The organism is Leisingera sp. ABM4_060, assembly GCF_056158765.1.
Genome location: NZ_JBSWTX010000003.1, coordinates 55,970 through 110,167 on the forward strand (window position 1 = coordinate 55,970; position 54,198 = coordinate 110,167).

51 protein-coding genes (1 of these 51 running past the window's edge) are annotated in these 54,198 nt (G+C 63.6%); 20 read left to right on the forward strand and 31 right to left on the reverse strand.

The features are described from left to right. The 3 genes in view from ACXAEH_RS22275 to ACXAEH_RS22285 are tightly spaced (at most 10 nt apart) and all read left to right on the forward strand, a layout consistent with a single transcriptional unit that may run on beyond the window. Positions 1-200, forward strand: the end of a protein-coding gene (locus ACXAEH_RS22275; RefSeq protein WP_475036226.1) for a dynamin family protein. 763 nt of this gene lie to the left of the window's left edge; 200 of the gene's 963 nt are visible here — the last part of the coding sequence; its start codon lies off the left edge, out of view; its stop codon occupies positions 198-200. 10 nt (positions 201-210) lie between these two features. Then, on the forward strand, positions 211-585 hold the full coding sequence (locus ACXAEH_RS22280; RefSeq protein ID WP_475036227.1) for a hypothetical protein: 375 nt from the start codon (positions 211-213) through the stop codon (positions 583-585). Continuing rightward, positions 585-1,388 carry a hypothetical protein gene (locus ACXAEH_RS22285; RefSeq protein ID WP_475036228.1) on the forward strand — a complete coding sequence of 268 codons (804 nt, stop codon included), beginning with the start codon at positions 585-587 and terminating at the stop codon, positions 1,386-1,388. Before ACXAEH_RS22280 ends, ACXAEH_RS22285 begins: the two co-directional genes overlap by 1 nt. An 11-nt stretch (positions 1,389-1,399) precedes the next feature. Here ACXAEH_RS22285 and ACXAEH_RS22290 read toward each other — a convergent pair whose 3' ends face one another. The 6 genes from ACXAEH_RS22290 to ACXAEH_RS22315 form a co-directional block, all read right to left on the reverse strand. Continuing rightward, on the reverse strand, positions 1,400-2,791 hold the full coding sequence (locus ACXAEH_RS22290; protein ID WP_475036229.1) for an aspartate ammonia-lyase: 1,392 nt from the start codon (positions 2,789-2,791) through the stop codon (positions 1,400-1,402). A 3-nt stretch (positions 2,792-2,794) separates the two neighbouring features. After that, positions 2,795-3,340: an asparaginase domain-containing protein gene (locus ACXAEH_RS22295; RefSeq protein WP_475036231.1), complete on the reverse strand. Its 546-nt coding sequence runs from the start codon at positions 3,338-3,340 to the stop codon at positions 2,795-2,797. A gap of 44 nt (positions 3,341-3,384) precedes the next feature. After that, the gene (locus ACXAEH_RS22300) at positions 3,385-4,689 is read right to left on the reverse strand and encodes a TRAP transporter large permease (RefSeq protein ID WP_475036232.1); all 1,305 of its coding nucleotides are present in this window, start codon (positions 4,687-4,689) and stop codon (positions 3,385-3,387) included. Further along, entirely contained in the window at positions 4,686-5,219 is a 534-nt protein-coding gene (locus ACXAEH_RS22305; protein WP_475036234.1) for a TRAP transporter small permease, read from the reverse strand. Before ACXAEH_RS22305 ends, ACXAEH_RS22300 begins: the two co-directional genes overlap by 4 nt. Before the next feature lie 65 nt (positions 5,220-5,284). Continuing rightward, positions 5,285-6,304: a TRAP transporter substrate-binding protein DctP gene (dctP, locus tag ACXAEH_RS22310; protein WP_475036235.1), complete on the reverse strand. Its 1,020-nt coding sequence runs from the start codon at positions 6,302-6,304 to the stop codon at positions 5,285-5,287. 211 nt (positions 6,305-6,515) lie between these two features. Next, positions 6,516-7,562: a proline racemase family protein gene (locus tag ACXAEH_RS22315; protein WP_475036236.1), complete on the reverse strand. Its 1,047-nt coding sequence runs from the start codon at positions 7,560-7,562 to the stop codon at positions 6,516-6,518. Between the two features lie 91 nt (positions 7,563-7,653). On the opposite strand from ACXAEH_RS22315, the gene ACXAEH_RS22320 reads away from it, so the two are divergent. Then, positions 7,654-8,664 (forward strand): GlxA family transcriptional regulator, encoded by a 1,011-nt coding sequence (locus ACXAEH_RS22320; protein WP_475036238.1) that lies wholly within the window; start codon positions 7,654-7,656, stop codon positions 8,662-8,664. Here ACXAEH_RS22320 and ACXAEH_RS22325 read toward each other — a convergent pair. Beyond that, positions 8,661-9,983 carry an MmgE/PrpD family protein gene (locus tag ACXAEH_RS22325; protein ID WP_475036239.1) on the reverse strand — a complete coding sequence of 441 codons (1,323 nt, stop codon included), beginning with the start codon at positions 9,981-9,983 and terminating at the stop codon, positions 8,661-8,663. The genes ACXAEH_RS22320 and ACXAEH_RS22325 overlap by 4 nt on opposite strands. A 317-nt stretch (positions 9,984-10,300) precedes the next feature. Between ACXAEH_RS22325 and ACXAEH_RS22330 the strand changes: the two genes are divergently transcribed. After that, positions 10,301-11,020, forward strand: a complete 720-nt coding sequence (locus ACXAEH_RS22330) for a Crp/Fnr family transcriptional regulator (protein ID WP_475036240.1) — start codon at positions 10,301-10,303, stop codon at positions 11,018-11,020. Here the strand turns inward: ACXAEH_RS22330 and ACXAEH_RS22335 are convergent. After that, entirely contained in the window at positions 10,992-11,219 is a 228-nt protein-coding gene (locus ACXAEH_RS22335) for a DUF1858 domain-containing protein (protein WP_475036241.1), read from the reverse strand. The two genes, ACXAEH_RS22330 and ACXAEH_RS22335, sit on opposite strands and share 29 nt — an antisense overlap. Before the next feature lie 131 nt (positions 11,220-11,350). Here ACXAEH_RS22335 and ACXAEH_RS22340 point away from each other — a divergent pair, with 131 nt between their 5' ends. From ACXAEH_RS22340 to ACXAEH_RS22365, 6 genes are read left to right on the forward strand one after another with little or no spacing between them, the layout of a single operon-like run. After that, entirely contained in the window at positions 11,351-11,803 is a 453-nt protein-coding gene (locus tag ACXAEH_RS22340; RefSeq protein ID WP_475036243.1) for a c-type cytochrome, read from the forward strand. A gap of 15 nt (positions 11,804-11,818) precedes the next feature. Next, a complete protein-coding gene (locus ACXAEH_RS22345; RefSeq protein ID WP_475036244.1) occupies positions 11,819-13,165 on the forward strand; it encodes a cbb3-type cytochrome c oxidase subunit I in 1,347 nt (448 codons plus the stop codon). A 3-nt stretch (positions 13,166-13,168) separates the two neighbouring features. Beyond that, positions 13,169-13,960 (forward strand): AAA family ATPase, encoded by a 792-nt coding sequence (locus ACXAEH_RS22350; RefSeq protein ID WP_475036245.1) that lies wholly within the window; start codon positions 13,169-13,171, stop codon positions 13,958-13,960. Positions 13,961-13,966: 6 nt separating this feature from the next. Beyond that, entirely contained in the window at positions 13,967-15,802 is a 1,836-nt protein-coding gene (locus ACXAEH_RS22355) for a nitric oxide reductase activation protein NorD (protein WP_475036247.1), read from the forward strand. 1 nt (position 15,803) lies between these two features. Further along, a complete protein-coding gene (locus tag ACXAEH_RS22360; RefSeq protein WP_475036248.1) occupies positions 15,804-15,977 on the forward strand; it encodes a protein NnrT in 174 nt (57 codons plus the stop codon). Then, positions 15,974-16,192 (forward strand): NnrT protein, encoded by a 219-nt coding sequence (locus ACXAEH_RS22365; protein WP_475036249.1) that lies wholly within the window; start codon positions 15,974-15,976, stop codon positions 16,190-16,192. Before ACXAEH_RS22360 ends, ACXAEH_RS22365 begins: the two co-directional genes overlap by 4 nt. A 46-nt stretch (positions 16,193-16,238) precedes the next feature. Here the strand turns inward: ACXAEH_RS22365 and ACXAEH_RS22370 are convergent, their stop codons facing one another. The 7 genes from ACXAEH_RS22370 to ACXAEH_RS22400 form a co-directional block, all read right to left on the reverse strand. Next, positions 16,239-16,583: a RidA family protein gene (locus ACXAEH_RS22370; RefSeq protein WP_475036251.1), complete on the reverse strand. Its 345-nt coding sequence runs from the start codon at positions 16,581-16,583 to the stop codon at positions 16,239-16,241. Positions 16,584-16,600: 17 nt separating this feature from the next. Beyond that, positions 16,601-17,716: an NAD(P)/FAD-dependent oxidoreductase gene (locus ACXAEH_RS22375; protein ID WP_475036253.1), complete on the reverse strand. Its 1,116-nt coding sequence runs from the start codon at positions 17,714-17,716 to the stop codon at positions 16,601-16,603. Then, a complete protein-coding gene (locus ACXAEH_RS22380) occupies positions 17,713-19,122 on the reverse strand; it encodes an FAD/NAD(P)-dependent oxidoreductase (RefSeq protein ID WP_475036254.1) in 1,410 nt (469 codons plus the stop codon). Before ACXAEH_RS22380 ends, ACXAEH_RS22375 begins: the two co-directional genes overlap by 4 nt. Continuing rightward, positions 19,109-19,420 carry a (2Fe-2S)-binding protein gene (locus ACXAEH_RS22385; protein WP_475036256.1) on the reverse strand — a complete coding sequence of 104 codons (312 nt, stop codon included), beginning with the start codon at positions 19,418-19,420 and terminating at the stop codon, positions 19,109-19,111. Before ACXAEH_RS22385 ends, ACXAEH_RS22380 begins: the two co-directional genes overlap by 14 nt. Positions 19,421-19,495: 75 nt before the next feature. Further along, a complete protein-coding gene (gene dctP, locus ACXAEH_RS22390) occupies positions 19,496-20,488 on the reverse strand; it encodes a TRAP transporter substrate-binding protein DctP (protein WP_475036257.1) in 993 nt (330 codons plus the stop codon). A 43-nt stretch (positions 20,489-20,531) separates the two neighbouring features. Beyond that, entirely contained in the window at positions 20,532-21,830 is a 1,299-nt protein-coding gene (locus ACXAEH_RS22395; protein ID WP_475036258.1) for a TRAP transporter large permease, read from the reverse strand. A gap of 1 nt (position 21,831) precedes the next feature. Then, positions 21,832-22,314 (reverse strand): TRAP transporter small permease, encoded by a 483-nt coding sequence (locus ACXAEH_RS22400; RefSeq protein ID WP_475036260.1) that lies wholly within the window; start codon positions 22,312-22,314, stop codon positions 21,832-21,834. A 145-nt stretch (positions 22,315-22,459) separates the two neighbouring features. On the opposite strand from ACXAEH_RS22400, the gene ACXAEH_RS22405 reads away from it, so the two are divergent. Then, positions 22,460-23,374 (forward strand): LysR substrate-binding domain-containing protein, encoded by a 915-nt coding sequence (locus ACXAEH_RS22405; RefSeq protein WP_475036261.1) that lies wholly within the window; start codon positions 22,460-22,462, stop codon positions 23,372-23,374. Between the two features lie 21 nt (positions 23,375-23,395). Here ACXAEH_RS22405 and ACXAEH_RS22410 read toward each other — a convergent pair whose 3' ends face one another. From ACXAEH_RS22410 to dctP (ACXAEH_RS22430), 5 genes are all read right to left on the reverse strand, one after another. After that, complete coding sequence (locus tag ACXAEH_RS22410) at positions 23,396-24,214, reverse strand: carbon-nitrogen hydrolase family protein (RefSeq protein WP_475036262.1); 819 nt, start codon at positions 24,212-24,214, stop codon at positions 23,396-23,398. A 3-nt stretch (positions 24,215-24,217) separates the two neighbouring features. Further along, positions 24,218-25,375 carry a M24 family metallopeptidase gene (locus tag ACXAEH_RS22415; protein ID WP_475036264.1) on the reverse strand — a complete coding sequence of 386 codons (1,158 nt, stop codon included), beginning with the start codon at positions 25,373-25,375 and terminating at the stop codon, positions 24,218-24,220. A gap of 39 nt (positions 25,376-25,414) precedes the next feature. After that, positions 25,415-26,710 (reverse strand): TRAP transporter large permease, encoded by a 1,296-nt coding sequence (locus ACXAEH_RS22420; RefSeq protein ID WP_475036265.1) that lies wholly within the window; start codon positions 26,708-26,710, stop codon positions 25,415-25,417. 4 nt (positions 26,711-26,714) lie between these two features. Then, positions 26,715-27,320, reverse strand: a complete 606-nt coding sequence (locus ACXAEH_RS22425; RefSeq protein WP_475036267.1) for a TRAP transporter small permease — start codon at positions 27,318-27,320, stop codon at positions 26,715-26,717. Between the two features lie 71 nt (positions 27,321-27,391). Then, positions 27,392-28,396, reverse strand: a complete 1,005-nt coding sequence (gene dctP, locus ACXAEH_RS22430) for a TRAP transporter substrate-binding protein DctP (protein ID WP_475036268.1) — start codon at positions 28,394-28,396, stop codon at positions 27,392-27,394. 650 nt (positions 28,397-29,046) lie between these two features. On the opposite strand from dctP (ACXAEH_RS22430), the gene ACXAEH_RS22435 reads away from it, so the two are divergent. The 3 genes from ACXAEH_RS22435 to ACXAEH_RS22445 all read left to right on the forward strand — a co-directional run bounded on the left by ACXAEH_RS22435 (position 29,047) and on the right by ACXAEH_RS22445 (position 34,063). After that, positions 29,047-29,436, forward strand: coding sequence for a response regulator (locus ACXAEH_RS22435; protein ID WP_475036270.1), 390 nt, complete (start codon positions 29,047-29,049; stop codon positions 29,434-29,436). A 67-nt stretch (positions 29,437-29,503) separates the two neighbouring features. Next, positions 29,504-32,755 carry a chemotaxis protein CheB gene (locus ACXAEH_RS22440; RefSeq protein ID WP_475036272.1) on the forward strand — a complete coding sequence of 1,084 codons (3,252 nt, stop codon included), beginning with the start codon at positions 29,504-29,506 and terminating at the stop codon, positions 32,753-32,755. Positions 32,756-32,848: 93 nt separating this feature from the next. After that, complete coding sequence (locus ACXAEH_RS22445; protein ID WP_475036274.1) at positions 32,849-34,063, forward strand: sensor histidine kinase; 1,215 nt, start codon at positions 32,849-32,851, stop codon at positions 34,061-34,063. 43 nt (positions 34,064-34,106) lie between these two features. On the opposite strand, the gene ACXAEH_RS22450 is transcribed toward ACXAEH_RS22445, so the two are convergent. Beyond that, positions 34,107-34,487 carry a response regulator gene (locus ACXAEH_RS22450; RefSeq protein ID WP_475036276.1) on the reverse strand — a complete coding sequence of 127 codons (381 nt, stop codon included), beginning with the start codon at positions 34,485-34,487 and terminating at the stop codon, positions 34,107-34,109. Between the two features lie 370 nt (positions 34,488-34,857). On the opposite strand from ACXAEH_RS22450, the gene ACXAEH_RS22455 reads away from it, so the two are divergent. The 5 genes from ACXAEH_RS22455 (at position 34,858) to ACXAEH_RS22475 (ending at position 43,684) form a co-directional block, all read left to right on the forward strand. Further along, positions 34,858-36,054 carry a PAS domain-containing sensor histidine kinase gene (locus ACXAEH_RS22455; protein ID WP_475036278.1) on the forward strand — a complete coding sequence of 399 codons (1,197 nt, stop codon included), beginning with the start codon at positions 34,858-34,860 and terminating at the stop codon, positions 36,052-36,054. Positions 36,055-36,259: 205 nt separating this feature from the next. Continuing rightward, the gene (locus ACXAEH_RS22460; protein WP_475036280.1) at positions 36,260-36,958 is read left to right on the forward strand and encodes a GntR family transcriptional regulator; all 699 of its coding nucleotides are present in this window, start codon (positions 36,260-36,262) and stop codon (positions 36,956-36,958) included. Positions 36,959-37,337: 379 nt separating this feature from the next. Beyond that, complete coding sequence (locus tag ACXAEH_RS22465; protein ID WP_475036282.1) at positions 37,338-38,843, forward strand: trimethylamine methyltransferase family protein; 1,506 nt, start codon at positions 37,338-37,340, stop codon at positions 38,841-38,843. A 4-nt stretch (positions 38,844-38,847) separates the two neighbouring features. After that, the gene (locus tag ACXAEH_RS22470) at positions 38,848-41,265 is read left to right on the forward strand and encodes a GcvT family protein (RefSeq protein ID WP_475036284.1); all 2,418 of its coding nucleotides are present in this window, start codon (positions 38,848-38,850) and stop codon (positions 41,263-41,265) included. 4 nt (positions 41,266-41,269) lie between these two features. Beyond that, positions 41,270-43,684 (forward strand): GcvT family protein, encoded by a 2,415-nt coding sequence (locus ACXAEH_RS22475; protein ID WP_475036286.1) that lies wholly within the window; start codon positions 41,270-41,272, stop codon positions 43,682-43,684. A 40-nt stretch (positions 43,685-43,724) separates the two neighbouring features. On the opposite strand, the gene ACXAEH_RS22480 is transcribed toward ACXAEH_RS22475, so the two are convergent. The 10 genes from ACXAEH_RS22480 to ACXAEH_RS22525 form a co-directional block, all read right to left on the reverse strand. Further along, entirely contained in the window at positions 43,725-44,651 is a 927-nt protein-coding gene (locus ACXAEH_RS22480) for a LysR family transcriptional regulator (RefSeq protein ID WP_475036288.1), read from the reverse strand. A 334-nt stretch (positions 44,652-44,985) separates the two neighbouring features. Beyond that, positions 44,986-46,359 carry an aminotransferase gene (locus ACXAEH_RS22485; protein ID WP_475036290.1) on the reverse strand — a complete coding sequence of 458 codons (1,374 nt, stop codon included), beginning with the start codon at positions 46,357-46,359 and terminating at the stop codon, positions 44,986-44,988. Positions 46,360-46,438: 79 nt separating this feature from the next. After that, entirely contained in the window at positions 46,439-47,914 is a 1,476-nt protein-coding gene (locus tag ACXAEH_RS22490) for an NAD-dependent succinate-semialdehyde dehydrogenase (protein WP_475036291.1), read from the reverse strand. A gap of 113 nt (positions 47,915-48,027) precedes the next feature. Beyond that, positions 48,028-48,507, reverse strand: a complete 480-nt coding sequence (locus tag ACXAEH_RS22495; protein ID WP_475036292.1) for an Lrp/AsnC family transcriptional regulator — start codon at positions 48,505-48,507, stop codon at positions 48,028-48,030. 12 nt (positions 48,508-48,519) lie between these two features. Next, positions 48,520-49,512, reverse strand: a complete 993-nt coding sequence (doeB, locus tag ACXAEH_RS22500; RefSeq protein WP_475036293.1) for a N(2)-acetyl-L-2,4-diaminobutanoate deacetylase DoeB — start codon at positions 49,510-49,512, stop codon at positions 48,520-48,522. A gap of 3 nt (positions 49,513-49,515) precedes the next feature. Further along, a complete protein-coding gene (doeA, locus tag ACXAEH_RS22505) occupies positions 49,516-50,703 on the reverse strand; it encodes an ectoine hydrolase DoeA (RefSeq protein WP_475036295.1) in 1,188 nt (395 codons plus the stop codon). A 19-nt stretch (positions 50,704-50,722) separates the two neighbouring features. Further along, a complete protein-coding gene (eutC, locus tag ACXAEH_RS22510; RefSeq protein WP_475036296.1) occupies positions 50,723-51,715 on the reverse strand; it encodes an ectoine utilization protein EutC in 993 nt (330 codons plus the stop codon). After that, complete coding sequence (eutB, locus tag ACXAEH_RS22515; RefSeq protein WP_475036297.1) at positions 51,708-52,715, reverse strand: hydroxyectoine utilization dehydratase EutB; 1,008 nt, start codon at positions 52,713-52,715, stop codon at positions 51,708-51,710. The genes eutC and eutB overlap by 8 nt, the downstream gene beginning before the upstream one ends. An 18-nt stretch (positions 52,716-52,733) precedes the next feature. Next, on the reverse strand, positions 52,734-53,498 hold the full coding sequence (gene eutA, locus ACXAEH_RS22520) for an ectoine utilization protein EutA (RefSeq protein WP_475036298.1): 765 nt from the start codon (positions 53,496-53,498) through the stop codon (positions 52,734-52,736). A gap of 104 nt (positions 53,499-53,602) precedes the next feature. Continuing rightward, positions 53,603-54,198 (reverse strand): TRAP transporter large permease subunit (locus ACXAEH_RS22525; protein ID WP_475036300.1); only part of this gene is annotated, 596 nt, incomplete at its 5' end.

The window sequence follows — 54,198 nt, forward strand, 5'->3', positions numbered from 1 at the left end:
TGGCGGAACCGGCGCCGGAGGCCCGCCCCGGCCCGGGGCAGGGCGGCGAGGTGCTGGCGTTTGGCGCGGCACGCGAGGCCGCGGCGGCGGATGAGCCGGAGGAGCCTGCCGCAGCGCAGGCGGGCAGCCTGGTGATGCCGCGCCGGGTGGTTGCCAGGAAACGCAGCCCGCGTCCCGAACGGGACCGGCCTGAGGTTTGAAGGTGCGCCGATGACTTTGACTGACCAACTGGCGGAATTGCGGGAACGCGAGCCGGAGTGCCGGCTGGCGGCCTTTGGCGATGCCAGCTCCTGCATCGTCTTGCTCAAGAGCAGTGCGGCGGAGCACCCGCAGGAATATCTGGACGAGCTGTGCCAGCAGGCGCGGCGCGGGTTCGCAATGCTGGACGCGGCAGCCGGGCCGGAGGCGCCGGCGGATGAGGTGCTGGTGCTGGCCCCTGGCGAGGCGCGGATCTATGTCCGGGCGCCGGACGGGTCCGGGGATGCGGTGCTGTGTGTCTGCAGCTCTGCCGAAGCGGCGCGGCGGCTGGCGGATCCGGCGCGGGCGGTGCTGGCGTCGCTGGCGTCACTTGCGGAGGCAGGATGATGGCGCCGGCGGCCGTGCAAACGCTGCAGCGGGCGGGCGGCGGCGGCCTGCGGCTGGCGCTGGAGCGGCTGGCGGCAGAGCCGGAGGCATTCCGGGAGCAGGCAGCGGCGGCGGCATCGGGCGAGGCGTCTCTGACCGCAGAGCTGCTGCGTGAAATCGGCGAAACCATTCTGCCGCGGGAACTGACGGTGGTGTGCGGGCAGGACCCTGTGGCGGTTCTGATCGCCGCGCAGCGCAGGCTGGCGGCGGTGCTTGCGGGCACGGCGCCGGAGCACGGAGGGGCGGGGCCGGAGGATCCGGCTGCGGCTGCGCGGCTGTTTGCCGGGCAATTGCGGGCGCTGGAACGGGCCGTGGGCAGGCGCGGGTTTGCGATCCGCCGACGCCCGTGCCGGGCGCCTGGCGGCGCGGGCAGCTGCACTGTGCCGCAGCTGCGCAAGGCGCTGGAGGCGCCGTCCCGGGGCGGCGCGATGGCGGATTTCCGGGCGCTGGCAGAGGCAAAGGCCGAGGCGATGGTTTTCTGCCGCGGCGAGGAGGCCCCGGCCGAGCGCTGGGGGCCTGAGGCACTGCTGGGGCGGCTGCTGGCCGCGCGCCAGGCGGCATCCGGGCGGGCGGGTCTCCAGGCCGGCGGCAGTGCTCCGGCCCGGCTGCCGGAGCCGAAACCGGAGTGCATGCTGCTGCCGGTTTCGCCGCAGCAACGGATCCTCGCGGCCTCGGCTGGCGGGGAAACGCTGCTGCTGGCCTTGCCTGCGGCGGCGGCGGAGGCAGCGTTGCAGGATTGGAACGGCATTTTTGCCGCCCCGTAGGGGCCGCCGCGTCAAGCAGAGGATGGCGGGCAGGCAGCCTTGCGCAGGGCGTCGAGGATTTCGGGTTTGGACAGCCAGCCCATTTCAGCCAGCACCTCGGCAAAATCCTTGCCGTCCGCTTCCGCCTGTTTGACGATTTGCGAGACCTTGCTGTAGCCGAACTGCGGCACAAAGACAGTCGCCAGGGCGGAGGAGCCCATCAGGTTTTCCAGGGCCTGGTCCTCCAGTGCGCGGATGCCGGAGACGCATTTGTCCGCGAAGATGCGGCAGCCGCGGGTCAGGAGGTCCATGCTGTCGAACAGGCGGGAGGCGATCACCGGTTCGAAATGGTTGATCTCGAGCTGGCCGCCAAGCGCGGCCATGGAGACGGCGGCGTCATTGCCGGCCACCGCATAGGCGGCCTGCTGCATCATCATCGGCAGCACCGGATTGATTTTGCCCGGCATGATCGAGGAGCCAGGCTGCACCGCGGGCAGTTTGATCTCGCCAATGCCGGATTTGGTGCCGGAGGAAAGGATGATCAGGTCGAGGCTGATCTTGCCGATCACCTCGGCGGCGATGCGGAGTTCCGAGGAAACACGGGCGAAGCTGTCGGCGTTCTGCATGCCGTCGAACATGTCCTCTGCCGGGCGCAGCGGCAGGTTCAGGTCCGCGCTAAGGTGGCGGTAGACGGCCGCCGTGTAGCCGGGCTGGGCGCCGAGGCCGGTGCCGATGGCGGTACCGCCAAGGGGCAGGACCTGCAGGTCGGCCACGGCAGCCTCGATCTTGTCCCGGGCGCGGGAGAGGGCGGCAGCATAGCCGCCGAACTCCTGCCCCAGAGTCATCGGCTGTGCGGCTTGCATGCAGGTGCGGCCGATTTTCAGGACATCTGCGAATTCTTCCGCCTTGGCTTGGAAAGCGTCTGCCAGATGGCCAAGGGCTGATATCAGGGCGGGGGCTTTCTCGAGCAAGGCGAGCTTCACCGCCGAGGGCACCACGTCGTTGGTGGACTGGCCGGTGTTGACGTGATCATTGGGGCTGAGGTGCTGGTACTGGCCTGCCTCCTGCCCAAGGATCTGCAGGGCGCGGTTGGCGATCACCTCGTTGGTGTTCATGTTGATCGAGGTGCCGCCGGAGCCCTCCAGTATGTTGACCACAAACTGGCTGTGATGCTGGCCGGCAAGGATTTCATCGCAGGCGGCGGCGATGGCTTCACTTTGTTCAGGCTGCAGGACGCCGATGCCGCCATTGGCCTGCGCAGCTGCCTTCTTGATGGCGGCCAGGGCGCGGATGAAGGCGGGTTCGCTGGCAATGCTGAGCGGTGAGATGTCGAAATTCTCAACCGCGCGCAGGGTGTTGACGCCATAAAGCGCGGCATCGGGCAGTTCGCGCGGGCCGATGCTGTCGGTCTCAAAGCGGGGCATGTCTCAGGCCTCCTCGAAGGTCAGGGTGGAATGGTTCTTGCGCACGCCGGGCAGCGCCAGGATGCGGTTGTGAAAGCTGATGTAGGCGCCGGGCGGCAGCAGCCGCAGGGCCAGCAGCGCCTCTGTCACGTTCTGGGCAGCGTCGGAGCCGGTGACCGCATAGGGCACCATGGCGCCGGTGAAGATGACCGGAACCGGAATGCTGCCCATCTGCGCACAGAGGGTCTCGCCGCTGGCGGCCATGCTGTCGGTGCCGTGGGTGACCAGCACGGCGTCGTGGGTCCGGGCGGCCTTTGCCACGGCCTGGGCGATTTGGCCGCGGTCCTGCTCCGTGATGTCCAGCGAGTCCTTCTGCATCAGGTCGAGAAAGGTGAAGTGCAGGTCATCGAGGCGCAGGGTCTCGATCAGCTCCTTGATCTTGAGCTCGTGGTTGAACAGCCGGGCCTCGCCTGTGTGGTAGCTTTTGGCGATGGTGCCGCCGGTCATGATGACAGCGACCGAAAGCCGGCCTGCACGAAAGGCCGCGCGGTATTGGGCGGGGGTGGTCATGGTACTATCCCGTCGGGTTGGTAGGTTCGCAGGACAATGCGGCGCTAGAGCCCGGTGATCAGCTCCGGCAGCCATAGTGCCAGCGAGGGTATGAAGGTGGTCAGCATCACCACCGGGAAATAGGCGAGGAACACAAAGACCAGGGTGGGTTTGATGACGTTCGCCAGGGTGGTCTGGCCGATCAAGGTGCCGAAATAGAGGATCGGTGCCGTGGGCGGCGTGATCAGCCCCATACCAAGATTAACACCGATGATGGCGGCGAAGTGGACGGGGTGGACGCCGGCCTCGGTCACCACCGGCAAAAGCAGCGGTGCGGCGAGGAGGATGCCGGAGACATCCTCCATGAACATGCCGATCATCAGCAGGAAGGCGTTGACCAGCAAGAGGAGCACGATCGGGTTTTCGGAGATTGCCAGCATCGAGGTAAGGATCTGCTGCGGCACCTCCTCCAGCGTCAGTACACGGGCGAGCATGTTGGCGGTGAAGATCACCAGCATCAGCACGGCCGTGACCTGGGCGGACTTCCAGACTACGTCGTAGAAGGATTTGAAGGTGAGTTCGCGGTAGATCAGGAAGGCGACCGGCAGGGCATAGACCACCGCGACGGCTGCGGCCTCGGTCGGGGTGGTGATGCCGCCATAGATGAAACCGAGGATGATCATCGGCATCGCCAGGCCGAAGCCGGCCTCGCGCGAGCGCTGGAAGACGGTTTTCATCTGCACGTTAAAGGGTTGCGGCTCGGCGACGGTGATCTCCATCTTGCGGGTCAGCACCATGTTCCAGAAGGAAAACAGCGCAATCAGGATCAGCGCCGGGATCAGCGGTGCCAGGAAGCTGGCGGCGATCGAGGTGCCGGTAACCCAGCCGTAGAGGATCATGGTTGCGCTTGGCGGGATCAGCAGCGCCAGCACTGCCGAGCAGCTGACCAGCGAGGTGGCATAGCCGCGGTCGTAGCCTTGTTCAACCATGCGCGGGATGGCGATGGAGCCGATGGCGGCGACGGCAGAGGAGGCCATGCCCGAGATCGCGCCGAAAATGGCGGTGGTGATCACGGTGACCACGCCCAGGCCCGAGCGGTAGCGGCCCAGGATGCTGTCGGCCAGGTCCAGGAGCCTCTTGGCGATGCCGCCCTGGGTCATGATGCCGCCCGCCAGGATATAGAGCGGGATCGCCAGCAGCACCACCGAGGAGACCTTGGAATAGCCGGAGGTGATCAGGAAGGTGGTGGAGTTGTAGTCGCCGAAGATGATCAGGAAGGCGGCGGCGGCGACAAAGGTCATGGCGACCGGCACGCCGAGGATCATCAGCGTCACCAAGAGGGCGACATCCAGCAGGATCAGAGTGCTCATTGGGCGGTCTCCTCAGCGGGCGTGTGCCGGATGGCGGCGCGCAGGCTGTCGTAGAATTCGAGCAGGAAGTAGAAGGCGGTGAGGGTGAGGCCCGCAAACATGGTGCCGTAGATCCAGATCATCGGGACCCTGAGCTCGGTCGATTTGGTGTTCATGCGTTCGGTGAAGACCAAGAGGTCCCACATCACCACCAGGATGTAGATGGTCAGCACCGCCGCCAGCAGCCGGGTAAAGGCATGGACGCCTGCGGTGATGCGGCCTTCGCCAAAGATGGTGTCGACCAGGCTGGCGGAGATATGGCTGCGCTCATGCGTGGCATAGGCGGAGCCCACGAAATACATGATGACGCCGGCGAAGCTGGCAAACTCCTCGATGCCGAACAGCGAGTAGTTGAAGAGGTAGCGTGTCACCACCTGCAGAAAGACCGCGAGGGTGAAGGCGATGCTGGCGGTGAACATCACAAAGCGCTGGATCTTCAGTTTCCACTGCCAGAGCGGATTTTGGATTTGGGTTTGCCGTTCTTGCAGCATCTTGTCCTCCCGTCCCCGGAAAACCGGAGGGCAGGGACAGCGCCCCGCCCTCCCGTCAGGGAGTGTTACTTGCCGTAGTGGCTCTGGATCAGCTCGTAGAGCTCGTCGCCGATCTCCGGCTTCATCTGCGGCCAGGCATCGGCACGCACGGCGGCGGCCATGGTCTCGATCTCCTCCTTGGAGTAGGTGACCACAGTCACGCCGGCATCGCGCAGTTGCTGCAGATAGCCGTTGTCGGCGGCCTCAACCGCGTCGAAACGTTCGGTGGCGAGTTCCGCGGCAACCTTGGATATTGCAGCGCGGTCTTCCTCGGACAGGCTGGCCATGGTGAAGGCGGAGCCCAGGAGCCAGTTGATCTCGAAGTGGTCATTGAGCTGAAGCCAGGTGTCGACCACGCCGTTCCAGTCACGCACCGCGTTTTCCGGCACGCCGCCGACCATGCCGTCGATCACGCCGGTCTGGACGCCGGTGTAAAGCTCTGCCCAGGGCATGGTGGTGGTGGAATAGCCGAGGCGCTCCAATAGCGGCTTGTGGGTGCCGACGCCCGAGGGCCAGACCCGGATCTTCAGGTCGCTGTGGTCGGCATCGGGGTTCTTGGGATCAGCCACTGGTTTGCCGACAGCAACGCCGCCGAGGCCAAAGCCATAGGGCGCCAGCGCTTGGATCTGCTGCGGCTCGATCAGGTCGTTGACGATGTTGAACAGGAAGCCGCCGGTGTTCCAGGCGTCTTTGGCGCTGTCGTAGTCAACCGCGGTGTAAGGGAACCAGGTCAGCGCCAGGCGGGAGTCGAATTTGGTGGAGACCGACTGGATCGCCAGATCGACAGAGCCCTGGCTCAGCTGCTCGTAGACTTCCTCCCAGTCGCCAAGCTGGCTGGCCGGGAAGATGCGGACATCGATGCGGCCATCGGTTTCGGTGGCGATGCGGGAGGCGAATTCATGCGCCCATTTGTCCATGTCGCTTTCCGGCGGCGACAGATGCGACAGGCGCAGGGTGGTTTCGGCTGAGGCGGCAAGGGCGGTGAAGCTGAGCGCCGCGGCGGCGGCGGCACCCAGAACCGTGCGGCGGTTGAGGTTCGAGAACATGGATTTCCTCCCGTTTCAGGTTGCAAGACGCGCAGTGAGTGGCGGCTATGGGAAAAGGATAGGAGGAGAAATCGCGGGTATAATTGTACGAATTGGCCATTTTCCATAATAAACCAGACATGGGTTCTCGCTGGGCGTTGGGCAAAAAAGAACCGGCACGCAGGGCGGCCGGTCCAGTCGGGGAGGATTGATTTTCTTGCGGGGGCAGAGGTCAGAGCCCGGGGATCACATGGTCGATTTCGGTGCCCCAGGTGTCCGCCATGGTGTAGCCGAGCGGGTAGGGGTCGCTGGGATCGGCGCCCAGCTGCATGGTGGCGTAGATCCAGGCCCGGCCCGACAGGCGCGGCAAGATGGCAGGGCGAATGCCAACCTCAGTGGTGCCCAGAATTGAGGCGCTGAATTCCGAGTTGATGGTGGAGCGCATCCGGAACTCTTGCCCGGGCTGCGCCTGGCCCTTGGCGTGCATCACGGCCAGCCGGGCGGCGGTGCCGGTGCCGCAGGGGGAGCGGTCGACCCGGCCCGGCGGCATGATAGTGGCGTTGCGGTAGGTGTTCTGGTCCGGATCCACGTCATCGATGAACATCAGGAAGTCGATGCTGTTGAAGGCTGCGATTTCGGGGTGATGAACCGGCAGCTGTTCTTGCGCGGCGGCTTTTATGCGGGCACCGAGCGAGACCATGTCCTGGGCCATGTCCGGCCCGATGCGGAAGCCCAGTTCCTGCGCGCGGGGAAGCACGTAGTAGACACCGCCGAAACCCACATCGACGGTGAGTGTGCCAAGGCCTTCGACCTCCAGCGGCGCGCCCAGATGCTCGGCAAAGGCGGGAAAGAAATCGAGCGTGACCCGCTCAACCCGGCCGTCGCGGCAGTCTGCAATGGCCTTGACCAGCCCGGCGGCGGTGTCCAGTACAACTGTGGTTTGCGGTTCCTGCATCTCCAGCATGCCGGTCTCCAGCAGCACGGTGGTGACGCACATGGCGTTGGAGCCGGACATCGCATGGGTGCCATCGGCCTGCATCGGAATGAAAGCGGCGTCGGCGCCGGGCGCCGCGGACGGCAGCAGCAGGTTGGTGGTCATCTGGGCGCAGCCGCGCGGTTCCTTGTTGACGAACTGGCGCAGCGCGTCATTGGCCTGCAGATACTGCAACTTCTCCAGCGTGCTGGTGCCGGGGATGTCCAGCACGCCGCCGGTCAGCACCCGGCCCACTTCGCCCTCGGCGTGGGCTCCGATCACGGTCACTGTTTTGTTCCAGCGCATCATCTCTCCTTTGGTTTTGGCGGAAACTTGCGGAACACAGCGGTCCAAGAATAGGATATGCCGGACATTTCCCGGACAGAAAGGCGCGAAAATGGAGTTCTGGACCCCGGAGCGGCCCGACGGGCAGGAGCCGGATGTGCGCTTTGCCTTCATCCTGACACCGGCCTTCACCATCCTGCCGTTGGCCGGTTTTGCCGATGCGGTGCGGCATTCCTCGGATGAGGCGGACCGAAGCCGCCAGATCTTTTGCCATTGGGAGGTGCTGGGGCATGACCTGGCACCGGTGCATTCCAGCACCGGCATGGCGATCGCGCCCTGGAAGACCTACGCCGAGGCCGGGGAGTACGACTATATCGTTGTGGTCGGCGGGCTGATCGATCAGCTGGAGGGGGTGCATCCCCTCACCTATGAGTTCCTGCGGCAGGCACATGCCAAGGGCACCAAGCTGGTGGGGCTGTGCACCGGCAGTTTTGCGCTGGCGCGGACCGGTCTGCTGGACGGGCGGCGGGCGGCGATCCATGCGCATCACCGGCCGGAATTCATGCGGATGTTCCCGGATGTGGTGCCGGTGGAAAACGAGCTGTATGTCTCCGAGGGCGATATTCTGACCTGCCCGGGCGGCACTGCCGCAATCGATCTGGCGGTGGAGATCCTGATTGAACACTGCGGGCGGTCGCGCGGCATGAAGGGGCTGACGGCGCTGGTGGTGGACGAGCACCGCTCAGCCCATGAGGTCGGCCGCCTGCCCTATCAGGACCTGGAGGAATGCGGCAACTGGCGGGTTGAACAGGCGGTCAAGATCATGCGGCAGAAGCTGCGCGAGCCGGATACGACAGAGCATCTGGCCGAGAAGCTGGGGTCCACCGTGCGGCAGCTGAACCGGGTGTTCCTGCAGCACGCCAAGGCGACGCCGCAGGAGGTCTGGCGCGACATGCGGCTGCAGCACGCGCGCTGGCGGCTGATGAATTCGAAACGCACGATCACCCAGATTTCCTATGAATGCGGGTTTTCCGACAGCAGCCACTTCTCGCGCTGGTTCAAGGCCAAGTTCGGCGAGACGCCCAAGCGCTACCGGGAGCAGCGGCTGGCCAAGCAGCGTTAGGGGGCCGGGGTGCGGAGTATCTCCCGCAACTGAGCGAGGACCGGCGGGCTGCCGCCGGTCAGCAGGCTGGCCAGGGCCGCGCGGTGTTCGGGCGGCAGGCGGCCGGCAGTGTAATGCTGCATCTTCTCAATCAGTTCCTGGTCGGTTAGCGGCGCATCAAAATTGCCGCGCGCGGCTTTGAACTCCGAGGTGAACTGGCGGCCGTCGCTGAGTGTCAGGGTTACCGAGGCGTAGCGCTCATCCGGGAAGGCGGCGTTGCAGTCCTCGGATTCTTCAAAGTCGACAAGATCAACGAGGCGCCAGATTTCCGGCTTGCTGTAGGTTTCCGGCTGCAGGTGCCCGGGCAGGATCGTGCCGTATTGCAGTGCCAGCGCGACCGCGAGCGGCAGGCTGTATTGGGCGGCGTCCCCGTTCGCCGGGCGGCGGACCGCCAATCTGGTGGCTTCGTGAAAGGTGGTCACGGTGATACGGCTGAGGCCGTCCGGGCGGATGTCCTCCGCGCGGAGGAGGGAGAGCACGGCTTCGACCGGCGGCTGCGCCCAGCGGCAGACCGGGTAGGCCTTGAAGTTGCTTTCAAGGATGCGCCAGCGGCGGCCTAGGTCGCTCCAGATGTCCGCCACTTCCGGCGCTTCGACAGTCAGGGCAGGGGCCCCGGTAAAGCCGTCTTCGGCCAGGTCGGCGGCGGAGATCCCGGTCAGGGCGCCCCAGCTGCTGCTGTCCTTGACCATGGCCGGGTGGTCGATGCAGCGCATCATCGGTGCACGCGGGCCGTAATATTCGGCAATGCCAAGCGCCTCGCGGGTTTGCGCTTGCGGAAGCCCGCGCAGGCGGCAGGCGATGGCGGCGCAGCCAAGCGCGTTCCAGGCGCCGGATGAGTGGTAGTCGGGCGCGGTTGCATGCAGCGACAGCGCGGCGCGCAGCGCGATCTCCTCTCCCACGATCAAATGGCAGAGGAACGCATCCAGCGTGCAGGTGCTGCTGCCCAGTTCGGCAATCAGCGCAGGCACCAGGGCGACGCTGGCGTGCCCTTTGCACACCTGGTGCCCGTCGTGGGCATCAAGCGCGTCAATGCTTGCCGCGCCGGAAAAGGCAAATCCGGCGGGATTGACCGGGCGGCCGTCGAACGGCATCGGCAGGGCGCCGGGATAGCGCCGCGCGGCATGATTGCGCGCGATCCGGCTGGGGGCGGTTTCGATGCCTGCCGCCCAGACCGCCAATGTATCCATCAGGCAGCGCCTGGCCATGTGCAGCACGCTGGCGGGAAGGTCTGCCGGTTGCAGGCCGTGGATGAAGTCCGGAGCGGTGATGCGCTGTGCCATATGGAACCTCGAGGCTGATCTTGCAGGCAGGGCCCTTGGTGCTGGAATTTTCCTGTGTCTTGGCAATGTCCCCCAGCGGGCGGGATTGCGCAACCAGCAGTGAGATCCCGCTGCATTCGATCCGGCGCGCCGGATTGCCAAGGGCTTGAGGCCGCCAAGAGCGCGCAAATCGCCTTGGAAACCCGGCGCGGGCCGCTGTAATGAGCATTGAAACCGGCCGGATGCGCAGGGCGGCCTTTGCGTCAGTGCAAATTCGCGCCATAAGGTAAGACCAGCATCTGGCAGGTGCTTCGGCTGCTGCAAGGAAGGCAAAACCAGTGACTGAAAACCGGAAAGCAACCACGCGGCTTGATGAAAGCCTGGTCGCCAATCTTGCCCCCTTTGCCAAACTGGACCGCAAGGAAATCCGCCAGATCCTGGACGAGGCCAGCCCCCGCCGGATTGACAAAGGCGCCCATATTTTCGACGAAGGCGCGCCGGCGGAGCGGTTCTATCTGCTGCTGGACGGCTATGTGCGGGTGGTGCGGATCACGCCGCACGGGGAACAGGTCACGGCGTTGCATATCCCGGCCGGGCAGCTGCTGGGCATTGCCCAGGCTCTGGGGCGCGACACCTATCCGGCAACGGCGGTTGCGGCGTCGGAGTGTTTGACGCTGAGCTGGAGCATGCAGCTGTGGAGCCGGTTCACCAGGGATTTCCCCGGGTTCGGGGATGAAAGCTACAAGACCGTTGGCGTCCGGGTCGGCGAAATGAACCAGCGCATCGTGGAGTTTGCGACGCAGCAGGTGGAGCAGCGGGTGGCCAATGCGCTGCTGCGGCTGATCAATCAGACCGGGCGCAAGACGCCGAACGGGATCGAGATCGACTTTCCGATCACCCGCCAGGACATCTCGGAAATGGCGGGCACCACGCTGCACACCGTCAGCCGGCTGCTGAGCGCCTGGGAAAAGGCCGGGATCGTGGAAAGCACGCGCAAGCATGTGCTGGTCCGCGAGCCGCACGGGCTGGTCATGCTGGCGAACCCGCAGAAGGACTGACGGCTTTGACAAGCTGGTGACGGAAGTCATCCTCGTTCAGGCCGTATTCCTCGCAGGCATCGGTAACCGTGTGAAACGGGCTGACCATGCAGCCCGGGCACAGCATCTTGTGCCGTGTGAAGACGGAGATGGTCTGGGGCCAGCGGCTCATCAGATCGCCAAGCGGCAGGTCGGGGTCGTTCAGTTTCTTGTGGGGCATTGCAGATCGCTCCGGTTGATGTGCCCAGCCTAGGGCGGCAAATCATTCAAAACCTTGCGTTTGCACAAACTGTCAAATCGCAGGCACCTTTAGATCTTGGGCATCCCCGCGACTCAAAATGGGAGCCTGGTATGGCCGAAATTCTGACCAAGACACGGGCGCGCAACATCTTCTACGGAGGCTCAGGCTTTTTCGTTCTGGTGTTCATCGCGCTCACTGTGCAGAGCCACAACTTTATCGTTCAAAAATCCACCGCAGGCATGCCGCTGACCGAGGAGGTCGCCATGGGCAAGCACGTCTGGGAGAAGCACTCCTGCATCAACTGCCATACGCTGCATGGCGAGGGCGCCTATTTTGCGCCCGAGGTTGGCAATGTGATGACGCGCTGGGGCGTTCTGGAGGACCCGGAGGAGTCCTTTGAGACGCTGAAGGCCTGGATGGAAAGCCAGCCCTCGGGCATCGAAGGCCGCCGCCAGATGCCGAATTTCAACCTGACCGATGAGGAAACCCGCGCGCTGAGCGAGTTTCTGCGGTGGGCAGACCAGACCGACACCCAGGGCTGGCCGCCCAATGAAGCCGGTTAAGAAGGAGGCAGACCAATGAAATATCAATCGCAAAAGGTCGCGCTGGCCTATTTCGCCGCGGCGCTGGCGCTGTTTGCCATTCAGGTCCTTGGCGGCCTGCTGGCCGGGTGGATCTATGTCGCGCCCAACTTCCTGTCCGAGCTTCTGCCGTTCAACATCGTGCGGATGCTGCACACAAACGCGCTGATCGTCTGGCTGCTGCTGGGCTTCTTCGGTGCGGCCTATTTCCTGCTGCCGGAGGAAGCCGAGCGGGAGATCTTCTCGGTCAAGCTGGCCTATATCCAGCTGGCGATCCTGGTGGTCGGCACCCTGGGCGCGGTGGTCAGCTACCTGATGGGCATCCACGAGGGGCGCGAGTTCCTGGAACAGCCGCTGTGGGTCAAGTTCGGCATCCTGGTGGCAGCCGTGATCTTCCTGGTCAACGTGTCGCTGACGGTTCTGGCCGGGCGCAAGACCGCGATCACCAATGTGCTGCTCTTGGGCCTTTGGCTGCTGTCCCTGCTCTGGATCTTCGCCTTCATCAACCCGGACAACCTGAGCCTCGACAAGATGTACTGGTGGTTTGTGGTGCACCTGTGGGTGGAAGCCACCTGGGAGCTGGTGATGGCCGCCATCCTTGCCTTCCTGATGCTGAAGCTGACCGGTGTTGACCGCGAGGTCGTCGAGAAGTGGCTCTATGTGATCTGCGGCACCGCGCTGTTCTCGGGCATCCTGGGCACCGGCCACCACTTTTACTGGATCGGCACCCCGGGCTACTGGCAGTGGATCGGCTCAATCTTCTCGACGCTGGAAGTGATCCCCTTCTTCCTGATGATGAGCTTTGCCTTTGTCATGGTCTGGAAAGGCCGCAAGAACCACCCCAACAAGGCCGCGCTGCTGTGGTCGCTGGGCTCCTCCACTGTTGCCTTCTTCGGCGCCGGCGTCTGGGGTTTCCTGCACACGCTGCACGGGGTGAATTTCTACAGCCACGGCACCCAGATCACCGCAGCGCACGGACACCTTGCCTTCTTTGGCGCCTATGTGGCCCTGAACCTGGCGATGTTCTCTTACGCGATGCCGATCCTGCGCAACCGCGATCCCTATAACCAGGTGCTGAACATGGGGTCCTTCTGGCTGATGACCGGCGGCATGTCCTTCATGACCTTTGTGCTGACCTTTGCCGGAACCATCCAGACCCACATGCAGCGGGTGATCGGCGACTACTTCATGGAAGTGCAGGACAGCCTGTCGGTCTTCTATCTGATGCGGTTCGGCTCCGGCATTGCGGTGGTCCTTGGTGCAATCCTGTTCATCTACAGCCTCGCCGTGGTGCGCAAGCGCGAGATCATCGCGCCCGGCCCCAGCGCAGTGGCAGGAGAGTAAGCCATGAATGCCATCACTCCCACAATCCCGCATTACCACCCCACGGGCCAGGAATGCGCGCTGTTCCAGACAGCTTATGAAAACGGTCTGCCCCTTCTTCTGAAGGGGCCCACCGGCTGCGGCAAGACCCGCTTTGTCGAGCACATGGCAGCCAGCTTGGGGCGCAAGCTTTATACCGTGTCCTGCCATGACGACCTGTCAGCGGCGGATCTGGTCGGACGCTATCTCTTGAAGGGCGGCGACACCGAATGGGTGGACGGGCCGCTGACCCGGGCAGTGCGCGAAGGGGCGATCTGCTACCTCGACGAGGTGGTGGAGGCGCGCAAGGATGTCACCGTGATCCTGCACCCGCTGACCGACAACCGCCGCACCCTGATGCTGGAGCGCACCGGCGAGGAGATCCACGCGCCGAAGGGCTTCATGCTGGTGGCCTCTTACAACCCGGGCTACCAGAACGTGCTGAAACGGCTGAAGCCCTCGACCCGGCAGCGGTTCCTGTCGCTGCAGTTCGATTTCCCGGCCCCGGCAACCGAGACCGCGGTGATTGCGGCTGAAACAGGCCTGGACGAGATCCGTGCTGCGCTGCTGGTGCGGCTGGCCGGCCATATCCGCAAACTGTCGGGGATGGACTTGGAAGAGGGCGTTTCGACCCGGCTGCTGATCTATGCCGCGACGCTGATCGCGGGCGGCATGGCGCTGGAGGCTGCGCTGGATGTGGCGGTGGTCGAGCCCTTGTCCGATGATGCCGACACCAAGGCCGCCCTGCGCGACCTGATCGGCACGATCTGCGGGTGATGTGTGATGGATGCGCTCAGCCTGTTTGAACCGGAGGAAACCGTTGGCACCCTGTGGCACAGGATGGCCAGCGGCTGGGGGGCGGCGCCCTCCTATCCTGAGGCGGCGGTGCGGCTGAACGCCATGCGGCCCAGCCTGGCAATGCTGTTCCGCGCCCTGGGCGGCGATCCGGCGGTGGATACCGCCGAGGCGCCCCGGGTGCCGCTGCGCCACCGCCGCAGCCTGTGGCACCGGATCGGCCAGGGGGCGGAAACCCTGTGCCTGCCCACCTTCGACGGCCGCCGCCTGCGCCTGCCGCCGGAGCTGGATGCCTTTGCCGATCCGGGTTTGAACCGGGCTGCGTATCTGTGGCTGGCGGCCGGTGCGGCCCTGTGCAGGCCTGAAGATTTCGGTCTTGGCTACATCCGCGCCAATGCGCGGCTGAGCGACCGGGTGTTTGCGGCCTGCCCGGGCCTGCGCGGCCGTTACCAGGACCTTTGCCAGGGGGCGCTGGAGGCGCGCAAGGGGCTGCCAGCCTCGCCGGCCGAAGCCATGGTCTGCGCCGAGCTGAGCTGCGACTGCGGCAAGGCCTCTGACAGCGCCGAGGGTTTGGCCGCACCGGTGCCGTTCTGGCTGATGCTGGCCGCACCCGAGGCGCGCGGCCCCGGTGCCGATCCTGATGGTGCCGCCCCGGCGCCGCCGGGCCTGGATGCAGGCGTGCGCAAGACAGGGCAGCGGCGCGATCTGGACCAGGCCAACCGCAAGGACAGTTTCATCGTTCACCGCTTTAAATCGATCCTGTCCTGGGTGGAATCGATGAACATCAACCGCAGCGTCGATGATGATGACGATGAGAACGCCAAGAAGGCGGCAGAGGATCAAGACAGCGTCACCCTCAGCAAGCACGACCGCAAGGCCGCCACACGGCTGCGCCTGCACCTGGACCTGGCGCCCTCGGAGGCGGATCATGAACGTCTTTCGGACAAATACACTTACCCGGAATGGAACCATCGCTCGCACAGTTACATGGCAGATCACGTGCGGGTACTGGATGCCCAGGCGGACCCGGATCCCGAGGCCGGGGAATTCACCCCGGACCGGCAGCGCGCGGAGCGTGTCCGCCGCCAGTTTGAAGCACTCTACCCGCGGCGGATGACAGTGCGCCGCCAGCTGTCAGGCTCCGATCTGGATCTGGAAGCGGTGGTGGAGGCGCGCGCGGCGTTCCGGGCCACCGGCCAAAGCAGCAACCGGCTATATCTGGACCACCGCGCCATTGAACGTGACCTCAGCGTGGCGATCCTGATGGATACCTCGCGCTCGACCGAGACCGCCTTGGGGGACACTTCGGTCATCGAGGTCGCCCGGGATGTGCTGGCAGCCATGGCGCAGGGCATTGATACCTGCGGCGACCGGCTGGGGATCTGGGGGTTTTCCTCGCTGCGCCGCGACCGGGTGTTCCTGAACCGCTGCAAGGGCTTTGACGAGAAGATGTCAGCCCAGGCCTCTGCCCGCATTGGCGCCTTGCGGCCGGCCAACTATACCCGCCTGGGTGCTGCGCTGCGCCATGTGACGGCGCAGCTGCAGGAGGAAACCGCCGCCCGCAGGCTGCTTTTGGTGCTGACGGACGGCAAGCCGAATGATCTGGACCACTACGAAGGCCAGCACGGCATCGAGGACAGCCGCATGGCGGTGCGCGAGGCCCGCCGCGCCGGTCTGATCGTGCATGGCATCGTAGTGGACGAGGACGGGCAGGACTGGTTCCCGCGTATCTTCGGCAAAGGCGGCTATACCCTGCTGCCGTGCCCGGAACGGCTGCCCGCGGCGCTGCCGGAAATCTACCGCAACCTGACAATGGAGACCTGACATGCGCAGCCTTCTGACCTTTTTCCTGCTGTTGCCCGGCCTGGCTTTTGCCGAAGGTTTCGACCGGCCGCTTCCCAATGCCCAGTCCGCAACGGCTGAGTTCTGGTTTGCCATCGCCTCGCTGGCCCTGATCGCCGCGCTTGCGGTTGTCGCCCGCATAGTGGCCCGCAGATGAGTGCGGGCACCAAACTGTTCCTGGCGCTTTACCCGTTTGGCGCGGGGGCCATGGCGGTCAATGTATTCTTTGCATCGCTGCTGTGCAGCTGGGTGGGCGGGCCGGTCCTGCCCACCGGCCTGTCCATCATGATCGGTTGCGTGGTGGCGGTGCCGGCAACGGCCTGGTTCAGCGGCTACATGCGGCGGCTGGCGAAAGAGGCCGACGGCAGCTGACGTGCAAAGCCGCAGGGCGCCCGGCCGTTTGCCGGCCCGGACGGTCTCAGCCGCAGGCCGCGGTGACGATCATCTCGACCTTCAGCACATCGCGGGCGAGCCTGGATTCACCGCAGGCGCGTGCCGGGGCGTGACCTTCGGGGACCCAGGCGTCCCAAACCGCGTTCATTTCGGCAAAATCGGCGATATCGGCCAGCCAGATCTCGCATTTCAGGATGCGGGTCTTGTCGCTGCCGGCCTTTGCCAGAAGGTCCTCGACCTTGGCGAGGATCTCGCGGGTTTGCTCTGCCACTGAGGGCGCATCTGACGTCTGGCCACAGAGATAGGCAACGCCGTTGTGCTTGACGATCCGGCTCATGCGCTGGCCGGTTTCAATCCGGGTAATGGTCATGTCTGTTGTCTTTCGTGTCAAAGGACCTTGCGGTCGTAACGGTTGATGCGGAAGGGGGAAAGATCGAAACGGCTCCGCCCGGTCAGCACCAGATCCGCCAGCACTTGGCCCACGATGGGGCCCATCTGGAAGCCATGGGCAGAAAAGCCAAAGGCATGGAAGGCGCGGTCTGCGTTTGCTGCCGCGCCGATCACTGGCAGGTTGTCGGGCATATAGGCCTCGAGCCCTGCCCACATGCGGTTGATGGCGGCGCGGCGCATGATCGGGAAAAACTCTGCCGTGGTGCGGGCCGCGGCGGCGAGTTTTGCATAATCCAGCCGGGTGCGGTTGCTGGCGCGGTCGGCAAAGCCCTTGGCGCCGCCGCCAATCAGGACGGTGCCGTTTGCGAATTGCTTGAAGCTGAGCTGGCGGCTGACGGCGCCGACCACGGGGCCAGCAAAATGCGGCATCCGGGCAGTGATCATCAGCATTGGCGCCGCGTGGCTGAGCGGCACATTGTCCCCGATCATCAGCGCGATACGGTCGGCCCAGGCGCCGGCGCAGTTGACGACGGTTTCTGCCTCAAAGCGGTTTTTGCGCCCCTGGGCAAGCCAGGCGGGGCCGATGCGGCGCAGGCTGAGCAGCTCCTCGCCTTCGATAACTTTCGCGCCGTGGCGTTCGGCGGCCAGGCGGAAGGCGCTGGTGGCCTTGTAGGGGATGGCGTAGCCGTCGAGGTCTGAGACCGCGCCGCCCGCGCAGTCCGGGTTCACATGCGGCAGGCGGTCGAGCAGCTCCGCCCGGCTGAGGATGCGTTCGTGGGTGTAGCCAGCGGCGTGCATCTTCTCCTCGCGGGCGCGCAGGGTGGTGATGTCGGCGGTGTCCACGGCGATGTTGATGACGCCCTGGCGGCGGAAACAGGTGCAATGGCCCAGTTCCTCGTCCAGGGTCTGCCACAGCTCCATCGAGGCCTTGGAGAGCGGCACCTCGGCCAGGTCGCGGCCCAAAAGGCGCACGCCGCCCGCGTTGACACCGGAGGCATGGCGCCCGGCGTAGTCCTTCTCCAGCAGGGTCACAGAGGCGCCCTGCCGGGCGAGGTGATAGGCGGTGGCGCAGCCCTGGATGCCGCCGCCGATGATCAGGACATCTGCCTTCATTCCGCGGCCTCCGCTTGTGCAGGGGCGGGCACGGCCTGGAAGCGGCTGAGTTCGTCCAGCGTCAGCAGGCGCTGGGGGCTGCGCAGGCGGTAATAGCCGATAACCCCGGGCGGCTCTTCGCGCCACTGGCTGAGCAGGCCTGCCACCACATGGCCGCATTGGCGGCCCTGGCAGGGGCCCATGCCGCAGCGGGTCAGGGATTTCAGCGCGTTGGGATCGCGGGCGCCCTGATCGAAGCCTTCGCGGAGGTCCGCCAGCGTCTGCTCCTCGCAGCGGCAGACCAGCGTGTCCGGGTCTTGCGGCAGGCGCAGGGTGTCTGCGGGGCGGTAAAGGCGGTCGATGAAGGCGCGGAACGGGGCCATGGCGGCGAGCCGGGCGCGGCCGGGGGCGGCCTGGCGGTTGCGTTCTGCTTCGCTGCGGCGGCCAAGGCGGTGCAGGATGTTGAGCGCGGCCAGATCGCCTGCGATGCGGGCACCCTCGGCGCCGATGATCCCGGCGCCGTCGCCTGCGGCTGAGACATGGGGCACGGAGGTCTGGCCGTATTCGCTGGTCTCAACCTGCCAGCAGAGCTGCTGCGGGTTCCAGCGGTGGGCCAGATCCATGGCCCGGGTCATGTTGAGGTTGGGCTGGACACCATGGTGCAGGAAGATGGTTTCTGTGGCGATTTCATGGGTTTGACCGCTTGCGGTGAACCGCAGGCCCTCGGCTTTATCCTGTCCCAGTACTTCCAGACCTTCGGCAAAGCGGTACTGCGGGATGCCGGCGGCGCGGATCTCGCGCAGGAGGGCGAGGCCTTTTTTCAGCTGCCCGGCCTGGCGCAGGGCGCGGGGCAGCAGCGGGGCGGCACTCAGGTAGTTCTGCCGCGGGGTGGTGTCGACCAGGGCTGCGATGGGCACGCCCAGGCGCAGGTATTGCGCCACGATCAGATAGAGCAGCGGGCCGGAGCCGGCAAAGATGGCGCTTTCGGCCGCGGCGGCATCGGATTTGAGCATCACCTGGGCGGCGCCGGCGGTCATCACCCCGGGCAGGGTCCAGCCGGGGATGGGCATCGGGCGCTCCATCGCGCCGGGGCAGAGCAGCATCTCGCGGCAATGCAGCTCATGGGTGTCGCCGAGATGTGAGAACAGGATGCGGCCATCGTCGCCCAGATGCCAGGCGTCGGCGCCGGTGAAACGGGTGACCGGCGCCTTTTCAAAGGTTTCGATCAGGGCGGCGCCGGCGGTGTAATCCGGCCCTAGCACGCTGGCGTCCGGCAGCGGGCTGGCGGCGGCGGCGCGGTAGATCTGGCCGCCGGCCTGTGCGCCGCGGTCCAGCACGGCAACATTGGCGCCGCCCCTGGAGAGCGCAATGGCGGCGGCCATGCCGGCGGGCCCGGCGCCGAGGATGGCGCAGTCAAAGGCCTGCATCGGGTGCCTCGCTGTCTTCGGTGATGGTCTGGGTGGTTACCGTCATGCCCTCGGCCACCCGGCGCAGGCAGGCCTGCTGGTTGGGGAGGCCGTCGATGTCCACCAGACATTCGAAACAGACGCCCATGGCGCAATAGGCGCTGCGGTCTGCCCCCGACAGGGCGGCGCGGCGGGTTACAGGCTGGCCGCAAAGCGCCATGGCCGACCAAACGGATTGCCCGGCGGCGGCGGTGACCTGCCGGCCGTTGATTTTCAGCGTGACCTGGGGGGCGTCGTCTGGGCGCAGGGATCGGAACATCGGCGGGTCTCCGTCGGGAAGGCAAAAGGGGAAAGGCGGCGGGGAGGGCGCGCCTTTCCCAAGTGCGGGGCTGGCTTACTCGGCGATCTTGTCGAGGATGGCCTGGCCCCAATCCGCGCCCACGTCCTCCAGCACCTGCGGCCAGACCTGGGCGCGCACGTGTGCGGCGGTGGCGGAAAGCTCGGCGTCGCTCAGGGAAACGATCTTGGCGCCGTTATCGGCCAGCTTCTGTTCAAACGCGCCCTGATCGGCCTCGGCGGTTTCCCAGCGTTTGGCTTCGAATTCCACGGCGGCTTGTTCAAGCGCGGTACGATCACCGTCGCTCAGCTCCGCCAAGGTGCCGGAGTTGATGATCATGTACCAGACTTCAAAGTGGGTGTTCACCGGCACATAGGTGGTGGTCACGTCACGGAAGGAAGCATAGTAGCCCTCAGCCCCTGAACCGACGACACCGTCAACCACGCCGGTCTGCACTGCGGTGAAGGCTTCGGAGAAAGGGATCGGCGAGGAGATGTAGCCAAGCGCGTCAGCGGTGAGCTGGAAGCTTTTGATGCCGGGGACGCGGACCTTGATGCCCTTGGCAGCATTGGGGTTGCCCGGGTCGACCGCCTCGGTGTTCAGGGCGACGCCGCCGAAATAGACCGGGTAGGCGGCCAGCATTGTAATGTCCTGCTTGGCATAAAGCTCCTTCATCGCGTCATAGATGGCGCCGCCGGGGCCGTAGATTTTCTTGGCCTCAGACCAGTTGGAGGCGACATAGGGGAAGGCCGAGATCTGCATCCGGCGATCGACAGCGGTGGCGGCGGGCTGCACGGCCATGTCGATGGCGCCGACGGAAATGCGCTCCTGCACTGAGGTATAGTCGCCGAGCGCCGAAGCCGGGAACAGGTTCAGCTCCAGCGAGCCGCTGGTGGCGCCCGAAAGGCCTTCGGCAAAGGCGCGCAGTTCGTTGTCGATGGTGGCGCCTTGCGGGCGGATGTGGCTGAGTTTCAGCGTGTCCGCGGCGGCCATGCCGGCGGTGGCGGCCAGGGCGGCGGCCATGCAGGTGGATTTCAGGAACGTCATCATGGGTTTTCTCCTCCGTAAGTGATGATGAATGCGGGGGGCTGGGTCAGTAGCCGAAGACGCGGGGCAGCCACAGCGACAGGTCCGGCCAGAAGCTGGTCAGGAACACCACCGGCAGGTAGCCGAGCAGGATCAGGGTCATGGCCGGGCGGATCACCTTGGTGACCGGCACCTGGCCGACGCGGGCGCCGAGGTAGAGGATCGAGGCATAAGGCGGGGTGACGCCGCCCATGGCGGTGTTGACGCCCATGATCGCGGCAAACTGGATCGGGCTGACGCCGATCGCCTGCATCAGGGGCAGCAGCAGCGGCGCAATCAGGATGATCGCGGTCACGTCGTTCACCACCATGCCGACCAGGAACAAGAGGATGTTGATCAGGACCAGCAGCAGTGCCTTGTTTTCGGTGATCGAGAAGATGCCCTCGACAATCGCTTGGGGGATGCTTTCCAGCACGAACATCTGGCTGAGTATCATCGAGAACAGGATCATCAGCATGATCGCGCCCACCGAGGTTGCGGCCTCGCGCCCGGCGCCGAGGAAGGTGCGGATGTCGAGGCCCTTGTAGATCAGGAAGCCGACCGGCACGGCGTAGATCACGGCAACGGCGGCGGCTTCGGTCGGGGTCATGACGCCGCCGTAGATGCCGCCGAGGATGATCACCGGCATCAGAAGGGCAGGGGTGGCCTTGAGCCCGCGGGTGGTGGCCTCAGCAACAAAGGCGGCGCCTTTGGGCGGCTCGGCCAGCTGCAGCGGGAACTTGCGGGCCATGCGGATGTTGACGGCCGAGAAGGAGGACATGATCAGCAGACCCGGGCCGAGGGTGGCGAGGAAGCAGGCCAGGATTGAGGTATCGGTGACCCAGCCGTAGACGATCATGGTGACCGAGGGCGGGATCAGAAGGCCCAACAGCGAGGCATTGGCGATGAGGGCGGTGGCGTATTCGCGGGGGTAGCCCTGTTTCTCCATCTCGGGGATCAGCAGCGGGCCGATGGCGGCCACGCCGGTGAGGCCGGAGCCGGAGATTGCGCCAATGAGGGCGCAGGAGACGGTGGCGACAACGCCCAGCCCGCCGCGCAGGTGGCCGATGAAGATGTTGACGAAGTTCAGCAGGCTGGCGGCGATGCCGGAGACGCTCATGATCGTGCCGGCCAGCACAAACAGCGGGATCGCCAGCAGCACCGGGTTGCCCAGTTGCTGGAATCCCCAGAGCATATTGCCCTTCATCACCACGTCGCCGGCGAAATACATCACCATCAGACCGGCGCCAAAACAGTAGGGCAGCGGCACGCCCAGGGTCAGCAGCAGGACCAGGACCAGAACGGCAAGGAGGGCAATCTCGATCATCTCAGGCTTCCTTTTGGGCCGGGAGGGGGATGAACAGGGCGCGGACGTGCAGAACCAGGTGCCAGGCGGTGAAAGCCATCATCAGGACCATGCCGGTGAACAGCGCGGCATCGACGTAGAAGGTCGGCAGATAAAGCGTCGGGCTTTCGCGCCAGACCCGCTGGGAATATTTCCAGAAATCCCAGGCCCAGGAGGTGAGCCAGAGGCCGACGGCAAGGCTGATCACCTCGCCGATGATGGCGAGCACCTGGTGCTGGCGTTCGGTCGACAGGAAGATTTCCAGCACATTGGCGCGGATATGGGTGTTCTCGCGCGAGGCGTTCACGGCGCCCAGCATGTAGAGCCAAAGCGTCGGATACAGCAGGCTCTCCTCCAGCCCCATCACCGGGATTTCCAGCACGTAGCGGGTGATCACCTGGACGAATTGGCCCAAGGCCACCAGGCAGATCAGCACGGTCAGCAGCACACTGAAGGCGCGTGTCATGTTCCCCTCCCTTTTGGGCGGATACAGGCGGTGCATCCGTGGCAGGGAAACTTGCGGGCCAAGGGTATTAAGTCAAAGCGAATAAATTGATTAGGGAATAGGGTTGCTTTATGGAATGCGAAAAAGGTGAAGGAAATCAAAAGCCATGAACCTGAGCTTTCGTCAGCTACAGGCCTTCCGGGAGGTGATGCGGACCGGATCGGTGTCCGATGCGGCGCGGATCCTGGGGCGGACTCAGCCCGCAGTCTCTGCCCTTATTGCCAATCTGGAGGCGGAGCTGGATATCAGCCTGTTCCGCCGCCAGCGGGGAAAGATGGCTCCGACGCCGGAGGCACAGTATTTTCTGGGCGAGGCGGAGGCGATCCTGGACCGGCTGGCGCTGTCGGCCCGCACCATGCGCGAAATCGGGGCGCTGGCGAAGGGGCGGCTGAACATCGCCTGCATGCCGGCCGCCGCCAGCCTGCTGATGCCGCAGCTCTTGGGCGAGTTCCTGCAGGACAAGCCGGAGGTGCGGGCCTCTTTGATGATGCGGGCCTCGCCGGTGATCGAGGAATGGGTCGCCTCGCAGCAGTATGACATCGGGCTGGGGGAGACACCAAAGCCGTCAGCGGCGATTAAGACAGTGGATTTCCGGATGGACTGCGTCTGTGCAATTCCGGCGGGCGATCCCCTGGCCGGGCTGAAATCGGTGGAGGCGCGGGACCTGTCGGGCAAGCCGATGGCGGCGCTGCAGGAGGGGCATCCGAACCTGATTGCCACCCTGCGGGCGTTCGAGGCGCAGAAAGCCCGGTTTGAACACCGGTTCGAGCTGAGGACTTTTCATCCGGCGCTGACCCTGGTGGAGAAGGGGCTGTGCTATTGCGTCTGCGATCCGATCACCGCGGCGGGCTATGTGAACATGCGGCCCGAACCGCACCCGGTGGTGTTCCGTCCCTTCCACCCCGGGGTGGCGCTGGAAGTGTCGGTCATGCAGCCCGCGCACCGGCCCCCGTCCGTCCTGGCGGACGAATTTGTGAAAATCCTGAGGTCGGCGCTGGAGGGCATCAATGATTTGTTCTGAACGCAGGTTTTGCCAGCAGGTTCACGAAGGCGGGCTTCGGCTGGTTGATCCGGGCACGCCAGGCAGTTTCACGCGGTCGGCAAGATAGGGCAGCCGTGTCTGCGCCGCTGTGACGGCATCCTTGACCGCCTGCACGCACAGCAGTTCTTCTCCTTGGCCCGCTCTGGCCAGTTCCTGCCCGTTGGGGGCGATGGCACAGCTGCCGCCGAAGAAATCCATACCGTTTTCGCGGCCGCAGGAATTCGCGTAGCAGACATAAATGCCGTTCTCAAAAGCCCGGGCCGGGATGATAGTATTGGCTACCACGCCCCATTGGGCGCCCAAGGCGGTGGGCACCAGCACAATTTCGGCACCGGCCTGGGCAACTGCGCGGAAGGTTTCGGGAAACTCGGCGTCGTAACAGATCAGCGTGGCAGCCTTGAACCCGTTCAATTCGAACAGTGTGTAGCTGCTGCCAGCGTTGAAATGATCGCCTTCAAATCCCGGCGGCAGCAGCAGCTTGCGGTGGGTTGCCAGACGCGCCCCGTCCTTGCCGATGCAGGAGGCGGAGTTGAAAAGACGCCCGTCCTTTTGTTCGGCAAAGCCGTAGTGAATGGCCACCTGATGCGCCCGCGCCAGTTCTGAAATTGCTGCAGCTGACGGCCCGTCAGCAGGCTCCGCCAATTCGGCAACCCGGCTTCCGATGTTATAGCCGGTCAAGAACAGCTCTGGCAGGACCAGCAAGTCCGTTTGCTGGCCGTCCAGCCGGGACAGGCAGTCCCGCAGCCAGGCCAGCCGCGCCTGCGGACCGGTCAGGTCCGCAGGGCTTTGGGCTACAGCGATATTGAGGCTGGCGGTCATGGCTCAGCCTTTGCTCAGCAGGATTTCGCGGGGGTAGCTGGTGATATAGTCGGTGCCGGTCTCGGTCACCACCACGGAATCCCCGATCCGGCCCGCGGTCACGCCGTCGACCGAGATGCCGCCATCCACCGCAAAGGTCATGCCAGGCTGCAGCACGGTCTTGTCGCCTTCCTTCAATTCGGGCGCTTCCAGGTAGGCAACGCCGATGGAGCGGCCGGTGCGGTAGCCGGTTTCATAGCCGCGGGCGCGGTAGACCTCGTTGGCGGCGGCGGCGACGTCCTCGGCCAGGACGCCCGGCCGCATCACGGCAATGGCGGCCTGCTGGGCTTCGATGGCGGCCTCCTGCACGTCGCGGGCCTGGTCGGTCACGTCGCCGATGTGGAACATACGGTCAAAGCCCAGCTTGTACTGTTTGAACTGCGCCATGTTGCAGAAGCAGAAATAGACCGGGTCGAATTTCTCGTAGGCCCGCACGTTGGCGCGGCGGTGTACCATCGAGGTCTCGGTGCCGCTTTGCAGGATCTGCAGGTTGTGGATCATCGGTGAGACAAAACGGTCCCAGCCCTTGGCGGTCAGGAAGGTGGCCGCCTTGCGCGAGCCTGCTTCGATCACGGCCAGCGCGCTTTCATACTCGCGCGCGCCTTCGCGCAGGCTGTCATGGGCCGCGGCCATCATGGCGCCGGCGATCTGGCCCGCTTCCTTCATGACGCCGATTTCAAACGGCGTCTTGATGGTGCGCATGGCGCCAAGCAACGGCGAGATGTCCCGCAGCGGCACGCCGGGATAAGTGTCGTCCAGGTGGTTGCGGACGATGGCAGGAATGGTGCCGCGTTCGATCCAGATCTCTGAAGGATTCCCGCCCAGAGCGCCCGCCAGGGCCCGGCCCCAGCTGCGCCGGCCGATGTCTTCCCAGGTGCGCACGTCCTCGACCCAGGTCATCTCTGCCACCATTTCGGATTCCATCAGCGGGGTGATGACAATCGGCGCTTCATTGGCGTCGACCACCAGCATCGAGGGGCGGCCGAACTCGATCCCCAGATAGCCCCAGAACCCGGCCAGATAGGCGATCGAGCTTTCGTCGGTGAAGACGGCCTTCTCAATCCCCGCCTGGCGCATGCGGTCCTGCAGGTCGAGCGTGCGTGTCTTGGCTTCTTCCAGCATGAGGTGTTTTCCTTCTTATACAGGTGTCTATTTTGTAACTCAGTCCAGCAGGCCCGGCAGGAACAGGGCCACGGGCGGCACGAAGGTCACGATCAGGACCATTGGCAGGTGTCCCAGCAGCAGGAACTTCATAGTCGGGCCGACATAGACCGACAGCGGCTGGCGGGTGACACCGCCGGCCATGTAGAGGAGCGGCGCGCAGGGCGGGGAGATGTTGCCAAGCCCAAGGTTGGTGCCAACGATAGCGGCAAAGTGGATCGGATCCAGACCGATCTTCTGGGTGACCGGCAGCAGGATGATCGCAGCCAGCACACCGCCCGAGACATCGTCGATGATCATGCCCATGATGAGCAGCAAGAGGTTGATCAGCAAGAGGATAACGATCTTGTTGTCGGAAATCGTCAGCAGCAGATCGGCGAACTGGGTGGGGACCTTGGCCAGCACCATGCCGCGGCTCATCACAAACAGGAAGAACAGCACCATCAGGATCGCACCGGTCAGCCGGGCGGCCTCAACCGTGGAATTGAACAGCATCTGCATCGGCAGCGAGCGGTAGATCGCAATGCCCACGATCAGAGTGTAGACCAGTGCCACGGCGCCTGCCTCAGTCGGGGTGGCGATGCCGCTGTAGATGCCGCCCAGCACGATCACTGGCATGACGATCGCCAGGCTGGCTTTCTTGCCGGTCGTTGCGGCCTCGGCCAGGGTTTCGCGCAGGGGCAGCTTGGGGGCGGTGGTGATGGTCTGATTGTTGCGCAGGAAGAAGAAGTTCAGCGCGCAGTAGATCAGCGCCAGCAGCACGCCCGGCCCCATGGTGGCGAGAAAGCACTTGGCAACGGATTCCCGGATCGCAATGGCAAAGACGATCATCGGGATCGAGGGCGGGATCATCAGCGCCAGCACCGAAGAGACCGCGACCAGCGCAGTGGCATGGCCGGGCGGATAGCCTTCCTTGATCATCCGCGGCACCATGATCTTGCCGATGGCGGCAATCGCGGCCGAGGCGCTGCCGGAGATTGCACCGAACAGTGCACAGGTGATGACGGTGACGGCGCCCAGCCCGCCTTTGGTGCGGCCGACAAAGCTGTTCACGAAGTTCAGCAGCCGCTCGGAAATACCGGAGGCGCCCATCAGCGTGCCCGACAGGATGAACAGCGGGATCGCCAGCAGCGAAAAGGCGCTGACCTGGGAATAGCCGAAACCGGCATGAAAAGAGATATTGGTGCCGGACATCAGCCCGTAAGCCAGTGCGCCGGTGCCAAAGGCAAAGCCAACCGGAACCTCGACCAGCAGCAAAAAGATGATGGCCAGGAAGGCGATGAGGAATACGGTCATGGGGTCAGTCTCCGCCTTTGCCGGTCACGAGCGCGCGTGCTTCGAGAAAGGCTTGCAGGGCCAGGTAGAGGATCATCAGGACAAAGCCGCTCACCATGCTGAAATCCCAGATGTATTTGGGCAGCCGCATGTAGGTGCTCTTGCGGTTGAGGGAGAGGTTGTAGGCCGCGAAATCCCAGGCGAACCAGGCAAAGACCACAACCGTCACCAGGCAGCACAGGGTGCCGAACAGCCGCACCGACAGCAGGGTCTTGCGGTTCTGCGTCAGCAGGGTCAGCACGCCGCCCTCGATATGGTCGCGCTCGCGGGTGCAATAGGCCATGCCGATAAAGTAGATCCACAGGGCCAGCATCGGCGCCAGCTCCTCGATCCCTAGGAAGGGCGAGGCAATCACGTAGCGCATGAACACCTGCGCCGCCATCAGCAGCCCCAGCGCGATCATGGCGGCGAACAGCACCACCCGCATCAGCAGGGCCAGCCTGTCCTCGAGGGCATAAAGCCCGCCAAGCCCGCGGTAGACCGGCGCTGCAGCGTCGCCGCCTGCCGGCATGATCGGCTCCGGGGTCAGGACGTTGTCCAGACTGTCGGTATGCAGAAGCTCTTTGGTCATGCGCTCTCCTCCCTGGTCAGTGCATGATGTGGGTCTGCGCCCGCGGGAGAGGCGGGCGCAGAGGGGATGGATCAGTTGCCGCCAGCAGCAGCCTTGATCTGGCCCATCACTTCGGCGCCGATGATCTGTTCCATGTAGGGGTATTCCACTGCGGTCACCTGCTGGCGGTAGGCCTCCAGCTGCTCGGGCGTCAGCTCGACAACCTCGATGCCGGCCTCTTTCATCTGGGCAAACCACTTGGGGCTTTCGGCTTCGGCGTTTTCCCAGGCCCAGGCCACAGCCTCATCCGCAGCAGTGCGGATCCAGCCCTGTTGTTCTTCGCTCAGGTCATCGAACCAGCGCTTGTTTGCGGTCCAGAACGTGTGCTCGAAGTTTTCGCGGGTGAAGACGTAGGCGCTGACCACATCCTTGAACAGCAGCACTTCGGAGGGCGGCGAATAGGCGCGGCCGTCGATGGCGCCGGTCTGAAGGGCTGTATGCACCTCGCTGAAGGCCATCGGGACGGGGGCAAAGCCGGTGGCCTTGTAGCGCTCGATCGCCATCGGCATGCCAGGCACCCGCATCTTGAAGCCCTCGGCCTCCTCCGGGAAGCTGGTTGGAACCTCGACACCTTTACGCACCACAAAGCCGGTGAAATCGGTCGGGATTGTGCCCAGCAGCACCATGCCCAGATCGTTCATGATGCCGTCATAGACGCCGTTCATCACCGACCCCGGGCCATAGATTTCGCGCCCGGTTTCCCAGTCGCTGGCGACATAGCCCAGAACCGAGACATCCCAGCGCGGGTCCAGTTCCGAGTGGTTCCAGGACATGGTCATTTGCACTGCGCCCTGCGACACCTGCTCGACGATCGAGGTCCAGTCGCCCAGATCGCCGCCCGGATGGTAGTCAACGGTCAGCTCACCGCCGGACAGCGCGTCCAGCCGCGCCGAGAAGCGTTCGGAGACATGGTGAAAGATGTGCTGGGTGTCCATTACATGGCCCAGAATGATGTCTTCGGCCTGTGCTGCAGGCAGCGTTGCAGCCAGCACGCCAGCCGCCGCGGCACCCGCTTTTATCAATGTTGCGATCCCCACGAAGGTTTCCTCCCTGTTCGTGTTCCAGTCGCGGTCCGAATCAAGTTTTCGGCCCCATCGTTTGCTAAGCTGTACACAGCTATTGCGTCAACAATCATTTTTCGGGCGAAAAATAGCAAAACTGCGCCATGCTGCATGCATCACAAGAGGATGGATTGAGCTAAGATGCCTGTAAGACCAGCTTTTCCTGCGCGCCTCAGGGCAGGCAATCGCAGAGAGAAGTTCCGGTTTTGACTGCCCGGCCCCAAGGCCGCTGCCGGGTGGCCGCCTGAAAGTGACCACCTGCAGGCTGCGGTAAAAGGCCACCCGGTAAAAGGTTCGGAATCTTCGAGATTTTCAAATGGTTGTGGAACTTATCGTTTGAAACTTCGCGCGGAATGATTGACACTGGGCCACACGTAAAAAACTCGAAGCGGGGGGCGAAATGCCCTTTTGAGTTGTGGCGCTCAGGATGTAAAAAGAAAATACGGGTTGGCACGCAGCCGTGCCAAATTCAGCGCAGGCCGCACCCGCTTTTGTGGGATTGGCTTTCGCTTTCAAGCTGGCAAACGTATAGGATATGGATTGAATACACAGAACTTGCGGCTTGCATGCATCTTTGCGCGGGCATCGTGATTGGTGAAGGTCAGCCAGGTATTAGGAGACCGAAGATGAATTTACCACGGAAGGTGCTGCTCGTCGAAAACGATGAGTTCACCCGTTACATGATGCGGGAAATAATTGTTGCTTTGGGAGTGGAAGTTGAAATCGCGGTGGATGGTCAGGACGGTGTGGACCGGCTGACGCAGGATCCCGACGAATTCGGCCTTGTGCTGATGGATCTCCACATGCCCAGGGTCTCCGGGATCGAAGCCGCGCGCCAGATCCGCGAGGCGCCGATGGACCCGCCCAGCAGCATTCCGATTGTCGCCATAACCGCCGATGTCACCTACCACGATGACGATTTGGTCAAGCGTTTGGGAATGAACGGTTTTGCGTCCAAGCCAGTGACCCCCGGGCAATTGCTGAACCTGATTGACCAGTATTGCGCGGCGGCCTGAGCTGTCAGGGCTTCATAAAGGCTTTTGATTTGGCGCCTGCGAACCGGCAGGGGCAAGCGAGGATATTTTGAATACCGAAACCGAGACCAAGGAAGTACCGGAAGCCGATCTCCGCTTTGTCGGAATCGCCGCCTCCGCCGGCGGGCTGGAGGCTCTCTCCCTCCTTGTGCAGCACCTGCCGCCAAAGTCGCATGCTGTGTACATCGTTGCCCAGCATATGTCGCCGACCCACAAAAGCGTGCTGACGTCGCTGATCTCGCGGGAGACCTCCCTGCCGGTGCGGGAACTGACCGGAGAGGTCGAGCCGGAGGCTGGCACGATTTATGTGACGCCGCCAAATGCCGATGTGGTCTATGAGAATGGCATGCTGCGGCTGCGCAACCCGGCCGGGCACCATGCCAGCCCCAAACCGTCCGCGGACCGGCTGTTCAAGAGCATTGCCGAGTATTGCGGCGAAAGCGCCATCGGGATTGTCCTGTCGGGCACCGGCAGCGACGGCAGCTATGGCGTGCAGGCCATCCGGGAGGCCGGGGGGATCACAATTGCCCAGGACCCGGCTTCGGCCAAATACGACGGCATGCCAACCTCGGCCATCGAAACCGGCTGCGTCGATCTGACGATGACACCGGATCAGATCGGCGACCACTTTGAGAAGATTCTTGCGAAGCCACGCAACCTTGAGCTTGCCCGCCCGCTGGAAGGCGAGCCCAACAAGCTGAGCGAACTGTTTGATATCCTGCTGGCCCGGACCCAGGTGGATTTCACCAACTACAAGGAAAACACGCTGAACCGCCGCATCGCCCGGCGGATGAGCGCGCTCAACATCGAAGTGTATGACAATTACGTCGACTACTGCCGCTCAAACGTTGATGAAGTGGACGCATTGCACCGTGATCTGCTGATTTCGGTCACCCGGTTCTTCCGCGACCCGGAACAGTTCCGGAAGCTGCACAAGCAGCTTCAGCGGCAGATCAGCGACCGCGTGCCGGGACCGATGCGGGTCTGGGTCGCAGGCTGCGCAACCGGAGAGGAAGCCTATTCCATCGCCATCATGATCGCCGAATGCCTGGGCGGCATCAATGCGCTGACCAAGAACAACGTGCAGGTTTTCGCAACCGACATCGACCAGAACGCGATCGAAGTGGCACGCCGCGGAGTCTATCCCATTGCTGCAGCGCAGGACATTCCACCGAACTACCTCAAGGAGTATTTTACGATCAGCGAGAGCGAGATCGCGGTGCGCCAGGAATTGCGCAATGTGACATTGTTCTCGCGCCACAACGTGTTCCAGGACCCGCCGTTCATCAATGTCGACCTGGTCACCATCCGCAACGTGCTGATCTACTTCAACCTGGCGCTGCAGGAACGCGTTCTGACCCGGCTGCACTACTCGATGGCGGCAGGCGGCCTCTTGTTCCTGGGCACCTCGGAGACGGTCGGTGAAATGCGGGTGTTCTTTGAAGCCAAGGACGAATCTGACAAGATCTTTGGCAAGCGGCGCGGGATCTCCGGCGAGGTCGCGATGCCTGCAACGCGGGCGTCGGTGGCCATTGGCCGCTCCTCGGTGGCCCGACTCGCCAACCCGGTATCCGCGGATGAACGGGCGGCCCTGGCGGAAATGTCGCTGGCCAAATCCGTCGCCCCCAATGGTGTCATCTGCACCCGGAACGGGGAAATCATCGAGGTGATCGGCGACATCAACCCCTACAGCGAGATACGCGCGGGCATCTCCACGTCGCTCAACGTGAAGATGCTGATCGACCCGCTGCGAACCGAAGCGTCAAGCCTGATTGCCGTGGCCCTGCGCAGCGGTGAACGCCGGACAGGGCGCTGGCATTCGGTCGACGCGCCAGGCGGCAACCGGGTCCAGCTTCAGGCGTTTCCCTTTTACAGCCGCCAGGGCGGTGAAATGCACTGCCTCCTGGGCTTTGATTGCCGGTTCGAAGAAAAGAAGGAGATCAGCCTCGAGGAAATCTCGAGCCGCGACCAGCGCGCCTATATGGAGCGGATGGAGCAGGAGATCCGCGCCACTCAGGAGGCGCTGCAGCAGACCATTGAGGAACTGCAGACGGCCAACGAAGAGCTGCAGTCCGCGAATGAGGAGCTGCAATCCACCAACGAGGAATTCCAGGCCACCAACGAAGAGCTGGAGACCTCGAACGAGGAACTGCAATCCACCAACGAGGAACTGCTGACGGTCAATGAAGAGTTGCAAATCAGCGCTGCGGAGCGCCAGGCGCTGGCTTCGGAACTGGAAGCGGCAATGGCTTCCTCGCCTTATGCGTTTGCACTGGCCGACCAGGCGCTGATCCTGCGGCGGATGTCCAAGGTGGCACTGGAATTCTTTGGCCTGAAAGAACTGCCGCCGACCGGCATCCACATCAGCCAGTGCACCCTTCCGGCCGGTTTTCCCGCGCTCGCACCGATCGCCAACTCGATCCTGCGCCTGCAGGAAACCCGCCGCATTCCGGTGATGTCCGGCAACCGGCATTACACCCTGATCCTATCGCCGGTCCTGGATGTGCACAGCAAGCTGATCGGCATGTCGATCACTGTCACGCGGCTCGACAACGAGCCTTTGGACAACCTTCTTTCGATGGTCGGGAAACTGACGCAGGTGGGCTATTGGACCCACAACCTGGATACCAAGGAGGTCTATTTCTCAGAGGAGGCCTATTCGGTTTTCGGCGTCGACCGCGACAAGCACAGCCTGACCCTGGACAGCATGCTGAGCCGGATCCATCCCGGGGACAAAGAGGACATGCTGGATCAGCTTGACGAGCTGAAAGCCGGGGGCGGATCTTTCGAGTTCGAGGCCCGGTTCTTTGCCGACGACGGGATTGCCAAGCGCCTGATGGGCAAGACCCTGTCGATTACCGATTCCCATGGCGAAACTGTTCAGCTTGCCGGCGTCTGCTGGGACAAGGCAAAATACGACGAGCGGGAGATGATGCTGCTCAGCGCCGAAACCATCCAGGAGCAGTTCGGGATCGGCATGTTCTCCTTTGACATCGAGAACAACGTTCCCTCGTGGAACCAGACGATGTTCTCGATCCTCGGGCTCACCTCTGGAACGGATCTTCCTTCAGCCGAAACCATGATCGATCTGGTACACCCGGATGACCGGGAGGTGATTCAATCCTGTTTTCACGACGCCCTGGAAGGCAAGAACGGCTTGCGCCAGGACATCCGGATTTGCCGCGATGACGGCACGGTCCTGCGGGCCGAACTGTTTTGCAATTCGCATGTGACTGGACGAGGCCGGGTTTCCCGGGTGTTCGGGGGGCTAAAGGTCCAAAAGGTGATGGAACCCGTCTAAGGCAGGTGCGCACAATGAAACCAGAACGGAGCAAGGTCCTGAAGAAGCCCGCAGGCGCTGCTCCGTTCTCTGCAACAGCGGCTGGTATTCTTCATGACAAGCCTTTACCAATTGTGGCAAGTTCAGCACTCAACCGCTTCGGCCGATATCTCTGCAGCGCTTGCCCGGCTTCCAAAGGGGGCTGACGTGGACGAAACGGTGATCGGAAATGCATTCCTGCTGTCGCCCTACGCATCCTTTGTGATGGACTGGGAATGCAACATCCTGGTTTGCAACAAACGCGCCGAACGCCGCTATTGCCCGCCGGGAATTGATCTGGACACGTTGCGCGGGCGGAACTTTGCAGATCTGACTTCTGCAGAAAACGGTGACGTTCTGCAGACAGTCCGCGCAGGCGCAGCCTCCGGCCTGATCAAACTGCCGATGCTGATGGGAAGCGGCGCGCTGGCGTCTCAGCCCGCGCCGTTCCGGGTGTCGCTTCTGAAATCCGCCTCCCGCGGTGAGAGGCTGATCCTGCTGACCCAGGACCAGCTGAAATCAACGGCTGAATCGCTTCAGAGAATGAATGCCCGGCGGGCAGAAATTGAAGCGGACCTGGTGAAGGCAAAAGAAGTGAACACCCGGCTTTACGAGACGCTGATTTCAATGGAGGCTTTCGCCCATGCCGCCTCGCATGACCTGCGCACACCGATCAGCACTTTGATCGGCTCGCTGCAGTTCTTCAGCCAAAAGTACCGGGGCAACCTGCCGCCGGAAGCCCTGGAATTTCTGGACGTCATGTCCCGGGCCGCAAATCAGATGGATGCGCTAACAACGGAACTGCTGGACCACTCGGTCTCAACCGCGCAGCAGCTGCAGTTTGAAAAGGTCCGCCTGGTCTCTGCCATCCGCGAGGTCATGCATGACCTGGCCTATCAAATTACCCAGGACGAAGCAGAGGTATCCATCAGCGGCGGGGATATCCAGATCCACGCCGACCCGTCGCTGCTGCGCATGGTGCTGACGAACATCCTGGCCAACGCCCTGAAGTACAAAAGCGCCGAGCGGAAACCAACGATCACTTTTTCGCTGCGCGGACAGGATCATCTGAGCTGGATTCTGGACATTTCAGACAACGGACGGGGTTTCGACCAGGCGGAAGCCGATGCGATTTTTCTGCCGTTCCACCGGACCCACCTGGATGTCAAAGGAACCGGTATCGGTCTGGCCACCTGCGCCGAGATCTGCCGGCGTCATGACTGGATTTTCACCGCCTCAGCGGTTCCCGGCGAGGGCGCAACTTTCTCGATCCGTTTTGAGGCGCGCTGACCGCTTGCTGCGGCTCCCGCCATACTGCGTCAGGTGCTGGTGCTCAGCCCGCCCGGGCCTCCGCTGACAGCGGCGCGCGGATCCGGTTTACCGCATGATCCACCATGCTGATCAAATCCATCAGGTTCACCGGCTTGCGCAGGACCCAGCGCGTGTTCGGGCTGTAGCCGAACAACTCGCCACGGGGAAACAAGCCGGAGCCTGTTATATACAGCACGGCAACATCCGGCTGTTTCAACGCCGCAAAATCAGCCACGTTCAGCGACGTGTCCTTTCCAATTTTCAAGTCCAGTATCACCACTTCGGGCTGAACCTCGGCGATAACTTTCATCGCGTCGTCGCAGGTTGCGGCCGGAGTGACCGAATATCCCATATCTTTCAATGCCATGGCGAAGGTGAAACGGAGGCCGTCATCGTCTTCCAAAAGAAGGACATTTGTCATATTACACCCTTGCACGATTCTATACCCGTTTAGATTGCAAGACCGCTCTAAGCTCTGGCAACAGGAATAGAGAAAGTGGCGAAAATTTAACGGAAGGTAAATTTTTTAGCCGGCCCGCAGGAGCACCGCCAACCGGGCTGGCACAATAGCACCTGCCTGTCCGGTGTTGAAGCGGCTGGCCCCGCGGGTTTCTGTTGCCGCCGGAAGGGCATGTTACTAAGGTTCAGCCATTCGGCCCTCAATCAATAGCTGCACGAAGCGGCAGGGAACTGATTGCCCTGGATCAGCAGGATGCAGTTGCAGGATTGGCTGCCTGTACCAAGTCCCTGCACAAATTCTAGGAGAGGATATTTTGCATTACCTGAAGCGCGAGCTTTATGACCTTGTGGAAAATGACAGGGTGATCTTCGATTTCCTGCAAATCGGATCGCTTGATGGCCTGTGGTACTGGGATCTGGAGAATCCGGAGCACGAATGGATGAGCCCAGAGTTCTGGCGCCTGTTCGGGATTGATCCGGAAACCAAGACGCACAGCCCCGATGAATGGCAGGACCTGATCCATCCGGACGATCTGGCTTTGGCTCTGGACAACTTTCACAAACATTTGGCGGATCCAGACCATCCCTACGACCAGATCGTCCGCTACCGCCATGCCCAGGGCCATATGGTAACCGTGCGATGCCGCGGGCTTGCAATCCGCGACGACACCGGCAAGCCGATCCGGATGCTGGGCGCGCATAACGATTTGACCGAACTCAAGGCAAGCGAAGAGGCGCTGGCCCGGAAAAATGCCGAACTGGCAGAGGAGGTGAAGCGCGCCAACAGCGCCGTTGCCGCGCGGACGGCGTTCCTGGCCACCATGAGCCACGAAACCAGGACACCTTTGAACGTTATTCTGGGGCTGCTGTATCTGATCAAAACAGATGAAACGGCCTCTGAGAAAACCCGCGAACGGGCAGATGTCGGCCACAGGGCTGCAGAGCAGCTGCTCTCACAGCTGGTCAATGTCCTGGAAGTAGCGCGGCTGGATGCAGATGCGGTCAGCGTCAATCTGAAACCCATGGAGATTGCGGGCCTCGCCGCACTTTGGCGCAAGACAATAGAAGGAGCTGCGGGCCGCTACGGCAAGGTACTGGACACGGAAATTGTGCTGGAAGGAGACATTCCGGAACAGGTCTGGGTGGACAGCGACAAGGTCACGCAAATCGTGACCAACCTGATCGACAATGCAGTAAAATTTGTCGATGCGGGCTGCATCAGTATCCGTATATCATACGAACCCGCCTCCAGCCTGCCCTTAAGCATCAACGTTCTGGATACTGGCCCCGGTATCCCGCCCGAGGAGCGGTCCCGCGTCCTGCAGCGGTTTGTCCAGCTGGAAAACACCAAGCTTCTGCACAAGGGCGGCTCCGGGCTGGGCTTGTCGATCTGCCAGGAGCTGGCCTCTGTCATGGGGGGAGAGTTGCGGTTCTGCGACGACCCGCCGGCGCCGTTCAATCTGGGCATTATGATCCAGCTGCCTGACAAGGGCGGCGAAACTCCCCGTTGAGCCCCCTTGGCTTTTCCGGCCGCTGCCCTGCTGCGCCTAGACCGCACGCCGGGGCCGCAAACAATCCGCGGCGGCAAATTCCGGTGCCGCCCGTATCCCTGGCTCTCCAGCGCTTTTGCTGCAGCACCCGAATTTACCTCTTCTTCGCTGCCGGAGGCCTTGGTAAGACTCCGGACACCGCGGCAGCACAGGAAGGAGCCTTTGCTTGGCATCGGGTGAAACAGTTTTGACACCTCCCGGCTGGGGCGACCGCAAGCCGGGCGTTGAGGATATTCAGCGCCTGATCCTCAAGCGGATCTGCTTTCTGGAGTACACGCCCGGCGACAGGCTGAAGGAAGCCGAGCTGGCCGAAGAATTCGGCGTCAGCCGCACGCCCGTGCGCGACGCCATCAGCAGGATCAACCACCTGGGCCTGGTGGAGACAATCAACGGCGTCGGCAACGTGGTGATGGAGCTGCCGCCGGAGAAGATCGTTCAGGTTTACGATGTGCGTCTGCATTTGGCATCGCTGATCGGCGCAACCGCGCCTGCAGCAATAGAAGACAGCCATCTGGAACGCGCCCGCGGGCTCCTGCAGCAAGCGCATCAGCTGAGCGGGCAGGTGGACTCCCGCCAGTATGTCATCGTGAACGATCAGCTGAACACGCTGATCAGCGATCTGATCGGCAATTCGGTCCTGCGGTCCTTCTGGACCCAGGCCTATTACCAGGCCGCCAGCACCTGGCACAGGGTTGTCGACTGCGCCGGTGCCGAAGTGGCGGATGCCCTGGTTGCTGAACTTGCGGATATCGAGAACGCGCTGGTCGAGAAAGACATCCTGGCCGTCGGCTATATTCAGCGCATTCACATCGGCTATGGCTACGCCCGCATCAGGAAGTACCTGTTCCGCGAAACCGGTTCTTGACGTTCGGGCTGCGGCCGCCTGTGCCCGGGTGCAAACCGGTTTGGGCGGCCCCGCCGGCCCGCAGCCAGGCTGTACCGGCGTGATCCCGCGCCGCACCGTCAAAACCTTGGCTACGGCCGCCGGCAGGCGGCCTCTTTTTTCATCTTGGCGCTGATGCTCTTGCCGCACCCGCAAAGGCCTCTTGGCAAAGCGGAAAACCTGTCTCCGCTGCACATGGCTGATGCCCCCCGTGTTTTCTTCTGCCGCAGGACGTTTCCGTCGAGATATTTGCAGATCTTTGTGTGAATTTCATTCACCAAAGTTTGCAAATAATGGAATTGAGCTAACCTTTCCCTGTTCCTAAGATGTCGCCAGGACAACCACCAGCAAGGACGCGCACATGCGGCGAACACGATCCAAACGGGGAGCAGGCCCTGCTGCGCCACAGCTGACACAGCCGCCCGCCGGCGGCCGCTTTATGCCGCTGGACCAGAGCAAGCTCGCGTATATCACCGACACGGCTTTTGAGATCCTGGAACGGATAGGTGTGTCGCAAGCCCCTGAAGATATTCGCGAACTGGCGCTGAGTAACGGGGCAGTGGCGCGGGTGGACGGCCGGATCACCTTCCCGCGCATCTTGGTCGAGGACATGATCGCCAAGGCCTGCAAACGGGTGGAGCTGCCGGGTTTCAAGCGCGACCGGGGGGTCGAGGTCGGCGGCGGCAGGGTGCATATCGGCACCGGCGGCGCCGCGGTGCAGGTGCTGGATGCCGCAACCCAAAGCTTCCGCGATTCAACATTGCAGGATCTTTACGGGCTGATGCGCATTGTCGACGCCTGCGACAGTATCCACTACAGCCTGCGCCCTGTAGTGGCGCGGGATCTGGAGGACCCGCTGACACTGGACATCAACACCGCCTTCGCGGCGATGAAGGCCACCTCGAAACCCATTGGCACCAGCTTCTTTGAACCCGCCAATGTGGCGCCGGTGGTGGAAATGCTGGACGCAGCCCTGGGCGATATCCCCTTTGCGGCGCAGCCGTTCTGCTTTGCCTCGATCTGCCATGTGGTGCCGCCCTTGACCTTGGCGGAGGAGGCCTGCGGCGTGATGCGGGAATGTGTGCGGCTGGGGATGCCCTTGCAGATCTGCTCGGCAGCTCAGGCCGGCGCCACCAGTCCGGCCTCGCTGGCCGGCGCCCTGGCGCAGGGGCTGGCGGAATCGCTGGCGGGGCTGGTGCTGGTCAACATGATGCAGCCGGGGTTTCCCTGCATCCTGGCCTTCATGCCGTTCATTTCAGACCTGCGCACCGGCGCGATGACCGGCGGCTCGGGCGAGGCAGCGGTGGCCAATGCCGCCGCCGCGCAGCTGCTCTTGAACCTGGGGCTGCCATCCACCGTTTCGGCCGGCATGACCGATGCCAAGACCGCGGATGCGCAGTCGGGGTATGAGAAAGGCTATACCATCGCGCTCGCCGCGCAGGGCGGGGCCGACATGATCAACCTCTCGGTTGGCATGCTCGGCTCGATCATGGCCGCCAGCAAGGAGGCGCTGGTGATCGACAACGACATGTGCGGCGCCATCCTGCGCTCGGTGCGCGGGGTGGAGATGTTCGACGGCGCCATCGATCTGGACATGATCGAGCAGGTGGTGACCGGCGAGGGCCATTACCTGGGCACCGCGCAGACGCTGGATCTGATGACATCGGAGTATGTCTATCCCCAGCTCGGCGACCGCCAAAGCGTGAACGACTGGCTGGAAAGCGGCGCGCTGACGGTCTGGGACCGGGCCCTGGCCCGGGTCGCCGAGATCGAGGCGATGCCCGCGCCGGACCATCTGCCTGCCGAAGCCGAGGCCGCAATCCGCGCCCGCCTGCCTATTCATCTGCCAGAGACCTTGAAAGTTTAAAGCCATGAAAACCCAAGCCAAAGTTGTGATCATCGGGGGCGGCGCCGTTGGCGTCTCGACCCTTTACCACCTGGCCAAGGCAGGCGTGACCGATACGCTGCTGATCGAAAAGAACGAGCTCACCTCGGGCTCGACCTGGCATGCGGCGGGCAATATCCCGACCTATGCCAACAGCTGGGGCGGCATGCGGGCGGGCAATTACGCCTGGCGCCTCTACAAGGATCTGGCGGAGGAGGTGGATTACCCGATCACCTACCGCCACACCGGCGCCTTCTGGCCTGCCCACACACAGGAGCGGATGGACCTGTTCCGCCATCTGGTTGGGATCTCCAAGGGGCTGGGTTACGAGATGCGCATGCTGACGCCCTCCGAGATGGACGGTATGCACCCCTATTTCAGCTCAGGGACCAGCATCATCGGCGGCATCTATGATCCTTATGAGGGCGACGTGGACCCCTCGCAGCTCACCCAGGCCCTGGCCAAGGGCGCACGGGATCAGGGCGCGGCGATCCAGCGGTTCACCAAGGTCACCGGCATCAGACGCCGCGCATCCGGCGAATGGGAAGTGAGGACAGACAAGGGCGATGTGCGCTGCGACATCGTGATCAACGCCGGCGGCTACTATGGCCGCCAGGTCGGTGGGATGGTTGGGCAAAAACTGCCCGTCGTCACGCTGGAGCATCAGTATCTGGTCACCGACAGCCTGGCGGAGCTGGAAGCCAACCCCGAGAACTTCCCGCTCGTGCGCGATCCCGACATCATGTACTACCTGCGCCGCGAGCGGAACGGGCTGCTCTTGGGCTCCTACGGGCACGAAGGCCGCCCGGCCTGGCTCGACGGGATGCCGGACTGCTTTGCCAACCAGCTTTACCCCGACAGCGTCGATGACATTGCCGAAATCCTGGAGGCAGCGCTTGAGCATGTGCCGCTCTTGGGCGAGGCCGGTGTCAGCCGCTTCGTGAACGGCCCGATCCCCTACAGCCCCGACGGCGCGCCCTTGTGCGGCCCGGCCTTCGGCTTGCCGAACTTCTATCACGCCTGCTGTTTCCCGGTGGGCATCACTCATTCGGCAGCGGCGGCGAAGACACTCACGGAATGGATCACCGAAGGTGAACCGGAATGGGACATGTCGATGTGGGACCCGCGCCGGTTCGGCGAGGAATGGGCAACGTTTGACTACACCGTCAAACGCTCCAGCGAGCTCTATGAAAACCAGTATGCGATCCCCTATCCGCACCGCCTGTGGAAATCGGGCCGTCCGGTGCAGACCACTCCGCTATATGAGACGCTGAAAGCGAAGGGCGCGGTGTTTGGCCAGGTTGCCGGCTGGGAGCGGGCGTTCTGGTTTGAGACAGACGCCATCAAGGACGATGGCGGGCTGAGCTTCCATCACGAAGCCTGGCATGAGGCTGTAAAAGCCGAATGCGAAGGCGTGCGCGACAATGCCGGCGTGATGGATCACGGCGGCTTCACCCGATACGAGGTCGAAGGCCCCAAGGCGACGGAATTCCTGAACCATGTGTTCTGCGGCGCGATGCCGTCGGTGGGCCGGGTCAAGCTCAGCTACATGCTGACGCCCAAGGGCAAGGTCTGGTCCGAGGCCACCATCGCCCGGCTGGACGAGAACAAATACCTCTTGTGCGGCCCGACCCTGGCCGATCAGCGCGACCACGACTGGATGTCGCAGTTCCTGCCGGAGGAGGGCGTCACCCTGCGACGCGGCTCAGAGTTTGATGCGGCGCTGATGGTGATGGGGCCGAAGTCCCGCGATGTGCTGCAGCCGCTGACCGCAGACGACCTGTCGAAAGAAGCCGCCCCCTGGATGTCAGTGCGCGAGATCACAATTGCCGGTGCGCCGGTCATTGCGCTGCGGGTCTCTTATGTGGGCGAGCTGGGCTGGGAGCTGCATATGCGCTCGGCCGATCTGGTCACCGTCTACAACGCCATAATGGAGCAGGGCGCGGACAAGGGCATGGTGGAGTTCGGCTCCTACGCCCTGAACGCGATGCGGATTGAGAAGGGCTACCACGGCTGGGGGGCGGATTTTGGCATCGAATACACGGCCTTTGATGCGGGGCTGGACCGGTTTGTCAGCAAGAAGAAAGACAGCTTTGTCGGCCGCGATGCGTTTCTGCACCAAGCAGAGCAGGTGAAGGACTATCACTTCACCGCCTTTGTGCTGGAGGGCCACGGCGCGGATGCGCTGTCCTCCGACCCGATTTGCCGCGATGGCAAGGTGGTGGGCTATGTCAGCTCCGGCGGCACCGGGTTCCGGATCGGCAAGCGGATTGCACTTGGGTACCTGAGCGAACCATCCAGCCCTGGTGATGTCTATGAGATCGAAGTGCTGGGCGTTCCGGTGAAGGCAACGGTTGCCACGGTGCCATTCTACGATCCCGAAAACGACCGGCTGCGGGGCTAAGGAGATGGCCAAACCTCTTCCCACGGACGTGCAGGTCGCAATCGTCGGCGGCGGCATCGTTGGCTGTGCAACGGCCTACCACCTGGCCAAGGCCGGCTGGTCGGTGGCGCTGTTCGAGCGCAAGAAACTGACCTCCGGCACCACTTGGCACGCGGCCGGGCTGGTCAGCGAGACCCAGGGCGTGCCGGTGATGACAGCGCTGGCAAAGTATGGCCTCGATCTGATGGCGAGCCTGGAGGATGAAACCGGCCAGAACACCGGCTTCAAACGCAATGGTTCAATGACGCTGGCGCTGACGGATGCGCGGGTGGAGGAGCTGCGGCGCAAGGTGGACTACGCCCGCGGCTGCGGCATCCGGGCGGAGGAGATCAGCACGGGAGATGCGCTTGAGCGATGGCCGCTCTTGTCTGCCCATGACGCCAAGGGCGCCTTCTGGTTCCCCGGCGATGGCTATACCAACCCGATCGACACCACCATGGCGCTGGCCAAGGGCGCGCGGATGTACGGCGCGCAGATCTTTGAGGACACCAAGGTTGAGCGGGTTGTAACTGAGGGCGGCCGTGCCATTGGTGCGGAGACCGCGCAAGGCCTGGTGCGGGCTGAGCATGTGGTCAATGCCACCGGCATGTGGGCACGGGAGTTCGGGCTGAGCCACGGCGTGCAGCTGCCGCTGCATTACACCAACCACTACTATGTGGTGACCGATCCCATCGAGGGCGTCACCGGCGACCTGCCGGTGCTGCGGGTAATGGATGAATACGCCTACTACAAGGAGGACGCCGGCAAGCTGCTGATCGGCTGCTCGGAGCCGAACGCCACACCCTGGCTGCCCAATGGCGGTCTGCCGGAGGCTTTCGAGTTCGACGAGCTGCCCTGCGACGAAGAGCACCTCTACCCGGTGCTCGAAGCAGCAATGGCGCGGGTTCCGGCGCTCGCCGAAAGCGGTATCCGCAAATTCTTCAACGGGCCGGAGTGTTTTACCCCGGACGCCAAGCACTATCTGGGGCCGATCACCGATGTAAAAGGCCTGTGGGTCGCCGCAGGCTTCAACTCGACCGGCATCCAGAACGGCCCCGGCGCAGGCAAGGCGCTGGCGGAGTGGATCATGGCAGGCCACATGACCATGGATCTCACGGACGTGGATGCACGGCGCATCGTGCCGGCGCTGAATGCGCGCAGCTACACCGCAGCCAAGGCGGCAGAGACGCTGAGCCACGCCTATGCGATGCACTGGCCCTATCTGCGCAAGACCGAGGCCCGCGGGCTGCGGCGCACGCCGTACTTCGGCCACCTGAAAACTGCCGGCGCCCAGTTCGGCAGCGCCAACGGCTGGGAGCGGCCCTTGTACTATGGCTGCGAGATGACCGACGGCTTCGGGCGCGAGCCGTGGTTCGACGACTGGAAGGCCGAGCATGAGGCCTTGCGTAACGATCTGGGGATGATCGACCTGACCTTCGGCCGCTTCATCGTGGACGGGCAGGGGGCCGAGGCGCAGATGCAGCGGATCTGCGGTGCCAATATGGCGGTAGATCCGGGCGCGCTGGTCTATACCCATATGTTCAACACCCAAGGCGGGATCGAGGCGGATGTGACCGTCGCGCGCCTGTCCACCAGCCGCTATCTGGTGATGGCGTCCGCAGGGGCTGAGCCGCAGACCGAAAGCTGGCTGAAAACCCAGCTGGAAGGCACTGGCGTCAGCGTGGTCAACGTGACCTCCTCCGAGGCAACGCTGGCGGTAATGGGCCCGCGCTCGCGAGACTTCCTGCAAGGGCTGTCCGGGGCGGACCTGTCGAACGAAGCCTTCCCCTTTGCCAGCTTCCAGCATCTGCACATCGGCCATTGCCCGGTACGGGCGCAGCGGATCACCTATGTGGGCGAGCTGGGCTGGGAGCTGCATGTCCCGGCCGAGTTTGCGCAAGCGGTGTTCGAAACCCTCATGGCCGCCGAAGGCGCGCCGCGGCTCTGCGGCGGTATGGCGGTGGACAGCTGCCGCATCGAGAAGGGCTTCCGCCATTGGGGCCATGACATCGGCCCCTTCGACAGCCCGGTGGAAAGCGGCCTGCTCTTTGCCTGCGACTTTGCCACAGAGTTCACCGGCAATGCGGCAATTGAAGCCAGGCGCGCAGCAGGCACCGGCAGCCGCCTGCTGTGCTTCCGGCTGGAAGACCCCGAAGCCCTGGTCTTTGGCAAGGAACCCATTCTGCTCGATGGCAAGATCGTTGGTCGGCTGACCTCGGCCTCTTATGGCTGGACCGTCGGCGGCGCCGTGGGCCTGGGGTATGTTTCCAACCCCGCGGGTCTGACCCTGAAGGATCTGACTGATGGCGCCTACGAAGTGATGGTGAATGGCCGCGCAGTCAAAGCCGCCGCTAGCCTCCGGCCGTTCTATGATCCCGCCATGGCGCGGGCGCGCGGCTGATCACACAGCGGGCGGGCAGCGGTCCGCTGCCCGGCTGCCGTCATGTGATGTGGAACCCCGCACCCGGCAGGCTGCACCATTCCGACAGCAATTCGGCGACCTGGCAGATCGGGTCGCCGTCCTCCATGTCCTCAGTCCGGATCGCGGCGCACCAGGGCACGGAAATCCCGTCCTGCGTCACCCGCGCGCCAACAATGCGGCCTTCCTTCAGGGCGGTTTGCAGGGCCCAGTTCGACAACACGCTGGTGCCGAGGTCAGAGGCAACAAGCTCGACAATAGCCTCTGGCAATTCGACGGTAGCGGCCCATTTCGGATAGCTGTCGGTGGGGCGGAACAGGCGGGCGAATTCGCGGTCCGGTTCGGGCACCTTGGTATAGGTGATGAACGGCTCGCCGACGATATCGGCGCCTTCGACAAACTCCCGCCCGGCCAGCCGGTGGGACGGGGACATGATATAAAGCAGCGGATCTTCAAACAGCGGCAGGCTGCGCAGCCCGGCCTGGGCAACGTTGCCGGACATGACCGCAATGTCGATATGGCGGTTCAGGACCCCGGTCAGCGGGTCGCTGCGGGCCCCGGCCATGATCTGCAGATCAATCCCCTCGGCCCGGGACTTGAGGAACTTGATGAAGGCCGGCAGCCAGCGGTAGTTGCTGTAGGCCTCGACCGACAGCCGCACCACGTGCTGCACATTGGCATTCATGCGGCGCACGTCCTCTTCGGCGCGGCTGAGGTCGGACAGGATGCGCTCCGCCACCACCGCCATGTAGTCAGCGGCCGGGGTTCTGCGCAGCTTCTTGTGCATCCGGGTGAACAGCGGCACATCCAGACGGCGTTCCGCCTCCCGCAAGCGGTGGGAGAGGGCGGAGGGTGTCACGCCAAGCATCTTGGCGGCATCGGTGATGCGGCCGGTCTGAATGATTGCCTGGATCAGCTGCAGATGGCGGAGGTCGAGCAGAGGTTTCACGGTTTTGCCTGAATTGTTTTCACAAGCGGGAGAAAACTTCGGGATCAGCGCTCAGTCAAGGCGCTTGTGAAACCACCGCAAGGCCGTCCTGAGCCCGCAGGTATGGTCGCCGGCCCGAACCACTCAATCGAGCAGGGCAAAACCCGCCGCGTGCTTTCACCGCCTGACCTGCGCCCGCAGGCGGAAACCGGCCGCCCTTCGGCGGAGGAAGACGCTGAACTTGGCCCAGGCTCGGGCAATCGCCGAAGCCGGCGCCGCAAAGTGAGCACCCCCAACCGGTACCATTCTTGGCGTGTTTTGGTTCCCCGCCGCGGAGGGGAACCAGCTGGCGGGGTCAGCCCAGCACCGCCTTGACCGCGCGCAGGGTGGCGTCGACCACCTGATCGGCCTCGGCGCGGGTCAGGCAGAACGGCGGTGCAAAGCCCAGGATATCGCCCTGCGGCATAGCGCGGGCAATGACCTTGTCCTGCTCCAAAAGCTTGGCGGAGATCTGCGGCCCGATCTTGTCCGCGGCATCAAAGAACGTGCGGCTGTCCTTGTCCTTCACGAACTCCACCGCGCAGAGCATCCCCTCGCCGCGCACATCGCCCACATGGGCATGGCCTGCCAGCGCCTCGGCCATTGTTGCGTTCAGATAAGCGCCGGTCCCGCCTGCATTGCTGACAAGGTCCAGCTCATCAATCAGCTTGAGGTTCGCCACCCCCGCGGCCGCACCGATCGGATGCGCCGAATAGGTCCAGCCGTGGCCGATCGGGCCGTTCTCATCGGTGCCTTGCTCCAGTACCTTCCAGACCTTGTCCGAGACGATGGACCCCGAAAGCGGCGCATAGGCCGAGGTGAGTCCCTTGGCGATGGTGATGATATCGGCCTCAATCCCGTAGTGATCAGAGCCAAACATGGAGCCAAGACGCCCAAAGCCGGTGACGACTTCATCGGCGACCAGCAGAATGTCGTGTTTCTTCAGCACCGCCTGAATGGCCTCCCAATAGCCCGCAGGCGGCGGCACGATGCCGCCGGTGCCCAAGACCGGTTCGCCGACAAAGGCCGCGATGGTGTCCGCGCCCTCGCGCTCGATCAGCGCCTCCAGCTCGGCCGCGCAATGGGTCACGAATTGCTCTTCGGTTTGGTCCAGGTTATCACGGCGGTAGTAGTACGGCGCCTCGGTGTGGATCACCTGCTCCACCGGCAGATCGAACTTCTTGTGGAACAGCTCCAGGCCGGTCAGCGAGCCCGTGACCAGCCCCGAGCCGTGATAGCCGCGCCAGCGGGAAATGATCTTCTTCTTCTCCGGGCGGCCCAGGATGTTGTTGTAGTACCAGATCAGCTTGACGTTGGTTTCATTCGCGTCAGAGCCGCCAAGGCCGAAATAGACCTTGGACATGTTCTTGGGCGCCCGGTCCAGGATCATCTTGGCCAGCGTGATCGAGGCCTCGGTGCCATGGCCCACGTAAGAGTGGTAGTAAGCCAGCTCCCGCGCCTGATCCGCAATGGCTTCGGCGATCTCTTGGCGGCCATAGCCCACGTTCACGCAGTAAAGCCCGGCAAAGGCATCCAGCAGCTTATTGCCGTCGCGGTCCTCGATGAACACGCCGGAGGCGGTCCGGATCACCCGGGCCGGGCTCTCGCCGCGGGCGTGCTGGGCCAGATGGGTGGAGGGGTGAAAGAAGTTTTCGCGGTCCCATTGGCCGAGCTGGTCGTTCTTCAGCATTAATTGTTCCTTCCGTTTGCGTTCTGCGGCCAAGAGTTTTCGAAAACTCTTGGCAAAAATCTTCGAAGATTTTTGTCCGTCACGCCCAATCGCGGCAGACGTATTTCACCTCGGTGAAGGCCTCCATACCCAGACGCGCGCCTTCGCGGCCGAGGCCGGACTGTTTGGTGCCGCCAAAGGGGATCGGCGCGCCAGTCACCTTGGTGCGGTTCACCGCCACCATGCCGTACTGCAGCGCGCGGCTCAGGCGGTAGATGCGGCGCGGGTTGTGGCTGTGGACATAGGCCACCAGCCCGTATTCGCTGTCATTGGCGCGGGCGGTCACCTCTTCCTCGGTATCAAATGGGGTGATGGGGGCGACCGGACCAAAGGTTTCCTCGGACAGGATCAGCGCATCCGCGGGCACATCAGTCAGCACGGTTGGTTCATAGAACAGCGGCCCCAGCAGATGCCGCTTGCCGCCGCAGGCCAGCGTGGCGCCTTTGGCCAATGCATCGGCCACATGTTCTTCCTGCTTTTGCACCGCCTGTTCGTTCATCAGCGGGCCAAGATCGCAGTCCTCCAGCCCGGGGCCAATGGTCAGCGCCTTGGCAGCTTCAGTGAACCGGGCGCAGAATTCCGCATAGACGGGGCGTTCGACAAAGATCCGGTTGGCGCCCAGGCAGTCCTGGCCGGAGGTGGCAAATTTCGCCTTGATGGTTTCCGCCACCGCCTTGTCCAGATCGCAGCCCTTGAAGACGATCACCGGCGCGTGGCCGCCCAGCTCCATCACCAGGTGTTTCACCGTATCCGCCGATTGCTGGTAGAGGAGCTTGCCGATGCGGGTGGAGCCGGTGAAGGAAAGCGCCCTCACCCGGGTATCGCGGGTCCAGGGTTCAACCACCGTGGGCGCATGGCCAGTCACCACGTTGAACACCCCGGCCGGAAAACCCGCGCGTTCCGCCAGCTCCGCCAGCGCCAGCGCACTGAACGGGGTCTCAGCCGACGGATGCGCCACCACGGTGCAGCCCGCCGCCAGCGCTGCGGCGGCCTTACGCGTCAGCATCGCCGAGGGGAAGTTCCACGGCGTGATCAGCGCCGCCACACCCACCGGCTCGCGCCACAGCTCGACCTCTGCATCCGGCAGATGGCTGGTGACGCCCTCAATATTCGGGCGTTTGGCTTCCTCGGCGTAAAACTCCGCAAAGGCCGCGCCGTAATCGATCTCGCCGCGCGCCTCCGACAGGGGTTTGCCCTGCTCCAGCACCATGATGCGGGCAAGATCTTCCTTGTGCTCCAGCTGCAGCTCGAACCAACGGCGCAGGATGGCGGCGCGCGCTTGCGGCAGCAGTGCCGCCCAGGCTGGAAAGGCTGCCTGCGCCGCATCCACGGCAGCAGAGGATTCCTCTGCCGAGAGGCTTGCGACATGCCCCAGCACCGCGCCATCCGCCGGATCGGCCACAGGAAAGCATTCGCTGTTTGCGGCAGCCCTCCACTTTCCGTTTATGTAGGAAAAAGAGCGCACCAATGCCTTGTCGGCGATGTCTTCACGGGCCGAGAGAGCGGTCTTGGTCATCATGTCCTCCTCAAGTCTTGCAGAGGAATGTGCCTGACGCGGGCAGAGGATGTGACTGAAGTTCAAGGGCGGAGCAGAAGAAACAGCTGCCGCTCAGGGATATTTGAGCGGGATCACCCCTGCTCCAGCAGAATATCCAGCGGCGGCGCGCCCGCGCCTTTGACCGGTTTGGTGACCACATAGGTGAAATAGCGGCTGAGGCCGATGCGGGCGTCCAGCATCTCGTCGATCAGCCGCTGATAGGCGTCGATGTCGCGGATGACGATCTGCAAAAGGTAATCAAACCCGCCGCCCAGAGCCCAGCAGGCGGTGACCTCGTCATAACGCTGCATGGCGGCTTCAAAGGCCTGGAAGCTTGCGGCAGTGTGATCGGCGATCTCCGCTGCGACAAAGACCGTCACATGCGGCGCGATTTTCTTCAGGTTGATGCGGGCGCCGTAACCCTCGATCAGCCCCGCCTGCTCCAGCTTGCGCAGCCGGTCCCAGCAGGGGGTCGGCGACAGGCCGATCCGCTCGGCCAGCGCGGCCTTGGTGATGCGCCCCTCGGTGGAGAGCACGCGCAGGATGTCGAGGTCGCGCTGGTCCAGTTGCATGTCTTCCGCCTATCAGCCGGCGGTGGCGCCGACAACCGCAACGCAGTCGCCGGATTTGATCAGCCCGGGGAAGTGGCGGCTGATCAGCAGCCCGTCCCGGCGGGCGCGGTATTCCGCAGGCGGCTGGCCGGTGCGGTCCAGCGGCCAGACCCGCGCAAGAAGATCGCCCTTGGCCACTGGCGCGCCCAGGTCGGCCATGATCTCGAACAGGCCGTCGCCCTCGCTGAACAAAAAGCACTCATCGTCCGGCATGGTCAGATTGACGGTTTCATCAACCTGCATCTCGCCTTTCAGGATGCCCGCATGGATCAGCACATTGCGCAGCCCCTTCTTGGCAATCGCATTGCTGCGCGCGGTGGATGACCCGCCGCCGCCCAGCTCGGTGGTGACCAGTACCTTGCCCATCTCCTCCACCGCGGTGTCATACATGCCGCCGCTGTCGATCTCCAAGAGCTGCACCGAATAAGGCGCATTGAACGCCTTCATGGCCGCGAAACAGGCCTCCTCTGTCGCCTTGTCCTCCAGGATATGGGCAGCGGCAAAAGGCACGAAATCCAATGTCTTGCCGCCAGAGTGGAAATCCACCGCCAGATCCGCCAACGGCAGAAGCGTGCGCTGGAAGTAATCGGCGATCTTCTCGGTCACGGTGCCGTCGGGGCGGCCCGGGAACGAGCGGTTCATATTGCCCTTGTCGATGGGCGAGGTGCGGCTGGCGGCGCGAAAGGCAGGATAGTTGAAGGCCGGCACGATGATCAGCCTGCCCGAGATGTCCTCCGCCTGCGTGGTCGCGGCCAGCTCCTGCAGGGCAATCGGGCCCTCGTATTCGTCCCCGTGGTTGGCACCGGTCAGCAGGGCGGTCTTGCCCGCGCCGTTCTTGATCACCGTCAGCGGGATCATCACCGACCCCCAGGCAGAATCATCGCGGCTGTAGGGCAGCTTTAGAAAGCCGTGATGCACCCCGTCCTGATCCAGCGGGATGGTGGGGGAGATGGGATTTGCCTTCATCGGTCAGTCCTTTACAAGCATCTTGCGCGGCACATCCGACAGGCACTCCGGCCCGTCTGCGCCAATGCGGATGCTTTCGGTGATTTCAAACCCCCAGTCCTCCATCCAGAGGCCGGTCATGAAGTGGAAGGTCATGTTCTCTTCCAGAACCGTGGTGTCGCCGGGGCGCAGCGACATGGTGCGCTCGCCCCAGTCCGGCGGATAGCTCACACCGATCGGATAGCCGGTGCGGTTGTCCTTCTCGATGCCGTATGTCTTCAGCACCTTGAAAAACGCCTTGGCAATATCCTCGCAGGTATTGCCGGCCTTGGCCACCTCAAGCCCTGCCTCCATGCCCTCCAGCACCGCCTTTTCCGCGTCCAGGAAGGTCTGCGTCGGCTTGCCCAGGAACACCGTGCGCGACAGCGGGCAGTGGTAGCGGTGCACGACGCCTGCGATCTCAAAGAACGTGCCTTCTCCGGATTTCATCGGCGCGTCGTCCCATGTCAGATGCGGCGCGGCAGCGTCAGCGCCCGAGGGCAGCAGCGGCACGATGGCCGGGTAGTCGCCGCCAACGCCCAGATCCGCGTCATAGCGCAAGCCCGCGTCATAGATCTCCGCCACCAGATCGCATTTGCGCTGGCCGGGTTCCACCTTGTCAAAGATCCGCTGGTGCATCCGCTCCACGATCTTGCCCGCCTGGCGCATATAGCTGAGTTCCGCCTCGGATTTCACCGCGCGCTGCCAGTTGACCAGCGCGTTGGCATCGCCAAAGCGGGCATTGGGCAGGTGTTTCTGCAAGGAGGCATAGGCCGCCGCGGTGAAATAGTAGTTGTCCATTTCAACGCCGATGCTGCCGCCGTCCAGACCGCGGTCCTTCAGCTGCGCCGAGAGGTAATCCATCGGGTGCCGCTCAACCGACTGCACATAGTGGTCCGGATAGCCGATGATATTGGCCGGATCCATGTAGCAGGTCCGCAGGGCGCCGTTGGCATCCTGGCTGCGGCCGTACCAAAGCGGCTCGCCCGAAAGGCCCAGCACCACACATTGGTGCACATAGAAGGACCAGCCGTCGTAGCCGGTCAGCCAGTTCATGTTGGAGGGGTCGGTGACGATCAGAAGATCGAGCCCCCGGCGGGACATCTCGGCCCGGGTCTTGTCCAGGCGGTCCTGATATTCCGCGCGGGTGAAATACAGCTTGGGGTCTGCCATATGCGTGATTCCTGGTTGATCAGCTGGTGAAAGAGGCACCGGCCCCCGCCGCATCTGCGCGGTGGCCAGCAAGAGTTGCGATTGCGGTGTCCTGAACACCGGTGCCGGTCAGGTCGGCAATGATCAGTTCGCTGTCCGACTGGCGGCCGGGGACCTGGCCTGACGTGATGGCTCCCAGTTCCGTAAAGCTCTGGTCCCCGGTGATCAGCCCGGCGGCGATGGCGCTGCGAAGCTCGCCCTTGACGGCGCATTGGGGCTGACTGTCAGGAATATACAAATCCGCCCTGGCCAGGCAGGCCGGGTCCAATTCGCATTTATGTTCCTGATCCGATCCCATGGCGATGACCAGCTGCCCGGGCTGCAGCCAGTCTGCCTTTATCACCGGCTCAGCCGCCGGGGTTGTCGTGACAACAATATCCGCCGAAGAAACCGCTTGTTCGATGCTGGTGCTGACATGGATCTCAATCTCCAGTTCCTCGCGCAGGCCTGCCGCGGCAGCCTCCGCCTTGGCGGCATCCCTTGCCCAGATCACCGCGCTTTTGACGCCGCGCACCAAGGTCATCGCCTTCAGCTGCATCTGTGACTGAACACCTGCGCCGATGATGCAAACATGTGCCGCATCCCCCCGCGCCAGGTGGCGCGCAGCCACCGCCCCCGCCGCTGCGGTGCGCACATCAGTGAGATAGCCATTGTCCAGAAGCAGCGACTGAAGAAGGCCGGTCCTGCTGGAAAACACCACCATCAGCCCGGTGGTGCTGGGCAGGCCAAGCTTGGGGTTGTCGAAGAACCCCGGGCTCATCTTCATGGCAAAACTGTCCAGCCCGGGCACATAGGCGGTTTTCACGCAAACCTCGCCGTTATGGTCCTGCACCGGCAGCGTCATGATCGGCGGCATCACCACCTTGCCCCCGGCCAGCGTTGTAAAGCCCTGCTCGACACAGTCCACTGCATCCAGGTCCAACGGCACCAGATCGCGCAGTTCGGCCTCGGTCAGGATTCTGATGTCAGGCATCTGCGCCTCCCTTTGTCTCGGCTTCCACATCCACGTCTTCACCATCGATGATGCGTTTGTGCAGGTCCATGGCGATGTTCTGGCCGCTGACCAGCGACACGCAGCGCCCCGGGTTTTCGATCTTGCCCGCCAGCAGCGCTGCAATGCCGACGCTGCCGGAGCCTTCGATCACCTGGCGTTCTTCAAAATAGGCGTGCCGGATGGCGGCAGCGATCTCGGCCTCGGTGACCAGAACCACGTCATCCACAAAGGCTTTGGTCATCGCAAAGGTATAGGCATTGTCCAGCCCGATGCCGCCGCCCAGGGAATCCGCCAGCGTCGGCAGCTCCTCGACTTGAACGGGCCTGCCCGCCTGCAGGCATTCATACATCGCCGCACCGCGCTCCATGCTGACGCCGATGACGCGGATATCCGGGTTTGCCGCCTTCAGCACCATGCCCACGCCGGAAATCAGCCCGCCGCCGGAAAGCGGCACAAGAACGGTCTCCAGATCCGGCACTTGCTCCAGCATCTCCAGCGCAACCGTGCCTTGGCCCGCAATGATGTCGGGGTGGTCAAAGGGCGGCAGCATGGTCATGCCTTCCGCCACCAGCCGGTCGACCTCCACCTGCGCATCATCCTGCGAGCGGCCCGTTATCCGCACCTCGGCGCCGTGGGACTTGATGCCTTCAACCTTGTTCTGCGGCACCAGTTCGGACATGCAGATGATGCAGCGCACCCCGGCCTGCGCCGCCGCATAGGCCAGCCCGCGCCCGTGGTTGCCGGTGGAAACGCCAACCACCCCCGCCGCGCGCTGTTCCTCCGTCAGCGACAACACCGCATTGGTGGCGCCGCGCAGCTTGAAACTGCCGGTGATCTGACTGCTTTCCAGCTTCAGCGAGACCTGCCCGCCAGTGAGCCTGCTCATCGGCGGCGAGCCGGCCAATGGCGTCCGGCGGATACGCCCGGCGATGCGGGCGCGGGCCTTGAAACTGTCCTGCAGGGTGAGTTTTGCTGTCATGTCACATGCCTTGCCTGGTTAGAGTTCAAAAAGCCTGCCGTAACCCTGCACCGGATCCATGAGCCCGGCCAAGCGCAGACAGCGCCAGACCATCGCCTGGTTCGAGGTGACAACGGGTTTGCCCAGCCGGTCCTCGATCCGCTGGGCGCAAGCGGCGGCGCGCAGGGCGGTGCAGGACAGAAACAGCGCATCCGCCCCTGCGTCGCAGGCGGCAATCCCGGCTTCGATGATACTGTCTTCGCAAATCCGCGCCATCTGGCGGTCGTCCGTCAGGCCAAAGCAGGCCGCATTGACCACCTCCGGGCCGTGGGCGGAAAAATACTGCGCCAGCTCATCCGTCACCGCAGGGCTGTAGGGGGTCAGGACCGAAACCCGCTTGGCCCCCAGCGCCTCAAACGCATCAAAGGCGGCAGAGCTTGGCGTGACGCAAGGCGTGCCCGGCTTGGCGGCGTTCAGGCAGCGGGCAACTGCATCATTTCCCAGCACAATGGAGGCCGCAGTGCAGCCGTAAGCCACCACATCCACCTCTTCCTCCGGCAGGATCTGCGCGGCAGCCTCGGTCAGGCGCGGGCCGGTCTGCAGCAAGGTTTCTCTGGTGGTCGGGTTCTCGAATTCGATGCGGTTCACATAGACGCCCACCCGGTCCGGATCGCAGATCCGGGCAAAGTCGCGCTCTGACGTGTGGTCGGTCGCCAGCGCCACCAGCGCAATCCGCTTGCTCACCGGGCGGCCGTCCAGCCGGGCCGGGACACGCGACGGTGCAGAATGAATATCAAGAGCCATATTTTCTTTCCTAAACAACGAAAATCAACGGATGCGAACGGCGGGCCGCCCCGCCGGGCACACAGTCAAAGACCGCCGGGATGGATGTGAACATCGCCGCCTCCCTACTTCGCAAACGCCAGGTCGCGCAGGAACAGCGCAATCTGCGGGAAGAAGATCAGCGCCACCGACACCCCCAGCAGCATCAAGATGAAGGGGGGCGTGCCGCGCACCACCTCGGCATAGGGGCGCTTGAACACGGCAATCGCGGTGAAAATATCGCAACCGAACGGCGGCGTGGCCGATCCGATGGCAACCTGCAGGGTGATGATGGTGCCGACCAGCACCGGGTCCAGCCCCACCGATTTCACCACCGGCGCAAACACCGGCACCAGCACCAGGATCACCACGATCGGGTCGACAAACATGCAGCCGATGAAAAACGCGATGGAAATCACGAACAGCACCCCGATGGCGCCCATCTGGGCAATGCCGATGGCCCCCAGGATCTGCTGCGGCACCTGTGCGAAGGAAATCACCCAGGAAAATGCCGCCCCAGCCCCCACCAGGATGAACACGATGGCGGTGACCAGGCCGGTGGACTTGGCGGTCTCATAGACATCGGCCAGCGCCATCGAGCGGAACACCAGAACCTCGAGGATCAGCGCATATAGCACACAGGCCGCTGCCGCCTCGGTCGGGCTGAAGACGCCGCCATAGA

Coding starts and splice junctions, on each gene's coding strand:
- ACXAEH_RS22280 (WP_475036227.1), top strand. CDS start 211: ATGACTTTGACTGACCAACTGGCGGAATTGCGGGAACGCGAGCCGGAG.
- ACXAEH_RS22285 (WP_475036228.1), top strand. CDS start 585: ATGGCGCCGGCGGCCGTGCAAACGCTGCAGCGGGCGGGCGGCGGCGGC.
- ACXAEH_RS22290 (WP_475036229.1), bottom strand. CDS start 2,791: ATGCCCCGCTTTGAGACCGACAGCATCGGCCCGCGCGAACTGCCCGAT.
- ACXAEH_RS22295 (WP_475036231.1), bottom strand. CDS start 3,340: ATGACCACCCCCGCCCAATACCGCGCGGCCTTTCGTGCAGGCCGGCTT.
- ACXAEH_RS22300 (WP_475036232.1), bottom strand. CDS start 4,689: ATGAGCACTCTGATCCTGCTGGATGTCGCCCTCTTGGTGACGCTGATG.
- ACXAEH_RS22305 (WP_475036234.1), bottom strand. CDS start 5,219: ATGCTGCAAGAACGGCAAACCCAAATCCAAAATCCGCTCTGGCAGTGG.
- dctP (WP_475036235.1), bottom strand. CDS start 6,304: ATGTTCTCGAACCTCAACCGCCGCACGGTTCTGGGTGCCGCCGCCGCC.
- ACXAEH_RS22315 (WP_475036236.1), bottom strand. CDS start 7,562: ATGCGCTGGAACAAAACAGTGACCGTGATCGGAGCCCACGCCGAGGGC.
- ACXAEH_RS22320 (WP_475036238.1), top strand. CDS start 7,654: ATGGAGTTCTGGACCCCGGAGCGGCCCGACGGGCAGGAGCCGGATGTG.
- ACXAEH_RS22325 (WP_475036239.1), bottom strand. CDS start 9,983: ATGGCACAGCGCATCACCGCTCCGGACTTCATCCACGGCCTGCAACCG.
- ACXAEH_RS22335 (WP_475036241.1), bottom strand. CDS start 11,219: ATGCCCCACAAGAAACTGAACGACCCCGACCTGCCGCTTGGCGATCTG.
- ACXAEH_RS22340 (WP_475036243.1), top strand. CDS start 11,351: ATGGCCGAAATTCTGACCAAGACACGGGCGCGCAACATCTTCTACGGA.
- ACXAEH_RS22345 (WP_475036244.1), top strand. CDS start 11,819: ATGAAATATCAATCGCAAAAGGTCGCGCTGGCCTATTTCGCCGCGGCG.
- ACXAEH_RS22350 (WP_475036245.1), top strand. CDS start 13,169: ATGAATGCCATCACTCCCACAATCCCGCATTACCACCCCACGGGCCAG.
- ACXAEH_RS22355 (WP_475036247.1), top strand. CDS start 13,967: ATGGATGCGCTCAGCCTGTTTGAACCGGAGGAAACCGTTGGCACCCTG.
- ACXAEH_RS22360 (WP_475036248.1), top strand. CDS start 15,804: ATGCGCAGCCTTCTGACCTTTTTCCTGCTGTTGCCCGGCCTGGCTTTT.
- ACXAEH_RS22365 (WP_475036249.1), top strand. CDS start 15,974: ATGAGTGCGGGCACCAAACTGTTCCTGGCGCTTTACCCGTTTGGCGCG.
- ACXAEH_RS22370 (WP_475036251.1), bottom strand. CDS start 16,583: ATGACCATTACCCGGATTGAAACCGGCCAGCGCATGAGCCGGATCGTC.
- ACXAEH_RS22375 (WP_475036253.1), bottom strand. CDS start 17,716: ATGAAGGCAGATGTCCTGATCATCGGCGGCGGCATCCAGGGCTGCGCC.
- ACXAEH_RS22380 (WP_475036254.1), bottom strand. CDS start 19,122: ATGCAGGCCTTTGACTGCGCCATCCTCGGCGCCGGGCCCGCCGGCATG.
- ACXAEH_RS22385 (WP_475036256.1), bottom strand. CDS start 19,420: ATGTTCCGATCCCTGCGCCCAGACGACGCCCCCCAGGTCACGCTGAAA.
- dctP (WP_475036257.1), bottom strand. CDS start 20,488: ATGATGACGTTCCTGAAATCCACCTGCATGGCCGCCGCCCTGGCCGCC.
- ACXAEH_RS22395 (WP_475036258.1), bottom strand. CDS start 21,830: ATGATCGAGATTGCCCTCCTTGCCGTTCTGGTCCTGGTCCTGCTGCTG.
- ACXAEH_RS22400 (WP_475036260.1), bottom strand. CDS start 22,314: ATGACACGCGCCTTCAGTGTGCTGCTGACCGTGCTGATCTGCCTGGTG.
- ACXAEH_RS22405 (WP_475036261.1), top strand. CDS start 22,460: ATGAACCTGAGCTTTCGTCAGCTACAGGCCTTCCGGGAGGTGATGCGG.
- ACXAEH_RS22410 (WP_475036262.1), bottom strand. CDS start 24,214: ATGACCGCCAGCCTCAATATCGCTGTAGCCCAAAGCCCTGCGGACCTG.
- ACXAEH_RS22415 (WP_475036264.1), bottom strand. CDS start 25,375: ATGCTGGAAGAAGCCAAGACACGCACGCTCGACCTGCAGGACCGCATG.
- ACXAEH_RS22420 (WP_475036265.1), bottom strand. CDS start 26,710: ATGACCGTATTCCTCATCGCCTTCCTGGCCATCATCTTTTTGCTGCTG.
- ACXAEH_RS22425 (WP_475036267.1), bottom strand. CDS start 27,320: ATGACCAAAGAGCTTCTGCATACCGACAGTCTGGACAACGTCCTGACC.
- ACXAEH_RS22435 (WP_475036270.1), top strand. CDS start 29,047: ATGAATTTACCACGGAAGGTGCTGCTCGTCGAAAACGATGAGTTCACC.
- ACXAEH_RS22445 (WP_475036274.1), top strand. CDS start 32,849: ATGACAAGCCTTTACCAATTGTGGCAAGTTCAGCACTCAACCGCTTCG.
- ACXAEH_RS22465 (WP_475036282.1), top strand. CDS start 37,338: ATGCGGCGAACACGATCCAAACGGGGAGCAGGCCCTGCTGCGCCACAG.
- ACXAEH_RS22470 (WP_475036284.1), top strand. CDS start 38,848: ATGAAAACCCAAGCCAAAGTTGTGATCATCGGGGGCGGCGCCGTTGGC.
- ACXAEH_RS22475 (WP_475036286.1), top strand. CDS start 41,270: ATGGCCAAACCTCTTCCCACGGACGTGCAGGTCGCAATCGTCGGCGGC.
- ACXAEH_RS22485 (WP_475036290.1), bottom strand. CDS start 46,359: ATGCTGAAGAACGACCAGCTCGGCCAATGGGACCGCGAAAACTTCTTT.
- ACXAEH_RS22490 (WP_475036291.1), bottom strand. CDS start 47,914: ATGACCAAGACCGCTCTCTCGGCCCGTGAAGACATCGCCGACAAGGCA.
- ACXAEH_RS22495 (WP_475036292.1), bottom strand. CDS start 48,507: ATGCAACTGGACCAGCGCGACCTCGACATCCTGCGCGTGCTCTCCACC.
- doeB (WP_475036293.1), bottom strand. CDS start 49,512: ATGAAGGCAAATCCCATCTCCCCCACCATCCCGCTGGATCAGGACGGG.
- doeA (WP_475036295.1), bottom strand. CDS start 50,703: ATGGCAGACCCCAAGCTGTATTTCACCCGCGCGGAATATCAGGACCGC.
- eutC (WP_475036296.1), bottom strand. CDS start 51,715: ATGCCTGACATCAGAATCCTGACCGAGGCCGAACTGCGCGATCTGGTG.
- eutB (WP_475036297.1), bottom strand. CDS start 52,715: ATGACAGCAAAACTCACCCTGCAGGACAGTTTCAAGGCCCGCGCCCGC.
- eutA (WP_475036298.1), bottom strand. CDS start 53,498: ATGGCTCTTGATATTCATTCTGCACCGTCGCGTGTCCCGGCCCGGCTG.